61 protein-coding genes (2 of these 61 running past the window's edge) are annotated in these 55,225 nt (G+C 72.8%); 20 read left to right on the top strand and 41 right to left on the bottom strand.

The annotated features are described in order from the left end of the window. The 4 genes in view from LV78_RS08460 to LV78_RS08445 are tightly spaced (at most 55 nt apart) and all read right to left on the bottom strand, a layout consistent with a single transcriptional unit that may run on beyond the window. Positions 1–54: the 5' end (the start) of an RNA polymerase sigma factor gene (locus LV78_RS08460; protein ID WP_253844149.1), read on the bottom strand. The gene continues 474 nt to the left of window position 1, outside the view; the window shows 54 of its 528 coding nt (coding positions 1–54); it begins with the start codon at positions 52–54; its stop codon lies beyond the left edge, outside the window. A 46-nt stretch (positions 55–100) separates the two neighbouring features. Further along, positions 101–691: a TetR/AcrR family transcriptional regulator gene (locus tag LV78_RS08455; protein WP_253844148.1), complete on the bottom strand. Its 591-nt coding sequence runs from the start codon at positions 689–691 to the stop codon at positions 101–103. A 55-nt stretch (positions 692–746) separates the two neighbouring features. After that, positions 747–1,508, bottom strand: a complete 762-nt coding sequence (locus LV78_RS08450) for a fumarate hydratase C-terminal domain-containing protein (protein WP_253844147.1) — start codon at positions 1,506–1,508, stop codon at positions 747–749. A gap of 37 nt (positions 1,509–1,545) precedes the next feature. After that, entirely contained in the window at positions 1,546–2,061 is a 516-nt protein-coding gene (locus tag LV78_RS08445; protein WP_253844348.1) for a SigE family RNA polymerase sigma factor, read from the bottom strand. Between the two features lie 152 nt (positions 2,062–2,213). Between LV78_RS08445 and LV78_RS08440 the strand changes: the two genes are divergently transcribed. Continuing rightward, the gene (locus LV78_RS08440) at positions 2,214–3,233 is read left to right on the top strand and encodes a threonine aldolase family protein (RefSeq protein ID WP_253844146.1); all 1,020 of its coding nucleotides are present in this window, start codon (positions 2,214–2,216) and stop codon (positions 3,231–3,233) included. A 4-nt stretch (positions 3,234–3,237) separates the two neighbouring features. Next, positions 3,238–3,825, top strand: coding sequence for an HAD family hydrolase (locus LV78_RS08435; protein ID WP_253844145.1), 588 nt, complete (start codon positions 3,238–3,240; stop codon positions 3,823–3,825). 93 nt (positions 3,826–3,918) lie between these two features. Here LV78_RS08435 and LV78_RS08430 read toward each other — a convergent pair whose 3' ends face one another. The 12 genes from LV78_RS08430 to LV78_RS08375 all read right to left on the bottom strand — a co-directional run bounded on the left by LV78_RS08430 (position 3,919) and on the right by LV78_RS08375 (position 15,631). After that, positions 3,919–4,071 carry a hypothetical protein gene (locus LV78_RS08430; RefSeq protein WP_253844144.1) on the bottom strand — a complete coding sequence of 51 codons (153 nt, stop codon included), beginning with the start codon at positions 4,069–4,071 and terminating at the stop codon, positions 3,919–3,921. Between the two features lie 6 nt (positions 4,072–4,077). Further along, positions 4,078–5,244 (bottom strand): pyridoxal phosphate-dependent aminotransferase, encoded by a 1,167-nt coding sequence (locus LV78_RS08425; protein ID WP_253844143.1) that lies wholly within the window; start codon positions 5,242–5,244, stop codon positions 4,078–4,080. A 9-nt stretch (positions 5,245–5,253) separates the two neighbouring features. Next, entirely contained in the window at positions 5,254–5,802 is a 549-nt protein-coding gene (locus LV78_RS08420) for an ESX secretion-associated protein EspG (RefSeq protein ID WP_253844142.1), read from the bottom strand. A gap of 87 nt (positions 5,803–5,889) precedes the next feature. Further along, a complete protein-coding gene (locus tag LV78_RS08415) occupies positions 5,890–6,666 on the bottom strand; it encodes an ESX secretion-associated protein EspG (RefSeq protein ID WP_253844141.1) in 777 nt (258 codons plus the stop codon). Beyond that, complete coding sequence (locus LV78_RS08410) at positions 6,663–7,976, bottom strand: hypothetical protein (RefSeq protein WP_253844140.1); 1,314 nt, start codon at positions 7,974–7,976, stop codon at positions 6,663–6,665. Before LV78_RS08410 ends, LV78_RS08415 begins: the two co-directional genes overlap by 4 nt. 12 nt (positions 7,977–7,988) lie before the next feature. Then, on the bottom strand, positions 7,989–8,597 hold the full coding sequence (locus tag LV78_RS08405) for a DUF3558 domain-containing protein (protein WP_253844139.1): 609 nt from the start codon (positions 8,595–8,597) through the stop codon (positions 7,989–7,991). Further along, positions 8,590–9,042: a hypothetical protein gene (locus LV78_RS08400; protein WP_253844138.1), complete on the bottom strand. Its 453-nt coding sequence runs from the start codon at positions 9,040–9,042 to the stop codon at positions 8,590–8,592. Before LV78_RS08400 ends, LV78_RS08405 begins: the two co-directional genes overlap by 8 nt. Positions 9,043–9,295: 253 nt before the next feature. Further along, a complete protein-coding gene (locus LV78_RS08395; protein ID WP_253844345.1) occupies positions 9,296–9,862 on the bottom strand; it encodes a DUF3558 domain-containing protein in 567 nt (188 codons plus the stop codon). A gap of 221 nt (positions 9,863–10,083) precedes the next feature. Beyond that, positions 10,084–10,671 carry a DUF3558 domain-containing protein gene (locus LV78_RS08390; RefSeq protein WP_253844343.1) on the bottom strand — a complete coding sequence of 196 codons (588 nt, stop codon included), beginning with the start codon at positions 10,669–10,671 and terminating at the stop codon, positions 10,084–10,086. A gap of 674 nt (positions 10,672–11,345) precedes the next feature. After that, on the bottom strand, positions 11,346–12,605 hold the full coding sequence (purD, locus tag LV78_RS08385; RefSeq protein ID WP_253844137.1) for a phosphoribosylamine--glycine ligase: 1,260 nt from the start codon (positions 12,603–12,605) through the stop codon (positions 11,346–11,348). 28 nt (positions 12,606–12,633) lie between these two features. After that, positions 12,634–13,623, bottom strand: coding sequence for a TAXI family TRAP transporter solute-binding subunit (locus tag LV78_RS08380; protein ID WP_253844136.1), 990 nt, complete (start codon positions 13,621–13,623; stop codon positions 12,634–12,636). Next, positions 13,616–15,631, bottom strand: a complete 2,016-nt coding sequence (locus LV78_RS08375; RefSeq protein ID WP_253844135.1) for a TRAP transporter permease — start codon at positions 15,629–15,631, stop codon at positions 13,616–13,618. Before LV78_RS08375 ends, LV78_RS08380 begins: the two co-directional genes overlap by 8 nt. 221 nt (positions 15,632–15,852) lie before the next feature. On the opposite strand from LV78_RS08375, the gene LV78_RS08370 reads away from it, so the two are divergent. After that, positions 15,853–16,953, top strand: coding sequence for a glycerophosphodiester phosphodiesterase (locus tag LV78_RS08370; protein ID WP_253844134.1), 1,101 nt, complete (start codon positions 15,853–15,855; stop codon positions 16,951–16,953). 164 nt (positions 16,954–17,117) lie between these two features. Here LV78_RS08370 and LV78_RS08365 read toward each other — a convergent pair whose 3' ends face one another. From LV78_RS08365 to LV78_RS08360, 3 genes are all read right to left on the bottom strand, one after another. Continuing rightward, positions 17,118–18,260, bottom strand: coding sequence for an LLM class flavin-dependent oxidoreductase (locus LV78_RS08365; RefSeq protein ID WP_253844133.1), 1,143 nt, complete (start codon positions 18,258–18,260; stop codon positions 17,118–17,120). A 105-nt stretch (positions 18,261–18,365) separates the two neighbouring features. Continuing rightward, positions 18,366–18,446, bottom strand: a complete 81-nt coding sequence (locus LV78_RS41980) for a putative leader peptide (RefSeq protein WP_372494831.1) — start codon at positions 18,444–18,446, stop codon at positions 18,366–18,368. A gap of 104 nt (positions 18,447–18,550) precedes the next feature. Beyond that, entirely contained in the window at positions 18,551–19,840 is a 1,290-nt protein-coding gene (locus LV78_RS08360) for an adenylosuccinate synthase (RefSeq protein WP_253844132.1), read from the bottom strand. A gap of 94 nt (positions 19,841–19,934) precedes the next feature. Here LV78_RS08360 and LV78_RS08355 point away from each other — a divergent pair, with 94 nt between their 5' ends. The 4 genes from LV78_RS08355 (at position 19,935) to LV78_RS08340 (ending at position 22,702) form a co-directional block, all read left to right on the top strand. Beyond that, on the top strand, positions 19,935–20,606 hold the full coding sequence (locus LV78_RS08355) for a hypothetical protein (RefSeq protein ID WP_253844131.1): 672 nt from the start codon (positions 19,935–19,937) through the stop codon (positions 20,604–20,606). A 118-nt stretch (positions 20,607–20,724) separates the two neighbouring features. Beyond that, entirely contained in the window at positions 20,725–21,363 is a 639-nt protein-coding gene (locus tag LV78_RS08350; protein ID WP_253844130.1) for an HNH endonuclease family protein, read from the top strand. Continuing rightward, complete coding sequence (locus LV78_RS08345) at positions 21,363–21,614, top strand: hypothetical protein (protein WP_253844129.1); 252 nt, start codon at positions 21,363–21,365, stop codon at positions 21,612–21,614. The genes LV78_RS08350 and LV78_RS08345 overlap by 1 nt, the downstream gene beginning before the upstream one ends. Before the next feature lie 170 nt (positions 21,615–21,784). Beyond that, the gene (locus LV78_RS08340; RefSeq protein ID WP_253844128.1) at positions 21,785–22,702 is read left to right on the top strand and encodes a glycoside hydrolase family 16 protein; all 918 of its coding nucleotides are present in this window, start codon (positions 21,785–21,787) and stop codon (positions 22,700–22,702) included. Between the two features lie 488 nt (positions 22,703–23,190). Here LV78_RS08340 and LV78_RS40595 read toward each other — a convergent pair whose 3' ends face one another. The 3 genes from LV78_RS40595 to fbaA form a co-directional block, all read right to left on the bottom strand. Then, entirely contained in the window at positions 23,191–24,270 is a 1,080-nt protein-coding gene (locus LV78_RS40595) for an FUSC family protein (protein WP_301306050.1), read from the bottom strand. A 12-nt stretch (positions 24,271–24,282) separates the two neighbouring features. After that, a complete protein-coding gene (locus LV78_RS08330; RefSeq protein ID WP_253844127.1) occupies positions 24,283–24,696 on the bottom strand; it encodes a DUF3151 domain-containing protein in 414 nt (137 codons plus the stop codon). Between the two features lie 321 nt (positions 24,697–25,017). Continuing rightward, a complete protein-coding gene (gene fbaA, locus LV78_RS08325; RefSeq protein ID WP_096497383.1) occupies positions 25,018–26,052 on the bottom strand; it encodes a class II fructose-bisphosphate aldolase in 1,035 nt (344 codons plus the stop codon). A 95-nt stretch (positions 26,053–26,147) separates the two neighbouring features. Between fbaA and LV78_RS08320 the strand changes: the two genes are divergently transcribed. From LV78_RS08320 to LV78_RS08310, 3 genes are all read left to right on the top strand, one after another. Continuing rightward, positions 26,148–26,432: a DUF427 domain-containing protein gene (locus LV78_RS08320; RefSeq protein ID WP_096497384.1), complete on the top strand. Its 285-nt coding sequence runs from the start codon at positions 26,148–26,150 to the stop codon at positions 26,430–26,432. Between the two features lie 148 nt (positions 26,433–26,580). Beyond that, on the top strand, positions 26,581–27,516 hold the full coding sequence (locus LV78_RS08315) for an aldo/keto reductase (RefSeq protein WP_253844126.1): 936 nt from the start codon (positions 26,581–26,583) through the stop codon (positions 27,514–27,516). A gap of 71 nt (positions 27,517–27,587) precedes the next feature. After that, positions 27,588–28,469 (top strand): short-chain dehydrogenase/reductase, encoded by an 882-nt coding sequence (locus LV78_RS08310; RefSeq protein WP_253844125.1) that lies wholly within the window; start codon positions 27,588–27,590, stop codon positions 28,467–28,469. A gap of 19 nt (positions 28,470–28,488) precedes the next feature. On the opposite strand, the gene LV78_RS08305 is transcribed toward LV78_RS08310, so the two are convergent. Further along, entirely contained in the window at positions 28,489–28,776 is a 288-nt protein-coding gene (locus LV78_RS08305) for a YciI family protein (RefSeq protein WP_253844124.1), read from the bottom strand. Between the two features lie 63 nt (positions 28,777–28,839). Here LV78_RS08305 and LV78_RS08300 point away from each other — a divergent pair, with 63 nt between their 5' ends. The 5 genes from LV78_RS08300 (at position 28,840) to LV78_RS08280 (ending at position 33,276) form a co-directional block, all read left to right on the top strand. Further along, positions 28,840–29,418, top strand: a complete 579-nt coding sequence (locus tag LV78_RS08300; RefSeq protein ID WP_015805594.1) for a SigE family RNA polymerase sigma factor — start codon at positions 28,840–28,842, stop codon at positions 29,416–29,418. Positions 29,419–29,589: 171 nt separating this feature from the next. Next, positions 29,590–30,507: an ROK family protein gene (locus tag LV78_RS08295; protein WP_253844123.1), complete on the top strand. Its 918-nt coding sequence runs from the start codon at positions 29,590–29,592 to the stop codon at positions 30,505–30,507. Then, a complete protein-coding gene (gene nagA / locus LV78_RS08290) occupies positions 30,504–31,661 on the top strand; it encodes an N-acetylglucosamine-6-phosphate deacetylase (RefSeq protein WP_253844122.1) in 1,158 nt (385 codons plus the stop codon). The genes LV78_RS08295 and nagA overlap by 4 nt, the downstream gene beginning before the upstream one ends. Before the next feature lie 4 nt (positions 31,662–31,665). Continuing rightward, positions 31,666–32,517, top strand: coding sequence for a hypothetical protein (locus LV78_RS08285; protein ID WP_253844121.1), 852 nt, complete (start codon positions 31,666–31,668; stop codon positions 32,515–32,517). 9 nt (positions 32,518–32,526) lie between these two features. Beyond that, a complete protein-coding gene (locus LV78_RS08280; protein WP_253844120.1) occupies positions 32,527–33,276 on the top strand; it encodes a DedA family protein in 750 nt (249 codons plus the stop codon). A gap of 24 nt (positions 33,277–33,300) precedes the next feature. Here LV78_RS08280 and LV78_RS08275 read toward each other — a convergent pair whose 3' ends face one another. Further along, positions 33,301–34,686 (bottom strand): FAD-binding oxidoreductase, encoded by a 1,386-nt coding sequence (locus LV78_RS08275; RefSeq protein ID WP_253844119.1) that lies wholly within the window; start codon positions 34,684–34,686, stop codon positions 33,301–33,303. A 118-nt stretch (positions 34,687–34,804) separates the two neighbouring features. Here LV78_RS08275 and LV78_RS08270 point away from each other — a divergent pair, with 118 nt between their 5' ends. Beyond that, complete coding sequence (locus tag LV78_RS08270) at positions 34,805–35,479, top strand: DedA family protein (RefSeq protein WP_253844118.1); 675 nt, start codon at positions 34,805–34,807, stop codon at positions 35,477–35,479. 30 nt (positions 35,480–35,509) lie between these two features. Here the strand turns inward: LV78_RS08270 and LV78_RS08265 are convergent, their stop codons facing one another. Continuing rightward, a complete protein-coding gene (locus tag LV78_RS08265; protein ID WP_253844117.1) occupies positions 35,510–36,145 on the bottom strand; it encodes a nucleoside/nucleotide kinase family protein in 636 nt (211 codons plus the stop codon). Continuing rightward, a complete protein-coding gene (locus tag LV78_RS08260) occupies positions 36,127–37,083 on the bottom strand; it encodes a PfkB family carbohydrate kinase (RefSeq protein ID WP_253844116.1) in 957 nt (318 codons plus the stop codon). The genes LV78_RS08265 and LV78_RS08260 overlap by 19 nt, the downstream gene beginning before the upstream one ends. Positions 37,084–37,161: 78 nt before the next feature. Between LV78_RS08260 and LV78_RS08255 the strand changes: the two genes are divergently transcribed. Continuing rightward, the gene (locus tag LV78_RS08255; protein WP_253844341.1) at positions 37,162–38,109 is read left to right on the top strand and encodes a LacI family DNA-binding transcriptional regulator; all 948 of its coding nucleotides are present in this window, start codon (positions 37,162–37,164) and stop codon (positions 38,107–38,109) included. A 110-nt stretch (positions 38,110–38,219) separates the two neighbouring features. On the opposite strand, the gene LV78_RS08250 is transcribed toward LV78_RS08255, so the two are convergent. From LV78_RS08250 to pyrE, 5 genes are all read right to left on the bottom strand, one after another. Continuing rightward, positions 38,220–39,335 carry a glycoside hydrolase family 76 protein gene (locus LV78_RS08250; RefSeq protein WP_253844115.1) on the bottom strand — a complete coding sequence of 372 codons (1,116 nt, stop codon included), beginning with the start codon at positions 39,333–39,335 and terminating at the stop codon, positions 38,220–38,222. A gap of 24 nt (positions 39,336–39,359) precedes the next feature. Then, positions 39,360–40,061, bottom strand: coding sequence for a TrmH family RNA methyltransferase (locus LV78_RS08245; RefSeq protein ID WP_253844114.1), 702 nt, complete (start codon positions 40,059–40,061; stop codon positions 39,360–39,362). 46 nt (positions 40,062–40,107) lie between these two features. Beyond that, entirely contained in the window at positions 40,108–40,500 is a 393-nt protein-coding gene (locus LV78_RS08240; RefSeq protein WP_253844113.1) for a DUF2784 domain-containing protein, read from the bottom strand. A 76-nt stretch (positions 40,501–40,576) separates the two neighbouring features. After that, positions 40,577–41,287, bottom strand: a complete 711-nt coding sequence (locus LV78_RS08235) for a hypothetical protein (protein ID WP_253844112.1) — start codon at positions 41,285–41,287, stop codon at positions 40,577–40,579. Between the two features lies 1 nt (position 41,288). Further along, complete coding sequence (pyrE, locus tag LV78_RS08230) at positions 41,289–41,843, bottom strand: orotate phosphoribosyltransferase (RefSeq protein WP_015805608.1); 555 nt, start codon at positions 41,841–41,843, stop codon at positions 41,289–41,291. 66 nt (positions 41,844–41,909) lie between these two features. Here pyrE and LV78_RS08225 point away from each other — a divergent pair, with 66 nt between their 5' ends. Continuing rightward, positions 41,910–42,464, top strand: a complete 555-nt coding sequence (locus LV78_RS08225) for a hypothetical protein (protein WP_253844111.1) — start codon at positions 41,910–41,912, stop codon at positions 42,462–42,464. A gap of 35 nt (positions 42,465–42,499) precedes the next feature. Here LV78_RS08225 and LV78_RS08220 read toward each other — a convergent pair whose 3' ends face one another. From LV78_RS08220 to clpB, 6 genes are all read right to left on the bottom strand, one after another. After that, positions 42,500–42,904 (bottom strand): hypothetical protein, encoded by a 405-nt coding sequence (locus tag LV78_RS08220; protein WP_253844110.1) that lies wholly within the window; start codon positions 42,902–42,904, stop codon positions 42,500–42,502. Then, positions 42,901–43,821 carry a WXG100 family type VII secretion target gene (locus LV78_RS08215; protein WP_253844109.1) on the bottom strand — a complete coding sequence of 307 codons (921 nt, stop codon included), beginning with the start codon at positions 43,819–43,821 and terminating at the stop codon, positions 42,901–42,903. Before LV78_RS08215 ends, LV78_RS08220 begins: the two co-directional genes overlap by 4 nt. Further along, positions 43,818–44,171 carry a hypothetical protein gene (locus LV78_RS08210; protein WP_253844108.1) on the bottom strand — a complete coding sequence of 118 codons (354 nt, stop codon included), beginning with the start codon at positions 44,169–44,171 and terminating at the stop codon, positions 43,818–43,820. Before LV78_RS08210 ends, LV78_RS08215 begins: the two co-directional genes overlap by 4 nt. A gap of 150 nt (positions 44,172–44,321) precedes the next feature. Then, positions 44,322–45,101: an SDR family NAD(P)-dependent oxidoreductase gene (locus LV78_RS08205; RefSeq protein WP_253844107.1), complete on the bottom strand. Its 780-nt coding sequence runs from the start codon at positions 45,099–45,101 to the stop codon at positions 44,322–44,324. Further along, positions 45,098–45,802 carry a TtfA family protein gene (locus tag LV78_RS08200; RefSeq protein WP_253844106.1) on the bottom strand — a complete coding sequence of 235 codons (705 nt, stop codon included), beginning with the start codon at positions 45,800–45,802 and terminating at the stop codon, positions 45,098–45,100. The genes LV78_RS08205 and LV78_RS08200 overlap by 4 nt, the downstream gene beginning before the upstream one ends. A gap of 161 nt (positions 45,803–45,963) precedes the next feature. Beyond that, entirely contained in the window at positions 45,964–48,546 is a 2,583-nt protein-coding gene (clpB, locus tag LV78_RS08195; protein WP_253844105.1) for an ATP-dependent chaperone ClpB, read from the bottom strand. Positions 48,547–48,897: 351 nt separating this feature from the next. Between clpB and LV78_RS08190 the strand changes: the two genes are divergently transcribed. Both LV78_RS08190 and LV78_RS08185 read left to right on the top strand, forming a co-directional pair. After that, positions 48,898–49,281, top strand: coding sequence for a VOC family protein (locus LV78_RS08190; protein WP_253844339.1), 384 nt, complete (start codon positions 48,898–48,900; stop codon positions 49,279–49,281). Positions 49,282–49,747: 466 nt separating this feature from the next. Further along, positions 49,748–50,851, top strand: coding sequence for an FAD-binding oxidoreductase (locus LV78_RS08185; RefSeq protein WP_253844104.1), 1,104 nt, complete (start codon positions 49,748–49,750; stop codon positions 50,849–50,851). Positions 50,852–51,279: 428 nt separating this feature from the next. On the opposite strand, the gene LV78_RS08180 is transcribed toward LV78_RS08185, so the two are convergent. The 4 genes in view from LV78_RS08180 to dnaK are tightly spaced (at most 20 nt apart) and all read right to left on the bottom strand, a layout consistent with a single transcriptional unit that may run on beyond the window. Then, positions 51,280–51,711 (bottom strand): heat shock protein transcriptional repressor HspR, encoded by a 432-nt coding sequence (locus LV78_RS08180; protein WP_253844103.1) that lies wholly within the window; start codon positions 51,709–51,711, stop codon positions 51,280–51,282. Next, positions 51,708–52,898 (bottom strand): molecular chaperone DnaJ, encoded by a 1,191-nt coding sequence (gene dnaJ, locus LV78_RS08175; protein ID WP_253844102.1) that lies wholly within the window; start codon positions 52,896–52,898, stop codon positions 51,708–51,710. The genes LV78_RS08180 and dnaJ overlap by 4 nt, the downstream gene beginning before the upstream one ends. Positions 52,899–52,918: 20 nt before the next feature. Then, positions 52,919–53,575, bottom strand: a complete 657-nt coding sequence (gene grpE / locus LV78_RS08170) for a nucleotide exchange factor GrpE (RefSeq protein ID WP_253844101.1) — start codon at positions 53,573–53,575, stop codon at positions 52,919–52,921. Next, positions 53,572–55,225: the 3' portion of a molecular chaperone DnaK gene (gene dnaK, locus LV78_RS08165; RefSeq protein WP_253844100.1), read on the bottom strand. The gene runs 206 nt beyond the window's last position; only the last 1,654 of its 1,860 coding nucleotides appear in the window; its start codon lies beyond the right edge, outside the window; it ends in the stop codon at positions 53,572–53,574. The genes grpE and dnaK overlap by 4 nt, the downstream gene beginning before the upstream one ends.

The raw sequence follows: 55,225 nt of genomic DNA, 5'->3' as shown, positions 1-55,225 counted from the left end.
GCCCGCCTGCCGCTCGGCGAAGTCGCGGAACGCCTGCTCGTCCGCCTTGCCCATCAGAAGACCCCTTCCGCCCCTCCCCTCGAACTACACGCGCGGGAGGTCAGCGGGGTTGCAGGGCGCGGGAGAGCATCTTCCTGGCGACGCCCCTGGGGTCCGGGTTCACCTCGATGAGGGCGTTGACGACCGCGCCGTCGACGAGGGCGATCAGCTCCTCGACGCGCTCGGGCCCGATCCGCCTGCCCGATCGGACGAAGATGTCGAGGATGAGGTCGTGCAGCGCGCTCTTCTGCCGGTGCATGAGCGGGCGCAGGTAGGGTCGGCGGCCGGTGGCGATGAGGCGCTCGTAGCGCAGCACGACGGCCTCGGCGTCCTGGTCGCCGCCCGGCGGGCCGAGCAGGAGCTCCAGGACGAGGTCGGTGACGGTCTCGCCGCCGCAGTCGTCGGGGTCGAGCTCGGCGAGCCTGGCCTTGCCGCGCGCCAGCTCCAGGTCGCCGTGGTGCTCCAGCGCGGCGGTGACGAGGTCGTCGATCGAGTCGAAGTAGTAGGTGGTGGAGGCGAGCGGCAGACCGGCGCGCTCGGCGACGGCCCGGTGGCGCAGCGCGGCGAACCCGCCCTCCACGAGCAGCTCCGCGGCGGCCTCCACCAGCGCCTGGCGGCGGCGGACGCCCTTGGGTGTCGCGGCGGCGGTCATTCGGGGGAAGGTACCCGGAGGTGGGGCGCGGGTCGGACGCGCCCGGCCCGCCGGTTCACCGCCCGGCCGCGATCGCGCGGGCCAGCCGGGGCAGGTCGGCGGCGTAGGGGGTGGTGGTGGCGCCCGCGGCGGGCTCGCTGAGGACGTGGACGGTCTGCCCGGAGGCGGTGCTGGCCACGGCCTCGCGGCGCAGGTCGGTGGCCAGGGTCGCGCCCACCCCGGCGGGGACCAGCACGACGGACACCGTCGCGTAGTCGGAGCCCGCCCTGACCAGGTAGCTCGCGCCGCGCGCGCCCACCGGGCAGCCGGTGACGCCGGTGGGCACGAGGTCGCGGGCGACCGGGAGTTCGCCTGCGAGGGCGACAGCGAGCTCCCGGTCGGCCGCTTCGCACCCGCTGGGGGTGCCACCGGTCGTCGGACCGGCGCTCCCCGAGGGCTCGTCCCCCTGCTCGGGCGGGTCCACGGGGATGCTCTTGGGGGGTGGGCCGCCGGTGGGCTCCCCCGGTTCGCCGCGCGGGCCGTCCTCGGTGCCCAGCACGCGCGGTTCGGCGGTGGCGGCCTCCATGTCCAGGGTCGCGGGCGCCTGGCTCTCCAGCGCCGACGAGGCCTGCTCGGGACCGCCTGCGGGCAGCAGCCCGCCCGCCGCGACGCCGCCCGCGAGCAGCACGACGGCCAGCGTCGACCCGGCGGCGAGCGCGGAGCGCCTGCGCAGGGTGGCCCGCTTGGACGCCGAGCGCACCGAGTCCAGGTCGAACGCGGGCGCCGGGGCTCCGTCCGCCGCGTCGCGGAACGCCTCCGCGAGCTTCCGCTCGTCCACTACCCCCACCTCCCGTTCCCGTTCATGCCGCTCCCGTTCAGGACGCCGACCTCAGGTCGTCGAGCGCGTCGCCCAGCGCTTCGCGCAGCGCCGCGAGGCCCCGCGCGGTCTGGCTCTTGACGGTGCCCTCGGTGCAGCCCAGCGCCTCGGCGGCGGCCGTGACGTCCAGGCCCTCCAGGAACCGCAGCACGAGCACCGCCCGCTGCCTCGGCGGCACCCGCTTGAGCCCCGCGACGAGCGCCTCCCTGGTGACCACCGACTCGGCGACCTCGTCGGTGGAGGGCTGCTCGGGGACCGAGTCCACGAACCGCTCCCGCCGCCAGGGCCGCCGGGACTCGTCGATCACCGCGCGCACCACGCAGCGGCGGACGTAGGCGTCGAGCGCGCCCTTGTCCCTGATCTTGCGCCACTTGCGGTGCAGCGCGACGAACGCGGTCTGGGCGAGGTCGTCCGCCCGGTGCCAGTCACCGCACAGCAGGAACGCCGTTCGGCGCACGGCCTCCCGGCGAGCCGCGAAGTACTCCGCGAACTCCTGCTCGTCGTGCTGGTCCACGCGGACGCTCTCCGCTCGTCGTGCTTGCACCTACCGGACGGAACCGGGGCACCTGGTGGTTGCACGACTCCTCCGGGAGACGTGCGTCACCTCCATCGTGGTACGGCGGAGGCCGTCGGGACAGGGCTTGCCCGGTGTGATGTGATCCTTTCGTGACCCAGCTCGCACCGATCGACCTCCGGTCGGACACCGTGACGCAGCCCGACGAGAAGATGCGCCTGGCCATGTCGGCCGCCGAAGTGGGCGACGACGTGCTCGACCAGGACCCGACGATGCGCAGACTGGAGGAGCGGGTCGCGGACCTGCTCGGCGTGGACGCGGCGCTGTGGGTGCCGTCCGGGTCCATGGGGAACCTGATCGCGCTGATGGCGCACCTGCGGCGGGGTGACCGGTTCCTGGCCGCGCGCGGGGCGCACGTGCTGGACGCCGAGCTCGGCACCGCCGCGTGGCTCGCGGGTGGGATGCCCCACCCGTTGGAGTGGGATGTCGCCCCCGGACGGGTCACGGCCGAGTCGGTGCGCGCCGCCGCCGGAGCGCCCGGTCCCTACTACGCGCTGACCTCGCGGCTGCTGTGCCTGGAGAACACGCACAACGCGGCGGGCGGGACCGTGACGCCGCCGGACGAGCACGCGCTGCTGGTGTCGGCGGCCCGCGACATCGGACTGCGGGTGCACCTGGACGGGGCGCGGCTGTGGAACGCGGCGGTGCGGCTGGGGCTGCCCCCGGCGGCGCTGACCGTGGGCGTGGACACCGTGCAGGTGTGCCTGAGCAAGGGGCTGGGCGCGCCGGTCGGGTCGGTGGTCGCCGGGACCACCACGTTCGTGCAAGAGGCGCGGCGGCTGCGCAAGATGCTCGGCGGCGGGGTTCGGCAGGGCGGCGTGCTGGCCGCCGCCGGTCTGATCGGGCTGGACCGGATCGACGACCTGGAGGCCGACCACGTGAACGCGAAGGCGCTCGCGGACGGGCTGGTCGAGCTGGGCTGGGACGTGGTGGAGCCGGAGACCAACATCGTGCTCGCCGAGGTGCCCGACCTGGAGGTGACCCTCAGCGGCCTGCGCCACCTGGGGGTGCACGCCAGCACGATGTCGGGCAAGGTCCGGTTCGTGACCCACCGCGACGCGGGCGCCGAGGCCATCGCCGAGGCCCTGCGCCGCATCTCCTCGGCGAGCTGACGCCGTGCGCTGGATCGTGTTCGACTACGGCGAGGTCATCAGCCACCCGAGCGAGGAGCTGCCCCGGCTCGCCGCGCTGCTCGGCGTCGCGGACGTCGGCGAGGCGTACTGGCGGCACCGGGACGCCTACGACCGGGGGCTGCCCGACGACGAGTACTGGGCGCGCGTGGGGGCCGACCTCGGCGTGGCCGTGGGTCCGGAGCTGGCCGGTCGGCTGGCCGAGGTGGACCGGGCCGGGTGGATGCGGCCGTCGGAGGAGAGCGTGGCGCTGATCGGGGAGCTGGCCTCGGCCGGGGCGCCGCTGGCGCTGCTGTCCAACGCGGCGTCCTCGTTCGGGCGGGCCGTGGAGCGGCAGGCGTGGACCGGGCACTTCCGGCACCTGGTGTTCTCCGGGGACCTGGGCGTGATCAAGCCGGACCCGGAGGTGTGGCGGCTGCTCGCGGAGCGGCTCGGCGCGGAGCCGGGGGACTGCGTGTTCCTGGACGACCGGCAGGTCAACGTGGACGGCGCGGTGGCGGCCGGGATGTCGGGGCTGCTGTGGCGCGGGGTGGCCGACGCCCGCGAGCAGTTGGCGCGGCTGGGCGTGCTGTAGGCGCGCGGCTGGGCGCGCCCGGTCTGCCCGCAGGCGCGGACGAGGACCTGCGGAACCTCGTTTCCGCAGGTCAGCGCGTTTTGGCGCGGCGCGCTACCTGGTCCTGGACTTGATCGCCCCGTAGGCGGTGAGGCCGAGGAAGACCGTGCCGCCGATCAGCACGAGCCAGAACACGCCCTTGAGCAGGGCGCCGAGCACGGCGAGCACCAGCCAGAGGGCCAGCAGCACCGCGATGATCCTGAGCATGTCCGTTCAACGCGCGGGCGGGCCCTGGGGTTCCAGCCAGTCCCCGATCCGGCGCAGCGCCTCCTCGACGTCCGCGCGGGACGAGGCGAACGAGAAGCGCACGTGCTCGTGGCCGAGCACGGGGTCGAAGTCCGCGCCGGGCACGATCGCCACGCCCGTGTCGTCGAGCAGCCTGCGGCAGAACGCCGTCGAGTCGTCGGTGAGGTGGCTGACGTCGGCGTAGGCGTAGAACGCGCCGTCCGCCGGGGCCACCCTGGTGATGCCCAGGTCGGCCAGGCCCTTGAGCAGCAGGTCGCGGTTGACGCGGTAGCCCTCGACCAGTCCGGCCATCTCGGCGCGGGACTCGGGGGTGAACGCGGCGACGGCGGCGTGCTGCGGCAGCGCGGGCGGGCACAGGGTGAAGTTGCCGGTCAGCCGGTCGGCGGCGGCCCGCAGGTCCGGCGGCATGAGCGCCCAGCCCAGGCGCCAGCCGGTCATCGCGAACGCCTTGGAGAACGAGTTCACCACGACCGCGTCGCGGGAGGTCTCCCAGGCCGAGCTGAGCGGCGCGCCGAAGCTGATGCCGTGGTAGATCTCGTCGCTGACCAGCCGCACGCCGCGCTCGGCGCACCAGCCGGTGAGGGCGGCCAGCTCCGGCGCGGCCAGCACCGTGCCGGTGGGGTTGGCGGGGCTGGCCAGCACCAGGCCCTTGAGGTCCAGGCCCTCCAGCATGTCGACCGTGGGCTGGAACCGGGTGTCCGGGCCGCACTGGAGCTCCACGACCTCGCAGCCGAGGGCGCGCAGGATGTTGCGGTAGGCGGGGTAGCCGGGGCGGGCCAGCGCGACCCGGTCGCCGGGGTCGAACGCGGCCAGGAACGCCAGCAGGAACGCGCCCGAGGAGCCGGTGGTGACGACGACGTCGTCCGGGGAGACGGCCAGGCCGTGCTCGTGGTCGTAGTGGCCCGCGATGGCCTCGCGCAGCTCCGGGATGCCCAGCTGCTCGGTGTAGCCGAGGGGCTGCTCGACCAGGGCGCGGCGCGCGGCCTCCAGCACCGGGCCCGGCGCGCGCCCCGACGGTTGGCCCGCGGCGAGGGAGACCACGTCCCCCTTGGCGCGCTGCCGCTCGGCGGCGGCGGACAGCACCTCCATCACGCGGAACGGGGGGACGTCCGATCGGGCGGAGGCACCGGGCATGGCGACAACCTACGCGAGGCCGCCGAGCAGCGCGGTCGCGCGGGCGAGGAGCACGTCGGCGTGGACGGGGCCGTGGAAGTCGACGACGTCGGCGGCGCGGCGCCTGCGGCCGTCCGCGTCGAGCGCGGCGGCCCCGATCCGGCCGCTCAGGTCGGGGGCGCCGATCCGGCCGCCCGCGTGCGCGGGGATCAGGTCGACCAGCGCGGCGGGCAGGTCGGGGGAGGGCAGCTCGGCGAGGGTGACCGCGTGGTGCGCGAGGACGGCGCGGAGCGCGCCGGGGCCGGACGGGGCGGCGAGGGCGCGCACGGCGGCGCTGCCGTAGCCCAGGCGCAGGTCGACCGAGCGGGGTGGGGCGGCGAGCAGCGCGCAGGCGTCGGCCAGCCACGGGTCGAGGGCGGTGGCGCCCGCCAGGCCGTTCGCGACCAGGTCGGCCCAGGGGGCCGCGGGCCCCGGCACGTGCAGGACCAGCGGCATCGCGCCGAGGTCCAGGTGCCGCCAGGCGGCCAGGAAGGCCGGGGCTTCGAGCGTTGTCGCGGTCACCGCGGGGTCGATCGACACGACGGAGGACGCGGCGGGGTGGGGCGGGGTTCCACGCGACGGGTCCCGAGGCCGCCCGCGCGGGTGCGGGGGCGGCCTCGGGACCGGTCACACCTCCTGGAGGAGCTCCCAGACGCAGGCCGCGAGCCGGGTGTTGTCGATCGGGGTGATCGTGCTCCAGTCGCGGCCGTCCGAGCTGGGGCGCACCAGGTGCAGGTAGCGGCCGGACGGGGTGTCGTGCCAGGCGACGACGCGCTTGGCCCTGGTGGTGGGCTCGCCGCGCTTGGCGGCCCGCTCGGCGCCGAACTGGCCGCGCGTGCCCATGCCGTCGCACATGGCGGCCAGCTCCTGCGCCTCGTGCAGCGGCACGCCCTGCCGCTCCAGCTCGGTGATGAGCCGCTCGGCGCTCGGGCCCGCCTTGGTGGAGGCGGTGCGGAGCACGTCGTTGGGCAGGCTGATGGAGCGCCCGCGCCCGGCGGGCATCTCGCCCGCCACCGACACCGCCACCTCGGCCAGCGCGGTCGCGCGGGACGGGATCAGCCACACCTCGTCGCCGTCGACCACGCCCAGCACCGCGTCGTCCCCGGCGGACGCGGCGAGGCCCTTGATCTTGCGGCCGTCGACCCAGATCCAGATGTCCACGCAGGCCTGCGGGTTGGCCAGCAGCGAGAACGCGTCGGCCAGCTCGGGGCTGATCCGCTGCCGGGACGCGAGGTCGCGCTGCTCCAGCGACTGCCACGCCGAGCGCACGAGCTCGGCGCGCTCGGTGTGCGTGATGCCGGGGCTGGGGACGTCGAGCGCGACGTTGCGCCTGGGGAGCTTCTCGGCTTCCCAGGCGACGTCGAACTCCAGGGTGGACAGCACCGCGGTGCCGGGAGAGGTCACTTCGCCTCGGGTTCGTCGCCGATGACGGACTGCACGACCATGCGCTCGTCGCCGAAGACGTCGTCCGAGTCCACCCCGTACTTGCGGATGTGCTCGCCGTCCTCCTCGTCGGGGCCGCCCTTGGCGGAGGCGGCGGGCTGCATCATCGACGCCGCCCCGGCCTTGCCCGCGAGGGCGCCCCTGCCCGCCGCGCCGCCGCGCCCGAGGCGCTCGTCGCCGTCGATGGCGCCGATCGTGGCGGACACGCCTGCGGACTTGCCGGTGACCGGGCCGGAGTTCTTGACACCGGCGGCCTTGGCGGCGTCCCCGGTGAGCGCGCCCGCGCCACCGGCGCCACCCGCGCCCCCGCGCACGACCTGCCCCCCGCGAGCGGTGCTGGCGGCGACCCCGAGCCCGGCGGCGCCCGCCAGCCCGAGGCCGAGCCCGAGCCCGAAGTTGGACCCGCCGGGCAGCTTGCCGAGCAGCGAGCCGCCGGTGCTGCCACCGGGCGTGCCGAGTCCGGGCAGCACCGGCGCGATGCCGGTCGACCCACCACCGGGCAGCTGCGGCGAGAGCCCGCCACCACCACCCCCGCCGGGCGTGCCGACGAGCCCGCCGCCGGGCAGACCGGGGAACCCGGTGACCGAGCCGCCGCCGACGGAGCCGGGCGCCCCGACCATCCCGCCGGGCGCGGACCCGCCGACGGCGAGGCCGCCGGGGGTGCCGGAGAACTGCTGGACGGAGGGCATGGCGGTGGCGGCGCTGGAGACGGCGGTGACGTCGTAGGTGGGGGGCTTGTTCATGGACTGGTACTGCCCGAGCGCGTCCTGGCTCGCCGACTGGTACTGCTCGAACCCGCGAATGGCGGTCTCGCGGGCGGCCTGGGTGGCCTTGACCTCGGCGGCGTGGTCGGTCTCGTACCCGAAGAACCCGGCGGCGTTGTCGAGGAACCCGTTCTCGGTGGCGCCCCGGAGGGTCTGGGACTCGGGGAGGTTGTTGCGGGTGTTGCTGTAGGTGTCGCCCTGGGACGAGGTGGCCTGGGAGTTCTGCTGGCCGGCGTCGCTGCCCTGGCCGGCGCCCTCGGCTTGGACCGTGACAGCCTTGTTCGCGCCCGCGCCAGCGAGGCCCTGCCAGTCGGTGAGACCCTCCAACTGCTTGCGCAGCAGCTCGTCGGTCTGGTCGAGATCCTCCGCGAGCGTGCGCAGGGCACTGGAGGCCGCAGAAAACAGCGGTGCCATGTTGCCGCTCTTGATGTTGTCGATCATGCCCGCGAGGGCCTCGTTGCTGTAGCCCTGAACGCGGTGGTCACCGACTGCGGTCTGTCCGCTCATGATCCGTCCCCCTCACTTCAAGGTAGGCAACGTGGTCAGCACGAACCCGGCGGCCTGCGTGGCCCGCGCGCACACCGCGGCCAGGTCCGGATCGCGCTTCGCGATCGGCTGGTAGTTCATGTAGAGGTGCTGCCCGTCCGCGACGTCGACCACGACGAGACAGGAATCCCCCTCCGTGTCGCCCACGAAGGTGACCTGCTTCGCGGGGAAGCCCTGGACCACAGACGGTTCGGCGGTCACCGTCACCCCTTTGTCCCAGTTCTCGAAGCCCTCGTTGGTCACGAACCCGACGAGGTAGGTGAAGGGGTCGCCGAAGTCGGGGCTGTACTGGCAGGACGCGACGTCCGTCAGCTGCCCGATCGTCGAGCTTTCCTTGGAAGCCTTGTCCACTCCGAGCTGCTTCATCTGATCCGGGGTGAACGCCTTGCACGGGTCGAGACCGTCGAGTTCGAGCACCGCAGGGCGGGTCGACGCCTGGGCGCTGCTGGAAGGCGACGAGGTCTGCTCGGTGGCGCCTCCCTGCCCGATGGGGGTGGCGGATCCGGTTTTCCCGGTGGTGCACCCCGCTGCCAGGAGTCCGATGAGGGGGAGCGCGACGAGAGCGGCGCGGGCACTACGCACTCTGACCTCCGGCCAACCGGCTCTTGATCTGCTCTTCGGTGAAGCCGTACTCCTGGGCCGCCGCGCGCAACTGGTCCAGCAGATCGCTCAGGCTCTCGATGTACTGCTGGACGCGCTTGGCGTACGAATCGTCGTCGAGAACGAGGTTGTTGTTCCACGCGGTGACGACGCTGACCGTGATGGGGTCGGCATCACCCACAGCCCTGATCATGAGCCCGGACTTGCTGCTGCCGAACTTGCGCGTGAGCGAGTCCAGCTGAGTGCTGATGATCTGCACAGCTTTGAGGATGTTGTCCTTGTTGACTTCGAACTTCTGCGAACCCGCACCAGCCGCGGTGTCCATGATCTCCCCAAGGCGCTTGTTGGCGGCAAAGAAAGCGGTAGCAGCGCCGCCGACAGCACCCCCAGCGAGCGCAGCCACTCCCAGCAGGGATTTCTCCTCCACCACACCCTCCCCGGCACGGTTGGTAACAGGACGGTCCCAACTGGCAGGCTACCAACGCGGGCCTGAGCTGAGCCTGGGATTCGACGCGGCCGGGCACGTCGTGGTTCCCCCGCTCGCCCGAACGGCCCAGCGTGCGACCCCTGACCTGCGGGTCCAGCCCCGTCGAGAGCGCCCCCGCCACAAGATCCCGATCGTCCCTACGGCGGAACGATGATCCCGCCCGCCACCGCCTCCGTGGCCGTGCTCTTTCCCCTCAGCTCAAGGACGGCAGTGTGGCGAGCGCCATCTCGGTGGCCGCCGTCGCCTTCCGGCAAAGCTCTTCCTGCGTGCCCTTGTCACCGATGGGCATGTAGTTCACGTAGAGGTGCTCACCGTCCGCGACGTCGACGGCGAGGGTGCACGAGTCCGGCTTGTCCCCCTTGAGCTTGATCCACACCGCGTCGTAGCCGCTCACCGCCATCGGGGTGACGTCCACGGTGCCCCCGCTGTTCCACACCTCGTAGCCCGCCGTGCTGTTGAAGCCGATCGTGTAGCTGATCGACGGGCCCCTGAGGCTCGAGTAGTAGCAGTTCGGCACGTTCTCGAACCGCCTCAGCTTGGGGTCGCCCGGCTCCGATTCAGGCACGCCCAACTGCTCGGCCTGGTCTGCGGTGAGCACCCTGCTGGGATCCAGTCCGTCGAGTTTGAACTCGCGCGGACGGTTCGACACCTTGCAGGTGGCGGTCGGGGTGGATGCGGTTGGCGTAGGAGTCGTCGATGACGAGGTTCTTGTTCCACGCCTCGACGACGCTGGCGTTGATGACGTCCGCGGTTCCTGCAGGCTGGATCAGAAGTCCCTGCTTCGCGCCAGCGTGCTGCCGCCTCGGATTCGGCGTGACCGGGCACGTCGCGGTTCCACCGTTCGCCAGAACGACCTGACACAAGGCCCCTGACCTGCGGTGTTGCTCAGAGTCTTGCCGATCATCCCCGCGAACGCGTTGTTGTCATCCTTCTGGACGTGTACGTCGCCGCACTGGGTCTCAACAGCCACGTCCCTCTTCCTCAGTTCAAGGACGGCAGTGTCGCGAGCACCATCTCGGCTGCTGTCGTCGCCTTCTGGCACAGCAATTCCTGCGTGCCCTTGTCCACGATGGGGAGGTAGTTCACGTACAGGTGTTGCTCATCCGCAACGTCCACCACGACGGTGCAGGAGTGGGGCCGGTCACCCTTGAGCTTCATCGACAGCCCGTCGTACCCCACGACCGAGATGGGGGTGACGTCGAGGTTGCCCCCGCCGTTCCAGGACCGGTAGCCGTCAGCGGTGATGAAGGCGACCACGTAACCGGCCGCTGGCTTGGCACCCTCGACAGACAGGTAGCCGCAGTTCGCGACGTCCTTGTACCGCCCCATTTCAGGGTCGCCCGGCTCACCCGGCTTCATGCCGAGCTGGTTCAACTGCTCAGGGGTGAGCGACTTGCACGGGTCCAGCCCGTCCAGCTTGAACTCCTGCGGGCGGTTCGACACCGCTTGGGTGGACGTCGGCGCAGAATTCGCGGGTTGCACCGGAACCGCCGTGCCGTTTTGGGTGCTGGAGCACCCGACCGCCAGGAATCCAATCAATGGGAGCGCGATGAGCGCACTAGAAAACATTCTTGCCAGCCAAAGCACTATTGACCTCTTCCTCGCTGATCTCGCATTACCCGGCTACGGCGCTACGCTGATCCACCAAGCCGGTCAGGCTCCGCGTACTCCGACGGCACCGGAATCGCACTTCGCGTCACCCACGAAGGTGACCTGCTTCGCGGGGAAGTCCTGATCCCCAAGCCCATCGAACAACTCGAGCACAGCGAGGTGGATCGGCCGCCGGAGGGCGTCAAGGGCTACGCGGTGGCGCCTCCCTGCCCGATGGGACTGGTAGGTCCGGTTTCCCGGTGGCGCACCCCGCTGCCAGGAGTCCGAGCAGGAGGAGCACGACGAGAGCAGCGCGGGCACTGCGAACCCGCACCAGCGGCGATGCCGACGATCTCCGTCAGGCTTTTATTGGTGACAAAGAAAGCGGTGGCAGCGCCGCCAAACATCACCCCCCAGCGAGCACAGCCGCTCCCACCAGAATTCTCTCTCCCACCACGCCCTCCTCGGCGCGGTTGCCAACAGGACGGTCCCAACCGGGAGGCTACCAACGCGGGCCTGAGCTGAGCCTCGGATTCAAGGAGGCCGAGCGCATCGCGGTTTCCCGATCACTCGAACGAACAACCCTGCACCGCGAAAAACAGGGCCGCGCCCCCAAGGACGCGGCCCCGCCAAAAGCTCCCTGCACCACCCGCCTACGACGGAACGATGATCCCGCCCTCCACCGCCCGCTGGGCGATGTCCGTGCGGTGGTGCGCCCCGGTCAGGTGCACCAGCTCCACCCGCTCGTAAGCCGCCGCCCGAGCGTCCGCCAGGGTCTTCCCCGTGCCGACCACCGACAGCACCCGCCCGCCCGACGACACCACGGCCCCGTCGTCGCGACGCCTCGTGCCCGCGTGCAGCACGCCCTCCGCCTCGGCCCCGCCGATCACGTCGCCGGTGCGCGGACGGCCGGGGTAGCCCTCCGCCGCGACCACGACGGTCACCGCGTAGCCGTCCTCCCAGTCCAGCTCCGGCTGCTCGCCCAGCGCGCCGGTCGCCGCCGCCAGGAAGAGCCCGGCCAGCGGGGTGCGCAGCAGTGGCAGGACGACCTGGGTCTCCGGGTCGCCGAAGCGGCAGTTGAACTCGATCACCTGGGGGCCCGTCGAGGTCAGGGCGAGGCCCGCGTAGAGCAGGCCGGTGAACGGGGCGTCCCTGCGGGCCAGCTCGTCCACGACCGGCTGCACGCAGGTGCGCACGATCGTGTCCACCAGGTCCTCCGGGGCCCACGGCAGCGGCGAGTAGGCGCCCATGCCGCCGGTGTTGGGGCCCGCGTCGCCGTCGCCGACGCGCTTGAAGTCCTGCGCGGGCTGGAGCGGCACCACGGTGGCGCCGTCCACCAGGCAGAACAGCGAGACCTCGGGGCCGTCGAGGAAGCTCTCCAGCAGGACCGGGTGGCCGCCGTCGAGGAGGGTCATCGCGTGGGCCCTGGCCACCGCGCGGTCCGAGGTGACGACCACGCCCTTGCCCGCGGCCAGACCGTCGTCCTTGACCACCCAGCGGGGGCCGAAGCGGGTCAGGGCCGCGTCCAGGCGGGCCGGGTTGTCGACCACCTCCGAGGTCGCCGTCGGCACGCTCGCGGCGGCCATGACGTCCTTCGCGAAGGCCTTGGACCCCTCGATCCGGGCCGCCGACGCGGACGGGCCGAAGCAGGGCACGCCGAGCGCGCGGACGGCGTCCGCGGCACCCCCGACGAGCGGCTGCTCCGGCCCGACCACGACGAGGTCGGCGTTCCACTCCTGAACCAGGGCGGTGACCGCACCGGTGTCGGACACGTCGAGCCCGAGGACCTCGGCCGCACCGGCGATCCCGGCGTTGCCGGGGGCGCAGGCCAGCGCGCTGACCTGCGGGTCGCGCGACAGGGCGAGGACTAGGGCATGTTCACGGGCGCCAGACCCGATGACCAGGACACGCACGGTGGGCCAGCCTAGATGACGGGGCCGGTCACCCGCCCAGCGCGTCCCGCGATCCGGGGTGCAGCGGCACCGGGTCCGTCTGGGCGGTGAGAGCGCGGTCCACGTCGCGGGCCGCCGGGTGGGCGGCCTCCAGCTGCGACTTCTCCCCGAAGATCAACTCGGTGATGGCGCACGCGTCGCCCCTCGGGAAGTCCTCGCGGACCAGGAGCACGTTCGGCACGACCACCGCGCCGACGTCGGTGGGCTGCTCGTAGGTGGCCGCCGGGATGATCCCCCGGTCGTACACCGGGCTGACCTGCTTCAGCTCGTCCAGCAGGTCGGTCACGTCCAGCACCTTCACCCGGTCGCCGAGCGAGGTGGTGATGTCGGTGATCTGCGCGGTGGGCAGCCCGCCGGACCACACCAGCCCGTCCAGGTTCCCGTCCTTCATCCCGTCGGCGGTCTTGGCCAGGTCGAGCCGCTGCGCCTGCACGTCGGCGGCCGGGTCGAGCCCGGCGGCCCTGAGCAGCCGGTGCGCGATGACCTCGGTGCCGGAGCCGGGCGACCCGGTGGAGATCCGCTTGCCGCGCATGTCCGCGATCGACGAGATGCCGCTGTCCGCGCGCACCAGCACCTGCGTGTAGTTCGGGTACAGCCTGGTCAGCGCGCTCACCTTCTGCGGCTGCCCCTCGAAGCCCCCAGCTCCCCGGACGGCGTCGGCGGCGGTGTCGGCGAGCGAGAACGCCACGTCGTAGTCGCCCGCGACGAGCTGCTTCACGTTCTGCACCGACGCGCCCGTCTCGGCGGCGGTGGCCTTGAGCGGCGTGCGGTCGCTGATCAGCTTCGCCAGCGCGCCGCCGACCACGTAGTACACGCCGCCGGAGTTGCCGGTGGCGATGGTGATCCGCCCGGCCGACGCCTCGCACGCCCCGGCCTCGCCGGACGCGCCCCCGGTCGGCGTGCGCTTGCCGCCGCACCCCGACGCCAGCAGTCCCACCGCGAGCACGCCCGCGACGACCCGCACGACCCAGCTACGCATGACCGTTCCTCCTCGGCAGCAGGTGCACGGCCACCGCGAGCGCGAGCAGGCCGACGCCCACCGCCACGACGACCGGTTCCAGGTACAGCAGGGCGAGCGCGGCGAGGGCGCACAGCGCGCGCTCCACCGGTCCCGCCTCGCGGAAGATCCAGCCGCCGGTGGTGGCGGCGAGCGCGGCCACCCCGAGGGCGGACGCGGCGAACACCCACAGCACCTCGCCGACCGGTGCGCGCAGCAGCAGCGCGGACCCGTGGTCGGTGAGCACGAACGCCAGCGGCACCAGGAACGCGGGCAGCGTGTACTTCCAGGTGCGCCACATGGTCTTCACCACGTCGCCGCCGGTGATGGCCGCCGCGGCGACGGCGGCGAGCGCGGTCGGCGGGGTCACCTCGGACAGCACCGCGTAGTAGAAGATGAACATCGCTGTCTCCGGCCGGTCCACGCCCAGCTCGACCAGCGCGGGACCGATGACGACCCACGAGATGATGAACGACGCGGTCACCGGCACGGCCAGCCCGAGCACGCTCACCGCGACGGCCGCGAGCACGGCGGTGAGCGCCAGCACGGCGGTCGGGTCCGACGCGAGCGCGGACGCCAGGTCGACCAGCGCGGAGGCCAGCGCCTGCCCGAGCCCGGTCTTGGTGATGGTGGAGGTGATCACGCCCGCCGCCGCGCACACCGCGATCACCGGCAGGGCCGAGCGCACCCCGGTGGCCAGCGAGTCGACCAGCGACCGGGCCCAGCCGCGCACGTCGTGCCGCCTGCCGACCAGCGCGAACAGCGCGGCGATGGCGGTGGCGTAGACGACGGCGGGCTGCACCGGGACGTCCAGCGCCAGGAACGCGACGATCACGAACAGCGACAGCAGGTGGTGCCCGCCGCGCTTGAGCACGGCCCACGCGCCGGGCGTGCCGACCTCGACGGGCCTGGCCCCGAACCGGCGGGCGTCGATCTCCACGGCCAGCGCGATGCCGAGGTAGTAGAGCAGCGTCGGCAGCGTCGCCCAGAGCAGCACCTCCAGGTAGGAGGCCTCCAGGTACTCGGCGATGATGAACGCGGCGGCGCCGAGGGTGGGCGGGGACAGGATGGCGCCGATGCCGGAGGCGGCGAGCAGGCCGCCCGCGCTCTCCCTGGGGTAACCGGCCTTCTTGAGCACCGGCCAGGTGACCGCGCCGAGGCTGACGGTGGTCGCGGTGCCGGAACCGGAGACGGTGCCGAGCAGGAACCCTGCGGTGGCGGCGGTGCGGCCGGGCGCGGTGCGGGAGCGGCGGAACGCGGCGAAGCTGAGGTCCACGAAGAACGCGCCCGCGCCGGAGGTGTTGAGCACCGCGCCGTAGAGGGTGAACAGCACGATGTAGGTCGCGGCGACGTCGAGCGGGGTGCCGTAGAAGCCGGTGGCGTCGTTGTAGAAGCCGTTGATGATCTGGCTGAAGTCCACGCCCGCGTGCGAGATCGCCCAGTCGGGCGGCAGGTAGCCGCCGTAGTAGGCGAAGGCGATGAACGCCGCGCACACCGAGGGCAGCACCCAGCCGGTGGTGCGTCGGGCGGCCTCCAGCACGAGCAGCAGCAGGGCGGCGCCCGCGACGACGTCGGGGGTGGTGAGCTGGCCCTGGCGGTCGAGGAACGAGTCGAAGCCGCCGAGCAGCGGGTAGAGGCCGACCAGCAGGGCCAGCAGCGACAGCGCCCAGTCCAGCGGGCCGGGGTCGTCGCGCCCTGCGCGGGACGCGGCGCGCCCGCCGGGCCGGTAGCAGAGGAACACCAGCGGCAGGGTCACGCCGAGGAACAGCACGAGGTAGAACTGGTTGCCCTTGCTGAACGGCAGGAACACCTGCTTGAGCACGAGCAGCGCGGTGGCCAGGCAGACCAGCCAGACCGCGCGGTCCCAGCGGCGGGACAGCGACCGGGCGGGTAACTCCTCGTCGTGCTCGGCGATGAGGTCCGCGACGTCCGGGGGACGTTCGGTGGCCTGCTCGGCCGTCTTGCCGTGATGGTCGGTGGATCCGCTCACGAACACCTCCTCGTGCCGCGCCGGTCGTGCACGGGAACGCTAGTTGTGCTCCCGGTCACAGCGACAGGGCGACCGCCTCAAGGGACTGTTAATCCCGCGCCGCGCGGACGAGGGGAGGGTTCACTGGTCCGCCGCCCCCGGTTGGCCGTTCCGTGACGGGATCGTCGCGGAGCGCGACGATGCTGCCCTGCGCGTTGTGCTCACTCACCGAGGAGGCCTCGATGGTGCGGAGTCGGTTGGCAGGGGTGGCGCTGGTGGCGCTCGCGGCGGTGGGCCTGGTGCCCTCGGCCGCGGCGGAACCCGAGGCGGCGCCGGAGCAGCGGGGCGAGCGGGTGGTCGTGATCGGGCACCGGGGAGCGTCCGGGTACCGGCCGGAGCACACGCTGGCCGCGTACGAGCTGGCCGCGCGGATGGGCGCCGACTACGTCGAGCCGGACCTGGTGCCCACGAAGGACGGGCAGCTCGTCGCCAGGCACGAGAACGAGATCGGCGGCACCACGGACGTGGCCGCGCGCCCGGAGTTCGCCGGTCGGCGCACCACCAAGACCGTGGACGGGGTCGCGGTCACCGGCTGGTTCACCGAGGACTTCACCCTGGCCGAGCTGAAGGTGCTGCGGGCCAAGGAGCGCATCCCGGAGGTGCGACCGCGCAACACCCTCTACGACGGCCGGTACGAGATCCCGACCTTCCAGGAGGTCGTGGACCTGACCCGGCGGCTCGGCCGCGAGCTGGGCCGGGAGATCGGGATCTACCCGGAGACCAAGCACCCCACCTACTTCCTGGACATCGGGCTGCCGCTGGAGCCCGCGCTGGTGCGGGCGCTGGAGCGCAACGGGCTGAACAGGCGCGGCGCGAAGGTGTTCGTGCAGTCGTTCGAGGTGGCGAACCTGAAGGCGCTGAGCCGGTCGCTGCGGGTGCCGCTGGTGCAGCTGGTGAACGCGTCGGGCGCGCCGTACGACTTCGTGAAGGCCGGTGACCCGCGCACCTACCGGGACCTGGTGACGCCCGCCGGGCTGGCGGAGGTCGCCCGGTACGCGTCCGGGGTGGGGCTGGCCAAGGACGTGGTGCTGCCCAGGGACGCGGGCGGGTTCCTGCTGCCGCCGACGCCGGTGGTGCGGGACGCGCACGCGCGCGGGCTGCTCGTGCACGTGTGGACGTTCCGCAACGAGAACGCGTTCCTGCCCGCCGACCACCGCTCCTCGGCCGACCCGGCCGCGTACGGGCGGGCGTTCGAGGAGTACGCGCGGTTCCTGGCGACCGGGGTCGACGGGGTGTTCGCCGACAACCCGGACACGGCGGTGGAGGCCGTGCGCGGGCGCTGAGAGCCGCGAGCCGCGAGCCGCGAGCTGGGAGCTGGGAGCTGGGTGCTGAGAGCCGAAAGCTGGGCGCTGGGCGCTGGGCGCGAGCAGAAGGGCCCGCCGACGGGAACGCGTCGGCGGGCCCCCTCCCTGCACCGGGACCGGTCCCCTGCGAACCGGCCCCGAGGTCAGCTCGCCGGGGTGAGCGCCCCGGCCTGCGGCGCGGTGGTCACCGGCGCGAGCAGCCCGCGCCGCCGCAGCAGCGGGCGCACGCCCTCGCCGAACCAGTACGCCTCTTCGAGGTGCGGGTAGCCGGACAGCACGAACTCGTCCACGCCGACCGCGTGGTACTCCTCGACCAGGTCGGCCACGTCCGAGTGGCTGCCCACCATGGCCGTGCCCGCGCCGCCGCGCACCAGCCCGACGCCCGCCCACAGGCCGGGGTGCACCTCCAGCCCGCGCACCCCCCGGCCGAGGTCGCCGCCGTGCAGCGCGAGCATCCGCTGCTGCCCCACCGACTGGCTGGTCCGCAGCTGCTCCTGGGCCCGCCGCACCTGCTCGGGGTCGAGCGCGTCGAGCAGCCGCCCGGCCTCGGCCCAGGCCTCGGCGGCGGTGTCCCGGCTGATCGTGTGCAGCCGCACCCCGAACCGGATCGGCCGGTCGCCCGCCAGCGCGCGCACCCGCTCGATCTTCTCGGCGACCTGCGCGGGCGGTTCGCCCCAGGTCAGGTACACGTCGGCGTGCTCGGCCGCGACCGGCAGCGCGGCGTCCGACGAGCCGCCGAAGTACACCGGGGGCAGCGGGTCCGGCGGGGCGATCGCGGTCGCGCCCTCCAGCCGGTAGTGCTCGCCCTCGAAGCTGAACGGCGTCCCGGACCACACCCCGCGCAGCACCCGCAGGAACTCGGCGGTGCGCGCGTACCGCCGGTCGTGGTCGAGCCAGTCGCCGAACCGGCGCTGCTCGACCTCGTCGCCGCCGGTGACGACGTTGAGCAGCAGCCTGCCCCGCGAGATCCGCTGGTAGGTGCCCGCCATCTGCGCGGCGAGCGTCGGGGACAGCACGCCGGGGCGGAAGGCGACCAGGAACTTGAGGGTGCTGGTGCGGGCGAGCAGCGCGGCGGTGGTCAGCCAGGCGTCCTCGCACCAGGTGCCGGTGGGGGTCAGCACGCCCTCGAACCCGTTGCGCTCGGCGGCCTGCGCGACGGCGGCGAGGTAGTCGACGTCCGGCTGCCGCTGGGCGGTGTCGCCGAGGACGCGGTTGGCGTGGAACCGCTCGATGATCGTCCGACCGTCCCCGGTGGTCGGCAGGAACCAGTGCAGTGCGACGGACATGCCGGGTCTCCCCTGGATCGGGTCGGCGGCACGGCGTGGAGGTGGGCGCGGGTGGGAGCGGCGCGAGTTCTCCAGCGGTCGCCGGGAAAGGGTTGCGCGGGTTCGTCAGCGCGCGGGACAGAGCGCGCTCGCCTGCCGCCGGAGATCGACGTGCAGGCGGCCGACGAGGATTCCGCGACCTCTCATGGCACTGGAGTCTCACGACGCGCCGGGGAGCGCGTCAACCTTTCCCGGATAGTAGAAGAGCCTCGGTTTCCCGAGGCTCTTCCAGGTGGTGCGGAAATGCTCGATCAGGCGAGCATGTCGTGCCGCACGATCGTCTGGTCGCGGCCGGGGCCGACGCCGATGGCCGAGATCCGGGCGCCGGAGATGGCCTCCAGGTGCTCGACGTAGGCGCGGGCGTTGGCGGGCAGCTCCTCGAAGGTGCGGCAGCCGCTGATGTCCTCGGACCAGCCGGGCAGCTCCTCGTACACCGGAACGGCGTGGTGCACGTCGGTCTGGGTCATCGGCATGTCCTCGACGCGGGTGCCGTCGACCTCGTAGCCGACGCAGACCGGGATCGTCTCCAGGCCGGACAGCACGTCCAGCTTGGTGAGGAAGAAGTCGGTGATGCCGTTGACGCGGGTGGCGTAGCGGGCGATCACGGCGTCGAACCAGCCGGTGCGGCGGGAGCGGCCGGTGGTGACGCCGAACTCGCCGCCGTTCTTGCGCAGCAGCTCGCCCATGTCGTCGTTCAGCTCGGTCGGGAACGGGCCGGAGCCGACGCGGGTGGTGTACGCCTTCAGGATGCCGATCACGGTGGTGATCCGGCTGGGGCCGATGCCCGAGCCCGCGCTCGCGCCGCCCGAGGTCGGGTTCGACGAGGTCACGAACGGGTAGGTGCCGTGGTCGACGTCGAGCAGGGTGCCCTGCGAGCCCTCCAGCAGCACGATCTCGTCGCGCTCCAGCGCCTGGTTGAGCAGCAGGCGGGTGTCCGCGATGCGGCCCGCGAACTTGCTGCCGTGCTCCAGGACGGAGTCGACGACCTGGTCGGGGTCGAGCGCCTTGCGGTTGTAGACCTTGACCAGCACCTGGTTCTTGAAGTCCAGGGCGGCCTCGACCTTCTGCCGCAGGATCTTCTCGTCCAGCAGGTCCTGCGCGCGCACGCCGACGCGGGCGATCTTGTCCTGGTAGCACGGGCCGATGCCCCGGCCGGTGGTGCCGATCTTGGCCTTGCCCAGGTAGCGCTCGGTGACCTTATCGATGGCCACGTGGTAGGGCATGATCAGGTGCGCGTCGGCGGAGACCAGCAGCTTGCTGGTGTCCACGCCGCGCTCGTCCAGGCCGCCCAGCTCCTCCAGCAGCACGGCGGGGTCGACCACGACGCCGTTGCCGATCACGCTGGTCACGCCGGGCGTGAGGATGCCGGACGGGATCAGGTGCAGGGCGAACTTCTTGCCGTCGGGCAGCACCACGGTGTGGCCCGCGTTGTTGCCGCCCTGGTAGCGCACGACCCACTGGACGCGCTCGCCGAGCAGGTCGGTCGCCTTGCCCTTGCCCTCATCGCCCCACTGGGCACCGATCAGCACTACGGCCGGCATGTGAAACTCCAAGCGGTTGCAACGGGCAAGGACGGCGGCCTGCGGCGGCGTGGCCGTCGACGGACGGTCGTTGAGCGTAGACCAGGAGATGAAGGTGCGCGGAATCGTGCTGGCCTGCGGAAACACGCAGTCGCCTTTGATCACGGACGGTGACGGGTTCGAGGTGCGGCGGGTCTCCGAACGGCCGGGCAAGGCCGAGGTGGACCCGCTGCTCGCTGACCTGGGCGACCGCCGCCTCGTGGTGGTGGGCACGGACGGCGACCTGAACGCCGTGGCGCTGCGCCTGCTGCGCACCGAACGGCTGACCGACGTGGTCGTCGGGTACGCCCCCGTGTCGCCTAAGTCACAGGTGGCGGAGCTGTGGGGGCTGCCGACGGACCTCGGGCGCGCCCTGGACCTCGCCCGCTCCGGCGACCCCGACCGGGTGCCGCTGGTGCGCGACGACGTGGGCGGGGTGCTGGTCGGGCTCGGCTCGCTCGGACCGGTGCGCGGGGTCGGCTACTGCGACGACGCGGTGGTGCTGCGGGGCCCGGCGTCCCGGCTGGAGGTCACCCCCGACCCGGACGGCGGAGCCGGGCTGGTGGTGCGGGTGGTGCAGCGGCGGCTGCTGGGGAGGAAGACGACCACGACGGCGGGGCGGGCTTTCCAGCTCGGTTGCGTTCCCGCGCACGTGGAATCGGACGGGCGCGCGCACCCGAGGCCCATGTCGAAGTGGACCTGGTACCGCCACACGGAGGACCTGCGGCTGGTTCGGGGAATGCGCTGAGTGATTCCTGCGGAGCTTTTGTGAATTGGTAACCCGAGGGCAACGCGGAATGCGTTGAAAGGCCAGGAGCGGCGCGTCAGAGTGATTCCGAGTGCTTCCCACCAGGAAGGTCGGAATGATGTCAACGGTCAACCGAACCGCGCGCTTCTCGACTCACCTGCTCCTGGCCGGAGCGCTGGCGCTCGGCCTCGCCCCCTCGGCGCAGGCCACCCCTCCGGGGATACCGGGCACCAGCACCGCCCTGTCCGAGCTGGCCGGGCTCCCGGTCGCCGCCGAGGGCACCTCCAGCGGCTACTCGCGCGAGCTGTTCCCGCACTGGGGCACCGTGTCCGGCGCCTGCAACACGCGCGAGACGGTGCTCAAGCGCGACGGGGTGAACGTGGTCACCGACTCGGCCTGCGCGGCCACCTCGGGGACCTGGGCCAGCCCGTACGACGGGGCGAGCTGGAGCGCGGCCTCGGACGTGGACATCGACCACGTGGTGCCGCTGGCCGAGGCGTGGCGGTCGGGGGCGCGGACCTGGACCACCGCCCGGCGGCAGTCGTTCGCCAACGACCTGTCGGGGCCGCAGCTGATCGCGGTGACCGACAACGTGAACCAGTCGAAGGGCGACAAGGACCCGGCGCAGTGGAAGCCGCCGCTGAGCTCGTACTGGTGCACGTACGCGAAGATGTGGACCAGGGTGAAGCACACCTGGGGTTTGACGGTGGACTCGGCGGAGAAGTCTGCGTTGCAGACGATGCTCGGGAGGTGTTGATGGCAGACCACTCTTCCCCCTTCGTGGCCGGGCCGGGCGGGGTGATGACGGACGAGGTCGGGGTCGTCACCGGGGACCTGGAGCTGCGGACGACCGTCGGCGCGGACGGGAAGTTCAAGGCGGAGGTGCGGTACGAGGGCGCGGACGAGTGGTACGGGGTGACCGGCGGCTCGGTCGCCGGGGTGGACCCCAAGAGCCACGAGGCGGTGCACGCGCTGCTGGTGGGGGTGCTGGACCGGCCGGAGGGGTGAGGACGGAGCGCCCCGGAGGGGTGAGGACAGGGCTCCCCGGAGGGGTGCGGACGGGACGCCGGAGGGGTGCGGACGGGACGCCCGGATGTGGAATAGGGGGCGTGAGCAGCACCGAAAGTGGTCACGAACGGATAACCTCGTAGCGCCGCGCCTTCCCTGACCTGGGTGCGGTGACCCTGCACGAGGAGCACCACGTGATCACCAAGCGCGCGGCCGGACGGGCTGCCGTCCTCGCCGCCGTCCTGTCGGCAGGCCTGTTCGTCGTCGCCACCTCCACCGCGGCGCCCGTCGGGCAGCGGGAGAACTGGACCGCGACCGGCTCGCCGCACTTCCACAAGACCACCTCGCTCAACGCGATCGGGTCCGTCGCCGACAGCGGCGCGGACGACGGGCGGGCGTTGCGGCTGACCCTGAAGTCGGGGGCGAACCCGAGTCCGGGCGGCGGCGTCGAGATCGCCAGCAACCAGCAGTTCAAGTACGGGTCGTTCAGCACCCGGATGAAGTCGGCGGACTGCGCCGCCCAGCCGCGCGCGGGCGTGGTGACGGGGGCGTTCACCTACAGCAGCGACCACGCCGACCGGAACGGGAACAGGCTCCCGGACAACGACGAGATCGACTTCGAGTGGTTGTGCGCGCAGCCGGAGGTCGTCTACCTGACGATCTGGACGGACTACAACGCGAGCAACGACCAGTTGCGGAAGGTCTCGCGGGTGATCGACCTGCGGGCGGGGAAGATCATCTCTACTTGTTTCTCGACGACCTTCGGCGACTGCGTGCAGCTGAGCGGGGCGGAGAACCAGCCTGCTTCAGTGCCCGCGATTCCGGGGTACAACAGCTCGACCCAGTACTACGAGTACGGGTTCGACTGGACTGCCGGTGGGGTGAACTTCTACCTGGTCAACGCGCAGGGTGCGCGGGTGACGCTGTGGGACTACAAGGGGCCTGCTTCGCGGGTTCCGAACAAGCCGAGCACGTACTTGCAGAATGTTTGGCACACGAACAACTGGGACCCGTACGGGTTCCAGGCTCGGGAGCGGCCGAACCGGGATCTGCACGCGAACGTGGACTGGACGCAGCTGCCTTCGTGAGTGGGTGGTGAGTGAGCGAGTGAGTTGAGGGTTTTCGGACGCCGTCCCGCGATTTCGCGGGGCGGCGTTCGTGTTGTGCGGGGGGGGGCGTTCGTGCGGGCGTAGGGGAAGGTCAAGAGCGGAAGGTCAAAGGCTGAAAGTCAAGAACTGAAGAGCTCGCCTCGCCGGCGGGGCAGGCCTCCAAAAACGAGAGGGACGAGCTCTGCCGGCCGGTGACTGTTGGGGTGGTGGTGCGGTTTACCACTGCGGTGGGCGGGGTCCCTCGTCTCCGTTTGGCCTCCTTTCAGGCAAGCACACTCGTCAAGACGCCGTTTGACTCGGGCGGTCTGCCGAACAGTGCGGCGGCATCTTGACGAGCGTGCTCGGGCTTCGCCAGGCCAAACGGAGACGAGGGACGCGGGTGGCTGTGCTGCGGGCTCGCTGCGCTCGCCCCGCAGCCCGCGAGGCGGTCGAGTTCGCAGGTGCGGGTTGTGCGGGTTGTGCGGGGATTAGGGCTTTCGCAGGGGTGGTAGCGATTCCATCGCCTCCACCCTCGTCAGGCCGGTTGCCTGGAGCAGGTCTACCGCCACCGAGCGGGCCTGGGCCAGGACTACCTGGGTTGAGAAGCCCTCGCCCACGGCCAGGTCCGCCGTCATGACGCCTGCCGCCGCGCGGATCGCCGCTCTGGACTTCACCGGGTCCTCGTTGGACGCCAGTTCCACGCGCAGGACGTCCACGGCGTCCGCGAAGCGCTCCAGGGCCGACGGGAGGACGTCCGGGACGTGTTCGTCGTCGCGCAGGGCGGCCAGGGCCCTTCTGGTGAGGACTCTGGTGTTGCGCAGGGCGTAGTCGACCGGGGTGGCGATGCTGCCGTAGCGGCGCAGGGCGTTCTTGCGGCGCCAGCGGATCGGGGCGATCGTGGCGATCTCGCCGCCGGTCTTGAGGGCGGAGCGGTACTCGTCGACGGCCTCCTGGCTGTCGCGGAGTCTTGCCAGGACGTCGGCTGCGGCGCCTGCGTCGCTCTTGGCCACGGCTGCGGCCACGCCGCGCAGGGCGGTGGCCAGTTCGCCCAGGACGACCTTCGCCTGGCGGTCTGCCACGGTCAGGGGGTTCGCGGGGATGAGGGCGGTGACCGCGAGGCCGACCACGCCGCCCACCAGGGCGTCGACCATGCGGTCGAAGCCGCCGCCCGCGCTGGGGGGTAGCAGGGTGGCCACCAGGACGGCCGAGTTGGCCGCCTGGAGGGCGATGACCGCGCCGCCGTCCAGGAGGACGGCGGCGGACATGGCCAGGACCACGGCCACGGCGATCTGCCACGTGCCCGAGCCGATGTGGGAGATCAGGACGTCGCCGATGCCGACGCCCACGGAGACGCCGACGACCAGCTCGGCGACCCGCCGGGGGCGCTGCCCCAGCGAGACGCCGAGGCAGACGACCGCGGCGATGGGCGCGAAGAACGGGTGCGGGTGGCCGACGACCTTCGTCGCCACGAACCAGGACAGGCCTGCGGCGACCGCTGCCTGGAGGATCGGCAGGGCCGTCATCCGCCACCGGCGCAGCCTGCGCGCCAGTTCGTCGCGCACAGCCATGTCGGGCCCGGCCTACAGGCCGAGCTGGGCGGGGGCCGTGGGGTCGCTGTCCGCCAGGAACTTCGCGCAGCGGTCCTGCTCGGCCACCTCGCCGATGCCGCCCGCCGCGCGGGAGAGCGCGGCCAGCGAGCGCAGGAAGCCCTGGTTCGGGCGGTGCGCGAAGGGCACCGGGCCGAAGCCCTTCCAGCCCGCGCGGCGGAGCTGGTCCAGGCCGCGGTGGTAGCCGGTGCGGGCGTAGGCGTACGCGGCCACCGGGTCGTCGTCGTCCAGCGCCGTCTCGGCGAGCAGCGCCCACGCCTCGCTGAGGTCCGGGTAGGCCCGGACGACCTCGACCGGGGCGATCCCGGAGTCCACGGCGGCCTGCGCCTCGGGGCGCTCGGGCAGCAGCGTCGGCTCGGGGCCGAGCAGGTTCTCGTTCAGGCTCATGGTCGCCTAGCTTAGGAACATCCCTGCCGCGGCGGCGACCGCCGCCAACACCATGGCGGACACCAGCACCCCGGCGACGATCTTCACGCGCACGCCCAGCACCCCACTTCCGGAACGGGCCGGGTCGCTCCCGGCGGGGCAACCCTGCCGGTCCGCGCCACGCGGGGCAACGTCCGCCACCCCATCGTGCGATGTGCGGAAAGGCCCGGAACAGGGGTGAGGCCCCTCCGGTCGCGTCGGACCGTGAGGGGCCTCACTCTTTTGCCCGGTCTTCGACCTCCCCCGGTGTCGGGGGACGCCGCGACCGTCCGATCGGGACGGTCAGCCCGCGATCATCCGGCCGGAGGACTTCAGGTGCTCGCACGCCTGGGCGATGCGGGCGGCCATGCCCTGCTCGGCGGCCTTGAGGTAGCTGCGCGGGTCGTACGCCTTCTTGTTGCCGACCTCGCCGTCCACCTTGAGCACGCCGTCGTAGTTGCCGAACATGTGGCCGACGATCGGGCGGGTGAACGCGTACTGGGTGTCGGTGTCGATGTTCATCTTGATGACGCCGTAGGACACCGCCTCGTGGATCTCCTCCAGCAGCGAGCCGGAGCCGCCGTGGAACACGAGGTCGAACGGCTTGGAGCCGGCCGGGAGGCCCAGCTTCTCGGCCACCACGTCCTGGCCCTGCTTGAGGATCTCGGGGCGCAGCTTGACGTTGCCCGGCTTGTAGACGCCGTGCACGTTGCCGAAGGTCGCCGCCACGAGGTAGCGGCCCTTCTCGCCGGCGCCGAGGGCGGCGACGGTCTTCAGGTAGTCCTCGGGCGTGGTGTAGAGCTTGTCGTTGATCTCGTTGTCGACGCCGTCCTCCTCGCCGCCGACCACGCCGACCTCGATCTCGAGGATGATGCGGGCCTTGGCGGCCAGGTCGAGCAGGTCGGCCGCGATCTCCAGGTTCTCGTCGAGCGGCACCGCCGAGCCGTCCCACATGTGGGACTGGAACAGCGGGTTGAGGCCCTTGTCGACGCGCTCCTGGCTGATCGCGATCAGCGGGCGGACGTAGCCGTCCAGCTTGTCCTTGGGGCAGTGGTCGGTGTGCAGCGCGACGTTCACCGGGTACTTGTCGGCGACCACGTGCGCGAACTCGGCCAGCGCGACGGCGCCGGTGACCATGTCCTTGACCTTGGTGCCCGAGGCGAACTCGGCCCCTCCGGTCGAGACCTGGATGATCCCGTCGCTCTCGGCCTCCGCGAAACCTCGCAGGGCCGCGTTCAGGGTCTCGGACGAGGTCACGTTGATCGCGGGGTAGGCGAAGGAGTTCGCCTTGGCGCGGTCAAGCATCTCGGCGTAGACCTCGGGAGTTGCGATGGGCATCGGTAGGTCCTCCTCAGAGCCCGAACACCGTTGTCGCGGTTGATCCTACGACCACCGCTCAGCGGAAGATGATGATCACCGGCATAGTGGGCGCCATGGCGATCGCACGGTGGAACGGCGAGATCATCGCCGAGAGCGACCAGACCCAGGTGGTGGAGGGAAACCACTACTTCCCGGTCGATTCGGTGCACGCCCTGTTCCTGCGGCCCTCGGACACCACGTCCGTGTGCCACTGGAAGGGGACTGCCAACTACTACACGCTCCACGTCAACGGCGAGGACAACGTGGACGCCGCCTGGTACTACGCGGAACCGCTGGAGGCGGCGGCGAACATCAAGAACCACGTGGCCTTCTGGAAGGGCGTCGAGGTCACGCCGTGACGCCCTGACGGAAGGCGGGCGGGTCCCCGGCCGGTGGTCCGGTCGGGGAGCCCTGCGGCTATTCCCGTTCCCGGCGCGCTGTTCGGAACGTCGCACCGGGCCGCTGCGGGCGGGCGCGTCGGCGGTGGGCGGGGTTAGCGTCGGGTCCATGACGAAACTGGGCACCACCGACCTCGACGTCTCGCGCCTCAACCTGGGCGGCAACGTGTTCGGGTGGAGCGCGGACGAGGCCGCCTCCCACGCCGTGCTGGACGCGTTCGCCGAGGCGGGCGGCAACTTCGTGGACACCGCCGACGTCTACTCGTCCTGGGTCCCCGGCCACTCCGGCGGCGAGTCCGAGACCGTGCTGGGCTCCTGGCTGGCCAAGCGCGGGCGCCGGGACGACGTGGTGATCGCCACGAAGGTCGGGATGCTGGAGGGCTTGGACAACCAGCGGGGCGAGACGATCGAGAAGGCCGTCGAGGGCTCGCTGCGCAGGCTCGGCGTCGAGCAGATCGACCTGTACTACGCGCACCGGGACGACCCGGAGACCCCGCTGGTGGAGACGCTGGCCGCCTACGACCGGCTGGTGAGGGCGGGCAAGATCCGCTACGCCGCCGCGTCCAACTTCTCCGGCGACCGGCTGCGCGAGGCCGCCGCGATCGCCGAGCGGGAGGGCTTCGCCGGGTTCGTCGCGCTCCAGCCGAGGTACAACCTGGTGGAGCGGGGCGAGTACGAGCGCGACCTGGCGCCCGCGCTGACCGAGCTGGGGCTGCCGTCGCTGCCGTACTCCTCGCTGGCGTCGGGCTTCCTGTCCGGCAAGTACCGGCCGGGCGTCGAGGTGGAGAGCGTGCGGGCGGCGGGCGCGTCCCGGTACCTGGACGAGCGCGGGCTCGCGGTGCTGGCGGCGCTGGACGAGGTCGCGGGGGCGCGCGGGGTGTCGCAGTCGGCGGTGGCGCTGGCGTGGCTGGCCGCGCAGCCGACCGTGGTCGCGCCGATCGCGAGCGCCCGCACGGTGGAGCAGCTGGAGCAGCTGCTGCCCGCGCTGACCCTGGACCTGACGGCCGAGGAGGTCGCGCGGCTCAGCGCCGCGAGCGCTGTTTAACTCGCCAGTAGCTAACGGCGGTCGAACCGGGCTACGGTGGCCTCCTCGTTCACCTGTTCGAGGAGGTCGCTGTGGTCGTCTCCGGGAATGTGGGCAAGGGCGTCACCGATCAGGTCGTGCTGATCACCGGGGCGGCCAGGGGGATCGGCGCCGACACCGCGAGGCGGCTCGCCGCGCGCGGGGCGCGGGTCGCGCTGGTGGGTCTCGAGGGGGAGCTGCTGCGCGAGGTCGCCCGCGAGTGCGGCGGCCAGGCGTGGGAGGCGGACGTGACCGACGCCGAGGCGCTGCGGGCGGCCGTGGACGGCGCGGTGGCGCACTACGGGCGGTTGGACGCGGTGATCGCCAACGCCGGGGTCGCGGCGGCCGGGTTCGCCCGGTCGATGGACCCCTCGGTGTTCGACCGGGTGATCGAGGTGAACCTGCTCGGGGTGTGGCGGACCGTCCGGGCGTGCCTGCCGCACCTGGTGGAGAGCCGGGGGTACTGCCTGGTGGTGTCCTCGCTCGCGGCGATCGCGCACGTGCCGGGCAACGCGGCGTACTCGGCGGCCAAGGCGGGGTGCGAGGCGTTCGCGGACAGCCTGCGCGCGGAGGTGCGGCACCTCGGGGTGGACGTCGGGATCGCGTACTTCTCGTGGGTGTCGACCGACATGGTGAACGGGGTGCACGAGCACCCGGTGGTGGGGCCGCTGCGCCGCTCGCTGCCCGGTCCGGCCGGGCGGGTGCACTCGGTGGAGGCGGCCGGGAAGGCGCTGGTGCGGGCGGTGGCCAAGCGGTCGACCTCGGTGCACGCGCCGCGCTGGGTGGCGGTGGCGAAGCTGGTCAGGGGCGTGCTGCCGGGGCTGGTGACGCGGCGCTCGGCCGGGCGGATGGCCGAGGCGGACCGGCGGATGGCCGAGGCGGACAGCTCGGGCCTGGTGGGGCCGGGCGGGGCGGCGGCGGGCGCTCGGGAGTGACGCGCCCGCCCTGGCAGGCTCAGGCCCCGGTGACCCAGCTGCCCAGGAGCGCCTTCCACTCGTGCACGCGGATCTCGGCGACCACGCCCGCGGGCGCGTACGGGTCGGCGGCGAGCACCGCGCGCAGCTCGTCCTCGTCGGCGGCCTCGTAGACCAGCAGCGCGCCGGTCTCGTCCGCGTAAGGCCCGGCCGCGAGCAGCACCCCGCGCTCCTGCAGTTCCCGCAGGTAGTCGCGGTGCGCGGGCCGCACCTCGAGCCGCTTGGCCTCGTCGTCGGCGTACACCAGCTCTACCGCGAACCTCGCCATGTCGTCCTCCGCATGTTCCGTAGGCTCGCCGAAGCTACCCCGGCAGGGGGTAACGTCTGCGCCGTGGTCGGTCCCGGACAGAACAGCGGCGGTGTCGCGCGCGTACAGGACACTCTGACGAACCTGCGCATCCAGGACGGGATCGCGCCCGCGCCAACAGGTCCGCTGACACTGGAGGACCTGTACCGCCAGCACCGGATGCGGCTCATCCGGCTGGCGCTGCTGCTGGTCGACGAGCCCGCCACGGCGGAGGACGTGGTGCAGGAGGCGTTCACCGGCCTGCACCGCAACTGGTCCAACCTGCGCGACGCCCAGGCGGCGGTCGGCTACCTGCGCACCGCCGTGGTGAACGGCTCGCGCAGCGTCCTGCGCCGCCGCAAGACCGCGCGCGACTACACCCCGCCGCACGTGGCGAACGCCCGCTCGGCGGAGAGCCTGGCGATGCTGACGGCGGAGCACCAGGCGGTCGTGGCCGCGCTGTCGCAGCTGCCGCCGAGGCAGCGCGAGGTGCTGGTGCTGCGGTACTACGGCGACCTGTCGGAGGCCGAGATCGCCGAGGCCACCGGCATCTCCAAGGGCACGGTGAAGTCCACCGCCAGCCGGGCGCTGGACGCGCTGCAGAAGATCATGGCCAGCAACTAGCCGCCCGCACGGACACCGGGCCCCCGCGCACCAGCGCGGGGGCCTTTTGACGCGCGGGGGCGGTCGGGGCCGCCACCCGTTCGGCCGTTCCGTCCCACGGGGCGCGACCGTGCTCCCAAAACGGAACTTGGTATAGACCAATGACGGGTGCATGGCGCAGTATCGGTCCCCGTGGCGCGAACCCAGCACGTGATCGCCGTCGACGTCGGCGGCACCGAGACGAAAGCCGCGCTGGTCGAGGCCTCCCCCGAGGGAGCCCGACCGGTGCGCGAGCTGCGCGTCCCCACCCCGCGCCGCGACACCGGCGAGGCGACCGCGCGCGCCGTCGTGGCCGAGGTCGCGGACCTCGCCAAGCGCTTGCGCGGCGCCGACGAGCCCGCCGCGATCGGCCTGGTCGTCCCCGGTCTGGTGGACGAGGCGAGCGGCACGGGCGTCTACTCCGCCAACCTCGGCTGGCGCGACTTCCCCTTCGCCGCCGAGACCGCCGCGGCCTCCGGGCTCCCGGTCGCCTTCGGCCACGACGTGCGCGCGGGCGGTCTCGCCGAGCTGCGCCTCGGCGCGGCCAGGGGCTCGCGCAACGCCGTCGTGCTGCCCATCGGCACCGGCATCGCCGCCGCGCTGGTCGTGGACGGCCGGGTGCGGGCCCTGCCCGGCGAGGTCGGGCACGTGGACGTCGGGCACGGCGACCCGTGCGGGTGCGGGCAGACCGGGTGCGTCGAGGCGCGGGCGTCGTCGGCGGCCATCGCCAGGCGGTACTCCTCCCTGACCGGGCGCGCGGTCGCGGGAGCCGCCGACGTGGCCGCGCTCCTCCGGGCGGGCGATCCCGCCGCGGCGGCGGTGTGGCGCGAGGCGGTGGACGCCCTGGCCAGGGGCATCCTGCTGGTGGCCGCGCTGCTCGGCCCTGAGCTGGTGGTGCTGGGCGGCGGGCTGGCGCTGGCCGGTCCGCTGCTCACCGACCCCCTGCGGGGGCGGCTGGACGAGCTCGCCTCGTTCCAGCGGCTCCCGGAACTGCGGCTGGCGGAGCTGGGCGACGGGGCGGGATGCCTCGGGGCCGCGCTGCTGGCCATCGACATGCTGGAGGAGACATGAGCACGTGGGGTGGACCGGTGGACGTGACCCTGGCGGGAGGTCGGGTCGTCACGCCGGACGGGGTGCTCGACGACGGGTGGGTGGCGGTCCGGGACGGCCGGATCGCGGCGGTGGGCTCCGGGGCCGCTCCCGACGGCCCGGTGACCGACCTCGGCGGGGCGCTGCTGGTGCCCGGCTTCATCGACATCCACTGCCACGGGGGCGGCGGTGAGGCGTTCACCAGCGGGGACCCGGACAAGGTGCGCAAGGCCGCCGACGCGCACCGCAGGCGCGGCACGACGACGATGCTGGCCAGCCTGGTGTCCCGACCGGTGCCGGAGCTGGCCGGGCAGGTCGCCGCGCTGGCCGAGCTGGTGGACGACGGCGTGGTCGCGGGCGTGCACCTGGAGGGGCCGTTCCTGTCGGCGGCGCGCTGCGGCGCGCACGACCCGGCGATCCTGTGCCCGCCGGACCGGGGCTCGCTGGACGCGCTGCTGCGCGCGGGCCGGGGCGCGGTGCGGATGGTGACGGTGGCCCCCGAGCTGGAGCACGCCGTGGACGCGGTGCGGCACCTGGTGGACAGCGGCGCGATCGCCGCGATCGGGCACACCGACGCCACCGAGGCGCAGGTGCGGCCCGCCGTGGACGCGGGCGCGACGGTCGCGACGCACCTGTTCAACGGGATGCGCCCGCTGCACCACCGCGAGCCGGGCCCGATCGGCGCGCTGCTGGACGACGAGCGGGTCACCGTCGAGCTGATCTGCGACCTGGTGCACCTGCACCCGACGACCGTGCGGCTGGCCGCGCGGCACGCGGGCGCGGGGCGGACGGTGCTGGTCACGGACGCGATCGCGGCGGCGGGCGTCGGCGACGGCGTGTACGACATCGGCGGGCTGGAGGTGCGCGTGGTGGACGGCGTGCCGACGCTGGCGGGCGGCGGTTCGCTCGCGGGCAGCACGCTGACCATGGACGCGGCGTTCCGCAACGCGGTCACCGGCTGCGGGCTGGACGTGGTGGAGGCCGTGCGCGCCACCTCGGCCAGGCCCGCCGAGCTGCTGGGGCTGGCCGGGGAGACGGGCCGGATCGCCGAGGGCCTGGCCGCCGACCTGGTGGTGCTGGACGCCGACCTGCGGCCCCGCGAGGTGATGAGCCGGGGCGCCTGGGTGAAAGACTGACCCCGTGCCCGATGAGCAGGAGAAGCCGGTGGCCGAGGCGTCGAGCGCCGAGGCCACCGGCGGTGGTCTGCCCGCAGCCGAGGCCGCGGACCCCGCCACCGCACCCGCCCAGCCGACAGCCGAGAAGCCGACCGCCGAGAAGCCGGGGGCGGCCGACGCCGAGGCCCCGGAGGCGGCAGGCGCCGCGCCCGTGACGGCGACCGGACCGGAGCAGGCCGAATCCGGGGAACCGGAGGCAGGCCCCTCGGACGGTGAGCCGGAGGCCGGGGGCCCGGCGGAGCCGACCCCGGAGACAGCGGCCGTCGCGGAACCGGAACCCGAGCCCGAGGCGCCCGCGAAGACGGCCGAGGCGGCCGAGGAGGACGGGGCCGAGCGCGGGACCGCAGCGGCGTCCGCCCCGGAGCCGGAATCCGCGCCCGCGCCGAGCGCCGAACCCGAGCCCGACCCGGTTCCCGCGCCCGTGGAGGCACCCGCCGCCGGTCCGAGCGAAGACCCCACCCCTGAGGTCACGCTCAGTGACGAGCCTCCCGCCGATCCAGCGTCCCCCGCTCCGGCGGCACCCGCCCCCGAGGACCCGACCGACACCTCCGGCAGCGGTGGTTTCGCCGACCTCCCGCCCGCGCTCCACGCGCTCCGCGTCCCCCCGTTCCACTCCCGCACGGACGAGCACGGGAACCCGGCCTACCCGGACCACCCCGACTTCCTCGACCCTGGCGACCCGGACATCGCGGACTACTCGGACGAAGCGCTCGAAACGCACAAAACCCCAGCTCTACCGGCTGGTTGGGTGCTGCTGCTGTCGGTGCTGCTCGGCCTCGCGGCGGGCACCGTCGCCGCCGTCATCACCCTGAGTTGAGCCTGTACCGTGGTCGAGGTGACGGTCGCGCCCACCACTTCGGTCGCCCTCGGCCCGGACTGGCTCAACCCCGAGTACCTGCTGAACGGACTGGGTCCGTACATGCTGGTCGGGCTGTGCTTCATCATCTTCGCGGAGTGCGGCCTGCTGGTCGGCTTCTTCCTGCCCGGTGACTCCCTGTTGTTCACCTCGGGCCTCTTCGTCGCGAACGGACTGCTGGACTACCCGCTCTGGTTGGTCTGCGTGCTCCTGACCGCGTGCGCGTTCATCGGCAACGTCGTCGGCTACTGGATCGGCCACCGCGCCGGTCCGGCGCTGTTCGCGAAGCCGGATTCCAAGATCTTCAAGAAGGAGTACGTCGACAAGACGACGGGGTTCTTCGACAAGTACGGCGCCCGCGCGATCGTGATGGCGCGGTTCGTGCCGATCGTGCGCACCTTCATCACCGCCATGGCGGGCGTCGGCCGCATGGACGCCAAGAAGTTCTTCACCTACTCCCTGGTCGGCGGCGCGGCCTGGGCCGCGGGCCTGACGATCCTGGGCTACTTCCTCGGCCAGATCGAGTTCGTCCGGAACAACATCGAGATGATGCTGATCCTGATCGTGCTGATCTCGGTCGTGCCGATCATCATCGAGTTCATCAAGGCCCGGCGCGAGAACAAGTCCCTCGTCGAGGCCGAGGCGGACGACATCACCCAGCAGTTCCAGCAGGTCTCCGACCCGGAGGCCACCCAGCACATCCGCCGGATCGAGGGCTGACCGAACCCCGTCCGAGCGCCCCGGTCAGCCCTCCTCGCGGAGGCTGAACATCGAACCGGGGTTGAACAGCCCCTGCGGGTCCAGCACGCGCTTCAGGTCGCGGTGGACCCGCAGGGCGACGGGCCCGGCCTCGCGCTCCAGCCAGGCCTGCTTGACCTTCCCCACGCCGTGCTCGCCGGTGACCGTGCCGCCGAGCGCGAGCCCCAGTTCGAGGATGCGCTCGAACGCCGCGAGCGCCCGCGCGGCCTCGTCGGCCGACGTCGGGTCGTAGACGATCGTCGGGTGCATGTTGCCGTCCCCGGCGTGCCCCACCACCGCGATCCGCAGCCGCACCTCCTCGGCGATCGCCTCGCACCCGGTGATGAGGTCGGCGATCCGGGTCCTGGGCACGCACACGTCGTCCGTCAGCCAGGTCCCGTAGACCTCCAGCGCGGTCAGCACCGCCCGCCGCGCGGCCAGCAGGTCGGCGCCCTCGGCCGGGTCGTCGGTGGTGTGCACCAGCTCGGCGCCCGCCGCCTCGCACACCCGCGCCACCTCGCCCAGCTCGCGCAGCGCGGCCTCGCCGCCCGAGTCCGACTGGCACAGCAGCACCGCGGCCCCCGCGTTCAGGTCGGTCCGCAGGTACCGCTCCACGGCCTGGACGGACGTGCGGTCCATGATCTCCATCAGCGACGGCACGACGCCTGCGCGCACCACCCCGGCGACCGCCGCCCCCGCGGCCGAGGTGCTGTCGAACGTGGCGACCAGCGTGGCCGGGGCCTGCGGCAGGGGGCGCAGCGCGAGGGTGGCCTGGGTGATGACGCCGAGGGTGCCCTCGCTGCCGACGAAGAGCTTGGTCAGGTCGTAGCCCGCGACGCCCTTGACCGTGCGGCGGCCGGTCCTGAGCAGCTCGCCACTGGCCAGCACGACCTCCAGCCCGAGCACCGAGTCGGTGGTGACGCCGTACTTGACGCAGCACAGCCCGCCCGCGTTCGTGGCCAGGTTGCCGCCGATCGTGCACCAGTCGTAGCTGGACGGGTCGGGCGGGTAGAACAGCCCGTGCGCCTCCACCGCCTTGCGCAGGTCGAGGTTGACCACGCCGGGCTCGACCACGGCCAACCGGTTCGCCGGGTCGATCTCCACGATCGCGTTCATCCGCGTGGTGACCAGCACGACGCAGCCCGGCAGGGCGTTGGCCGCCCCGGACAGCCCGCTGCCCGCGCCGCGCGGCACGATCGGCACCCCGGCCGCCGCGCACGCCCTGACCACGTCCCGCACCTGCTCCGCCGTGGACGGCAGCACCACCGCCAGCGGGGACCCGTGGGGGGCGAGCGGCATCATGTCCCGCTCGTAGGCCGAGGTGACGTCGGTGTCGGTCAGCACGGCCGCGGGTCCGACGGCGGTGCGGAGCTCGGCCAGAAGAGGCTCCATCCCCCCACGTTAGGGACAGCCGGGCGCGAGCGCGACCACCGCGCGTCACCGAACTTTCGGCAACACGATGTGCCGAGATCGCCGTGCGGAGCCGTCCGGCCCACGTACCCTGCGTTGCGTGGTGCTGTCCGCTTCGACCCAAGCCGCCGGGATCTTCTCCTTGGACCAGGCAGGTCCCCTCGCGGTGTGGGTGATCACCCTCAGCTTCGTGTTCTTCGAGTGCGCGTTCATCTTCGGGCTGTTCCTGCCCGGCGACTCGCTGCTGTTCGCGGCGGGCGTCGTGCTGGCCCAGCACGACAGCGAGCTGAGCGCCTGGCTGCTGTCGGCCGCCGCGATGGTGGTGGCGGTGGTGGGCAACCAGATCGGCTACTACATCGGCCGCACCGGTGGCACCCGGCTGCTCGCCAGGCGCGGCGGGAAGATCCTGAACAAGGAGAACCTGGAGCGGGCGCGCGAGTTCCTGGACCGCCGGGGGTTCTGGGCGATCGTGCTGGCCAGGTGGATCCCGTGGATCCGCACGTTCGCGCCGATGATCGCGGGCGCGGCCGGGATGAACCCGAGGCGGTTCGCGCTGGCCACCACGGTGGGCGCGCTGGCCTGGGTGCCGACCCTGGTGCTCGCGGGCTACTACGCGGCGGGCCTGCTCACGGCGGTGCCGTGGCTGGAGACGGCCGCCGTCGTGGTGAGCGTCGCGTTCTTCGTGATCGGCACCGGCGTCGGCGTGTGGCGCTACCGCCAGGAGGTGCGCAAGCCGGTGGACGAGACGGTCGAGGACGTCGCCGCGCAGCGCTGACCCACCGGCCTCCGCTCAGCGCGCCGCCGCTCAGCGCACTTCCGCGATCACCAGGTCGGCCCCCGCGCTGGACGAGTTCACCATGAGCGCGTTGACGTGGTCGCTGCCGCGCAGCACACGCTCGCGCGCCTCGGCCTCGGGCCTGCCGTAGCGGACGTGCCGCTCGACCAGCCGCCGCACCCGCAGGTCCTCGTCGATCCGCAGGAACCAGGCCTCGTCCAGCACGAGCCGGACCCGCTTCCACTTCTCGTACTGGAGCAGCAGGTAGTTCCCCTCGGTGACCACGAGCGGCACGGTCGGGTCGACCGGCACCGCGCAGGCCACCGGCTCCTCGATCTCTCGGCGGAACTCCGGCGCGTACACCACGTCGGGGCCGTGCGCCTTGAGCCTGCCGAGCAGGTCGGCGTAGCCGGACACGTCGAACGTGTCCGGCGCGCCCTTGCGCTCGGCCGCGCCCAGCCGCTCCAGCTCCCGCTGCGCGAGGTGGAAGCCGTCCATCTCGACCAGGGCCGCGTCCGCGCCCAGCTCGTCCACCAGCCTCCTGGCCAGGGTCGACTTGCCCGACCCCGGCGCGCCGCCGATGCCGAGCACCCGCCGCTCACCGGTCTTCGCGAGCGCTCTCGCCCGCTCGACCAGCTCCTCGAACCTCACCCGCTGTCCCGCCACCGCCACAACTCCTCGACCCAGCGCTCGGCCGGGTTGCGCACCCGGACCGCCGCGACCTCGTTGGCCCACGCGACGGCCCGCGCCACCGGTTCGCGCCGCGCGAGGGCGACCGCCAGCGCGCCGTGCCACACGTCGCCCGCACCGTTGGTGTCCCGCACCGGAACCGGGGTCACCGGGACCTCGCCCGTCGAAACCACCGGGCCGTCGTGCGGCCCGGCGCTCCCCGCCGGGGTCGTGCCCGCCCAGGCCGCGTCCGGCCCCGCTGCTCGGGGGCCGGAGGGCGCCGGTTCGGCGGTGGTGCGGTTCGACCAGGTCACGGGGAGGGCGCCGCGCGTCCGGATCACCAGCGGCACGCCCCGGTCGTGCACCGCGCGCTCGGTCAGCGGGAAGGCTGCCGAGCAGGCGGCGACGTCCACCAGCGGCAGCAGGTCGTCCAGGACAGGCTTCCAGCTCCCGGCGTCCAGCACCACCGGCACGCCGCGCTCGCGCGCCGAGCGGGCGGCGGCGAGCGCCAGCGGGCCGAGGTGGCCGTCGAGCAGCAGCACGTCCGCCTCGGCGACCCGGTCTGGCAGGTCGGCGGGCACGGCGGGCAGGTGGCCGCCCGCGTTGCGGGACACGACGGTGCGCTCGCCGTCGCCCGCCCGCACCACGACCATGCTGAGCGCGATCCGGAAGCCGTCGGGGGCGGCGTCGACCACCTCGACGCGGCGGTCGGCGAGGCCGCGCAGGGCGAGCGCGCCGAGCGGGTCGGCGCCGGTGGCGGTGACCAGGACGGCGCGGTGGCCGAGCGCGGCGACGGCGGTGGCCGCGTTGGCGGCGGGACCGCCGGGTGACGTGAAAGCGGCGAGGGACTGCATCTTTTCGCCCGGTTCCGGGAAGTCTTCCACCTGTTGGGTGACATCGACGGTCGTCAGCCCGACACACAGGACAACTGCCACGCGTGCTCGCTCCCTGGTCGGTAGGGTCCGCACGCAATCGCTTGCGACAGTGCGAACGGGGGCTGGTTCGTGGTCACCATGCGGGAGGTCGCGGGTCTCGCCGGGGTGTCGATCACCACCGTCTCACACGTGGTGAACGAGACCAGGTCGGTGGCGGGGAGCACGCGCGACCGGGTGCTCAAGGCCATCGAGGAGACCGGGTACACCGGGGACGCGATCGCGCGGTCGCTGGTCACCGGCGGCACGAAGTCGCTGGGGCTGGCGGTGTCGCTGGAGTCGCACCCGTACTTCGCGGAGCTGATCGCGGCGATCGAGGCCGAGGCGACGGCGGCGGGCTACGCGCTGGTGCTGATCGACACGCGGGAGAGCGCGGAGTCGGAGCAGGCGGCGGTGCGGGTGCTGCGCTCGCGGCGGGTCGACGGGGTGCTGCTGACGCCGACGTCGGGCAGCGCGGCGCTGCCGGAGCTGCGGCGGCTGGGCGTGCCGACGGTGCTGGTGGACCGGCTGGTGGTGGCCAAGGACCTGGACCAGGTGGGACCGGAGAACGTGCAGGCCACGTCGTCGCTGGTCAAGCACGTGGCCGAGCTGGGGCACCGGCGGATCGGACTGGTCACCGGCGCGCCGGGGCTGGCCACGACGGACGAGCGGGTGCTCGGCTACCGGCTGGGGCTCGGCCGGGCCGGGCTGGCCTGGGACGAGGACGTGGTGCGCACCTCGCTGGGGCCGCTGCTGGGCTCGGTGACGGCGGTGGTGGTCGGCGGGCACCAGGCGCTGGTGGACGTGCTGCGGGAGGCGCGGGCGCGGAACGTGCGGATCGGCTCGGACCTGGCGCTGGTGGCGTACGACGAGGTGGAGTGGGCCGAGCTGGTCGACCCGCCGCTGACCGCGCTGGCGCAGCCGGTGGAGGAGATCGGGCGCACGGCGGTGCGGCTGCTGCTGTCCAGGATCACCGAGCCGGAGCGGGCCCCGGAGACGATCCGGCTGGCCCCCGAGCTGCGGCACCGCAGCTCGTGCGGGTGCCGCTGAGCGCGCGGGTGCCGCTGAGCGCGCGTCGCGCAGCGGTGCGAGCGACCCCGTGACCGCCGCACCACGACCCCGAACCGCCGCTCGGCCGCCGTTGGGCCCCTCTGCTCTGATCACCCCCGCGCCGTGAGCCGCCGCTGCGGCACCTTCCCGCGCTCCTCCAGCAGCGCCGCCGCCTCCAGCACCATCCACCCGCCGAGCTGCACCGACAGGTCCCGCTCGGCCGCCCCCGCCTCGGGCCTGCCGGTGGGCCGCCCCCAGTCGGGCCCGAACAGCGGCCCGGACACGGCGGCGGACCGGTTGGTCCACGCCGCCTCCGCCGAGGCGGTCACCAGCTCGGCCGCCAGCACCGCCTCCGGCCGGTCCAGGTGCAGCGCGGCCTGCGCGAGGTAGCGGGCGAGGATGCCGCTGAACAGCCCGCCGTCGCCACCGCCGTGGCCGCGCAGCACCCGGTCCGCCGCCAGCTCCCGGTCGACGCCCGCGACCACCCGCGCCGCCCGGTCCGCCCAGCGCGGGCCACCGCCCGAGCGCGCGATCTCCAGGCAGGCGCCGAGGTGCACGCCCTGGCAGTAGGTGTAGAGCACCCGCTCGACCTCGCGGACGGAGCCGTCGGGGCGCAGGTGCAGCCCGTCCCAGACCAGCCCCGTTCCGGGGTCGGCGAGGTTGTCCTCCACCCAGTCCACGATCGACCGGGCGCGGCCGAGGTCGGCGCGGTCGCCGCTCGCGCGGGCCCTGCGGGCGAAGAAGATCGCGGCGGGGCCGTTGGCGGGCACGTTCTTGAAGTCGTCCCCCCTGCGCCACCACAGCCCGCCGCCGCCGTGGTCGGTCAGGCCGTCGCGCAGCCGGGCGGCGACGGCGTCGAGGGCGCGCTGCCGGTGGACGCCGATGCCCGCCGCGCGCTGCAGGGCGAGGCCGAGCCAGGCGACGTCGTCGTAGTAGTCGTTGGTCCAGCCGCTCAGGTTGCGCACCCGCAGGCCGCGCACCAGGTGCTCGACCAGGGTGGCCCTGGACAGGCGCGGGGCGCGCAGCTGGGCGTCGACGACGCAGTCGACGAGGTGCGCCTGCCACCAGTAGCCGAAGCTCCGGTGCGCGCGGGCCCCCAGGTCGGGCGGCCAGGCGTTGAGCCCCAGCGCGGTGCCGGGCAGCCCCCAGACGCTGCGCAGGTGCCTGGACCGGATCGCGCGCTCGGCCACCCCGGCGCGGGCGGCGTGCAGCTTCGGCGTCGTCACCCGGCCAGTGTGCCCACGGATCGATCACGTCGCCCGTCGGAGCAGGTCCCAGTGGTAGAGCGCCATCGCGACGCTGGTGGTCAGGTTGTAGCTGGACACCAGCGGGCGCATCGGCAGCGACACCACCCGGTCGGCGCGGGCGCGGGTGCGCTCGGACAGCCCGTGCCGCTCCGAGCCGAACGCCAGGACGGCGCCGTCCGGGAACCGCACCCGGTCCACCGGCTCGCCGCCCGCGTCGAACGCGAACAGCTCGCCCTCCAGCGCGGCCGGGTCGTCCACCCGCGCGACCGGCAGCGCGTAGTGCAGCCCGGCGCTGCCGCGCAGCACGGTCGGGTGCCACGGGTCGACGTCGCCGGTCGACACCACGCCGCTCGCGCCGAGGCCCGCCGCGACCCGCACGACCGCGCCGAGGTTGCCCAGGTTGCGCGGGTTGTCCAGCAGCACCAGCGGGGCGGGCCGGTCGGCGCCCGGCACGGCGGCGGCGGGCCTTGCGGCGAACCCGGCGACGCCGGTGGGGTGGGCGCGGCCGGTCCGGCGGACCAGCTCGGCGGTGGTGACCGGTTCGACGGCGGCGAACGCGGCGACCAGGTCGGGCGCGTGCGAGCGGGCCAGCGCGAGCACGGCGTCCCGGTCGGTCAGCAGCACCTCGCGGACCGCGCCCGCGCCGCCGAAGCGCAGCGCGTGCTTGACCGCGTGGAAACCCTCCAGCAGCACTTCCCCGGCCACGCGGCTCCAGTCACTCGAACGGCCGGGCCATCGTAGGCGACGCGGTTCAGCGCGGTGACGGCTCGGCGGCCTCCTCGCGCGCCGCCGAGCGCTGCCCGTGCCCGGCGGCCAGCGAGATCCACGAGCCGAGGACCAGCACCGCCACCACCACCTGCACCGGCGTGCCCAGCGACTCCGGGTAGAGCACGCCGTCGATGTAGGTGTCGATGAAGCCCCTGGTGAGCGCTGGCTGCCCGCCGAGCACGCGCAGCTCGTTCTCCAGCATCGTCAGCGGGCAGTCCAGCGCGAACACCACCACGGACAGCCCCCACGCCGCCATCGCGGCGTGCGGGTAGATCAGCCAGTGCCACCTGCGGGCGAGGAACCCGCCGACGACCAGGAACGCCAGTGCGGCGAAGTGCAGCACCACGACGAGTTCGGCGAGCGCGAGAGCGACCATCCCCCGGAAACCTCCTGTACCTCGCAGCCTAGGAGTGACTACCCGGAGGCGGCCAGGAGGAATCACCCGTGCGGGATCACCCGCGCGGGAGCGACTGCCAGGGGACGCGGCCCGCCAGGTCGAGGAGCAGATCGGCGAGGTGACCGATGGGTGCCTGCAACAACGGTGCCTGGATGGCCGCGACGAGCTTGTGCTCGCCGAACAGGACGGCCACCCCGAGCGCGCGCGGCTCGTGCAGCAGCCACTGCGGCAACCCGCAGGCGAGCAGCGCGGTGGCGAACGCCGGGTTCTTCCTGCGCAGCTCGTAGCGGGCGTCGAACGCCTCGTCGCCGGTCGTGGTGAACTGCTCGAACAGCCCCCACACGCCGTCCTCGCGCGGGCTGATCAGCACCCACGGCCCCGGCATCGGCCGGGGCACGACCACCGCCGTGTAGGTGCGGTAGTCGCTGGTCCTGCCGTTCTGCGCGCGCAGCACCAGCTCGACGGCGAGCACCGGCACGCCGCGCCAGTGCCCGACGAGCTGCGCCTTGATCCGGCCGGGGTCGGATTCGAGCATCCGGCCGATCTGCGGGACGCGCTCCCCGAAGCCCTGGTCCTCCGCCGTGTAGCGCAGGCCGGTCGTCGACTCCAGGGCGCGCATCCGCTGCTCCCACTCGCTGACGAACACCTGCGGCGCGGCGACCTGGCCGGGTCCGGTGGCCGGGACGCGGCGGTGCCGGGCGAAGCCCACGACGACCGCCGCGGCGAGGACCACCACCACGGCGGCGAGCAGGAGGACTGCGGTCATCTCACGCCAGCCCCAGGTCGGCGAGGTCGAGGAGGTAGCGGTAGGACAGGCCCTCCGCCTCGATGACCTCGCGCGCGCCGGTGCCCCGGTCGACCACCGTCACGACGCCGACGACGATCGCGCCCGCCTCGCGCAGCGCCTCCACGGCGGTCATGACGCTGCCGCCGGTCGTGGAGGTGTCCTCGACGGCGAGGACGCGCTTGCCCTCGACGTCGACGCCCTCGATGCGGCGCTGCATCCCGTGCTGCTTGGTCGCCTTGCGCACCACGAACGCGTCCAGCACCTCGCCGTCGGCGGCGGCCGAGTGCATGATCGCGCAGGCGACCGGGTCGGCGCCCAGGGTCAGGCCGCCCGAGGCGGCGTAGTCCCAGTCGGAGGTGAGCTGCCGCAGGAGCTTGCCGATGAGCGGGGCCGCGGCGTGGTGCAGGGTGGCCCTGCGCAGGTCGATGTAGTAGTCGGCCTCGGCGCCGGAGGACAGCGTGACCTTGCCGTGCACCACGGCCAACTCGCTCACCAGGCGGGCCAGCTCGGCCTTGGCGACGGCATCCAGAACCACTTCAGTTCGCACGGCTGCCAAGACTGTCACACGCGACCGGGTGACGCGCCCGTAAGGTGGCACACCGTGACCTTGCCCGATGTGCTGCTGGTCGAGCACCCCTGGTCGTTCACCGACCACCTGCTGAAGGTCCGCTACTCGGTGCGGGTCTACGCCGAGTCGGACGCGCCGCTGGCGCACACCGAGGACCTGGGCGGCCTGGGGCCGCTGGTGGCGCTGCGGCGCACCGCGTTCTCCGGCCGGACCGCCTTCCGGGTGGCGCTGTCGACGCCCGCCGGGCCGCTGCTGGAGGTGCGCAAGGGCTGGGGCGCGCCGCCCACCGAGGTGCTGCTGCCCGGTGGTCGCGCGCTCGGCTCGCTGCGCAAGGAGGGTGGCGGCGGGGTCGGGCTGCACGACGCCGCCGGGACGCGGTTGTGCGCGCTGGCGGACGTGGCCGGGATGTCCTACCGGCAGCTCGCGAAGCGGGACGGGGCGCGGATCCGCCGGGACGTGCTGCGGCTCCGGGGCGGGCTCGCGGAACCGGTGCGGTCGCTGGCGATCGCGGCCGGGGTGTTCTACGACGTGGTGCGCGGCGACGGGGTCAACCACACGAGCGGTGGGCCGGTCGACTCGCCGTTCTGAGGCGGGTGGGGGCGGGTCGAGAACCCGCCCCCGCGCTACCAGGCGTCCTCGGTGAACGAGCCGGGCTCGTCGCCGTCGCCGCCGCGCGCCAGGTCCTGCACGTCCTGGCCCTCGCGGATGGCGTTGTGGGCGCGCTTGAGGTCCGGGATGCCGGTGGCCATGGCCCGCCGCACGCCCTCGTCGTCCAGCGCCTTGCCCTCGGCGACGTCCTTCCAGGACAGCTCGCCCGCGTCGACCCGCTTGGCCAGGTCGCGCAGCGCCTGCGGGGCGCGCGGGTCGTTCGCGGCGCGGGAGATCTGGGCGAGGTCGGCGTCGGACAGGCCGCGCGAGGTGGTCCGCACCCGGGACGCCTCGGTGGCGGTCTTGATCAGCGCGGCGTTGCGCGCCTCCACGTCGGCGACGAGCGCGTCGAGCTTGGCCCTGTCGTAGGGGAAGGTCATTCCCCACCTCCGCCACCGGACGCGGGGGCGCCGGACTGGGCGGGCGGCGGTGACGTCGGCGGCGGGCTGGCGCCGGGGGGCGGCGCGGTGTACCGGGTGTTCGCCTTGTTGACCGACGACCCGAGCTTGTAGCTGTTCATCGCCACGCCGAGCGCCCCGGACTTGGCGGCGGACAGGCCGTCGCCGAACTTCTGCTGCCCGTCCTGGTAGGCGTCGAGCACGTCCAGCGCGTCGCCGACGTCCCGCACGTCCTTGAGCTTCATGAGCGCGGTGCCCATGCCCTTGAGGCCGTTGACCATGCCCTGGACGCCCTCGATGAGCGTCTGGATCGAGATGATGATCTTCCGGATGGCGTCGACGATCTGCACCGCGTCGTAGACCATCCACACCGCGCGGCCCCAGCCGACGACCGGGATCCACGCCGTCATGGCGGCCTCGACCAGCTTGCCGACCAGCTTGTCCAGCAGGCTCAGCGCGAGCCCGGTGGCGGTGCGGCAGGCCGAGGCGGTGGACTGGAACTGGTTGCCGACGATCCGCGCGACCTGCGAGTCGGCCTCGATCGCGACCACCCACAGGGTGCGCATCCTGGTCTCGAACGACTGCGCGGCGTCGCCGTCCCAGTGCGGGCCGAGCTGCCCGGCGCCCGCGTCCACGTTGTGCCGCACCGAGTCGAGCGACTTGGCGACCCGGTCCCAGGCGGCGGCGTTCGCGTCGATCTTCTCGAAGTCGCCGAGCAGCGGGTTGATCAGCGACTCGATCAGGTTCTCGCCGGTGACCTGCTCGTAGATCCAGTTGACGCCCTGGATCTTCCAGCCCGCCTTCTCGATGAGCTCCTTGGTGCTCTGGCGGCCCGGCCGGTCCTCGGGCGCGGCGGCCAGCGCGGTGGCCGGGTTCTCGACGTCGGCGTACGCGGTCACTCGCCACCCCCGACGGCGGGCGCCTCGGCGGCGGCCTCGAGCGCCTGCTGCACCTGGCTCAGCAGGGCCTTGGCGTGCGCGTCGACGGCCCGGTAGCTCTCGGCGGCCTGGTCCAGCGCGGCGGCTTCCTTGGTCATCATGGAGTTCGCGAACTCCAGGGTCTCGCCGTACAGCTCGGCGACGCCGGTGACGGCGGGGCGCAGCAGGGCGAGCAGGCCGGTGAAGCCCGAGGTGTCACCGCCCTTGGACACGGCGTGCTCCCTGATCGTCAGGAAGTGCCCGGCGTTGCGGGTCAGCAGCTCGCTGTACCCGCTCAGCTCATCAGGTTCGACGTGGAACCGCTCTCCCATGTTGCCCGTCCCTCTCCCGGTCGTGCGTGGCACTGGGACGGGAGCGCGGGCGAACGGGTTCCCACCTGGGGGAAGGTGCCCGAACTGCCCGTTTTCCGGGCCGCACGGGTGCGGTCAGGCAGGCGGTCCGGGACGTGTCCGGGGAGCAGGTCAGGTACGGCCCCGGCCGCCCATGACCCTGGAGGCGATCGCGCGCAGGAGCGACCTCGGCAGCAGGCCCGCGCCCGTGACGATCGCCTTGTACTGCGGGCTGGGGATGGAGACCACCTTGCCCGCGCGCAGGTCCGCCAGCGCCTCGTGCACGACCCGGTCGGCGTCCAGGTAGAACAGCTCCGGCGTCTTCGTCATGTCGATGCCCGCGCGCTCGTGGAACTCGGTGCGGGTGAAGCCGGGGCACAGCGCCATCACGCGCACACCGGTGCCCCGCGTCGACTCGGCCATGCCCTCGGAGAACATGGTCACCCACGCCTTGTCGGCGCTGTAGCTGCTGCCCCTGCCGGGGAGGAAGCTCGCGACGCTGGAGACGTTGACGACCGCGCCGGAGCGGCGGGCGACCATGCCGGGCAGCGCCGCGCGGGTCAGCCGCAGGACGCTGGTGACGTTGACGTCGAGCTGGGCCTGGAGCTGGTCCGCCTCGGCCTGGAAGAACTCGGCGGAGTTGGTGAAACCCGCGTTGTTGACCAGCAGGTCGACCTCGCTGCCCGCGAGCAGCTCCTCGACGGCCAGCCTGCCCTCGGCGGTGGACAGGTCGGCCGGGAACGCGGTGACCTCGACGCCGTGCCTGGCGCGCAGCTCCTGAGCTAGCGCCTCCAGGCGCTCGGCGGTCCTGGCCACCAGCACCAGGTCGTGCCCCTCGGCGGCCAACCGGCGGGCGAAGGCCGCGCCGAGGCCCGCGCTGGCCCCCGTGACGAGGGCGGTCGGGGCGCTCACTGCTTGCGCCCGAAGGACGGGCGGATCACTTCGCCGCTCCCGGAGCCGGGCGCGTCGTCCTGGTCGGCGTCGAACGGGTCGACGACGTCGGCCAGCTCGCCGAGGTCGCGCAGCAGCCGCTCGATCCGGGACGGGGTGGAGTTCGGCGGCGCGGCGGCCATCACCCAGTCGCCCTCCAGCCAGACCACGGTGACGTCGGCGCCGATCTCCTCGGCGGCGTCCACCAGGTCCGGGGTGATGAGCTTGCGGGCGGCGGGCACCTCGCTGACGAACGCGTAGCGGGAGCCGACCGGGCCGAGCAGGTCCGGCATCTGGTCGCGCTGGAAGGGGACGCTGTGCAGCCACAGCTCCACGACCACCGGCAGCGCCCTGCGGCAGCGCACGCCCACCAGGACCGAGTTGACCTTGTTGTTGGTCTCGTGGTCCAGGACGTAGACCTGGCGGCGGCCGTCGGCGGTGAACGTGGAGCCCGCGACGACGTCCTTGGCGGTGCCGGTGCCGTGGTAGGCGATGGCGCCGCTCTCCCAGCGGGAGGTCAGGACCTGGTCGGTCTCCTCGAACTGCCAGCCCCTGAGGGCAGCCCAGCGACGTCGCTCGCGGTTGCGCGCGGTCCGCTGCGCACGATCGGTCGCGATCAGTGCGAAGCCCGCAATGCCCGCCACCGCGGCGACGGTGAACCAGACCCACGCCGGTATGCCCACGGTGCTTGAGGGTAGCGGGAGGCGGGGCGGTAGCGAAGATCAGTGCGGCCTGTCGGGATGACGAATCGGCTTCGATCTTCCGGGGACCGGTCCGCGGGCGGTGTGGCAGGCGGGGTCCGGGGGTGGGGACGGCTCGTCCCCACCCCCGGACCGGTGAACCGTCAGACCTTGCCGACGATCAGGCCGGTCGCGTCGTCGAGCACGTCGACCCGGACCGCGTCGCCGTCCCGGACCTCGCCCGAGAGCAGCTCGCGCGCCAACTGGTCGCCGATCGACGACTGGACCAGCCTGCGCAGCGGGCGGGCGCCGTACACCGGGTCGAAGCCGTTGAGCGCCAACCACTCCCTGGCCGCCGGGGTGACCTCCAGGGTGAGCCTGCGCTGGGCGAGCCTGGCCGCGAGCTTGGCCACCTGGATGTCCACGATCGAGGTCAGCTCCTCGGTGGCGAGCGCGCGGAACACCACGACGTCGTCCAGCCGGTTGAGGAACTCGGGCTTGAAGTGGCCGCGCACCACCTGCATGACCGCGTCCTTGCGCCCGCGCTCGTCCAGCGACACGTCCGCGATCGCGTGCGAGCCGAGGTTCGAGGTGAGCACCAGGATCGTGTTGCGGAAGTCGACGGTGCGGCCCTGGCCGTCGGTGAGCCTGCCGTCGTCGAGCACCTGCAGGAGCACGTCGAACACGTCCGGGTGGGCCTTCTCGACCTCGTCCAGCAGCACCACCGAGTAGGGCCTGCGGCGGACCGACTCGGTCAGCTGGCCGCCCTGGTCGTAGCCGACGTAGCCGGGGGGCGCGCCGACCAGGCGGGCCACCGAGTGCTTCTCGGAGTACTCGCTCATGTCGATGCGGATCATCGCCCGCTCGTCGTCGAACAGGAACTGCGCCAGCGCCTTGGCCAGCTCGGTCTTGCCGACGCCGGTGGGGCCGAGGAACAGGAACGAGCCGGTGGGGCGGTCGGGGTCGGCGACACCCGCCCTGGTGCGGCGGACGGCGTCGGAGACGACCCGGACGGCCTCGGCCTGGCCGACCACGCGGCCGGTCAGCTCCTCCTCCATGCGCAGCAGCTTGGTGGTCTCGCCCTCCAGCATCCGGCCCGCCGGGATGCCGGTCCACGCGCTGACGACGTCGGCCACGTCGTCCGGGCCGACCTCCTCCTTGAGCATGACGGCGGCCTCCTGCGTGGTGCGGGTGGCCTCCTCCAGGTCCTTCTCCAGCACGGGGATGCGGCCGTAGCGCAGCTCGGAGGCCCGGCCGAGGTCGCCGTCGCGCTCGGCGCGCTCGGACTCGCCGCGCAGCTGCTCCAGCTGCTCCTTGAGCACCCGGACCTTGTCGATGGAGCCCTTCTCGTTCTGCCAGCGGGCGGTCAGCGCGGCCAGCGACTCGCGGCGCTCGGCCAGCTCGGCGCGCAGCGCGGCCAGCCGCTCGCGGGAGGCCTCGTCGGACTCCTTGGCCAGCGCCATCTCCTCGATCTCCAGGCGGCGCACGGCGCGCTCGACCTCGTCGATCTCGACCGGGCGGGAGTCGATCTCCATGCGGAGCCTGGAGGCGGCCTCGTCGACCAGGTCGATGGCCTTGTCGGGCAGGAAGCGGGCGGTGATGTAGCGGTCGGAGAGGGTGGAGGCGGCGACCAGGGCGGCGTCGGTGATGCGCACGCCGTGGTGCACCTCGTAGCGCTCCTTGAGGCCGCGCAGGATGCCGATGGTGTCCTCGACGGAGGGCTCGCCGACGAGGACCTGCTGGAAGCGGCGCTCCAGCGCCGGGTCCTTCTCCACGTGCGAGCGGTACTCGTCCAGGGTGGTGGCGCCGACCAGGCGCAGCTCGCCGCGCGCCAGCATGGGCTTGATCATGTTGCCCGCGTCCATCGCCGACTCGCCGGTCGCGCCCGCGCCGACGATGGTGTGCAGCTCGTCGATGAAGGTGATGACCTGGCCGGCCGAGTCGGTGATCTCCTTGAGGACGGCCTTGAGCCGCTCCTCGAACTCGCCCCGGTACTTGGCGCCCGCGACCATCGAGCCGAGGTCGAGGGAGACCACGCGCTTGCCGCGCAGCGACTCGGGCACGTCACCGGCCACGACGCGCTGGGCCAGGCCCTCCACGATCGCGGTCTTGCCGACGCCGGGCTCGCCGATGAGCACCGGGTTGTTCTTGGTGCGCCGGGACAGCACCTGGACGACGCGGCGGATCTCCGAGTCGCGGCCGATCACCGGGTCCAGCTCGCCCCTGCGGGCGCGGGCGGTGAGGTCGACGCCGTACTTCTCCAGCGCCTTGTAGGTGCCCTCGGGGTCGGGGCTGGTGACGCGGGCCGAGCCGCGCACCTTCTCGAACGCCTCGCGCAGCGCCTCCGGGTTCGCGCCGTGGCGGCGCAGCAGGTCGGCGACCTGGCCGCCGTGCTGGGCGAGCCCGACGAGCAGGTGCTCGGTGGAGACGTACTCGTCGCCCATCTCGGTGGCGAGCTCCTGGGCCCTGGCGAGCACCCGGACGGCGTCGCGGGAGAACTGCGGCGCGGAGACCGAGGAGCCGCTGGCGGCGGGCAGCGTCCGGCTGAGCTGCTCCAGCTCCTTGCGGATCACGCCGGGGTCGGCGCCGACGGCCGTCAGCAGGGGCGCGGCCAGGCCCTCGCCCTGCGCGAGGAGCGCGCCGAGCAGGTGGACGGGGCCGACGTCCGGGTTGCCCGCGATCGTCGCCGCCTGCACCGCCGCGGACACCGCCTGCTGGCTCTTGGTGGTCGGGTTGAAAGCGTCCATTCCTCACCTCGGTCGACTCAGCCCTGATGCGCGACCAGCGTCCCGCACCGGTCGTCACCCTGCTCAACGTCAGAAAAGTTGAGCCCGTTCCGCTCAACCTGGCGAGAGCATTGTGACATGAGTCATAGCCGAAGTCGTGGAGGTGGGGCGCGACGACAGGTCGAGCGGTGTTCCGGGTGCGGCCGGGGTGCAGCTGGGGTGCGGGCGAGGGTGCGGCTGGGGATGCAGGCTGGGATGCAGGTGGGGATGCAGGTGGGGATGCAGGTGGATGCGGGTGGGATGCAGGCGGGGATGCGGGCTGGGATGCGGACGGGGATGCGGACGGGCGGCTCGCGGTCGATGATCTTCAGCATGGCTTCCCTGGTGCGACACCTGACCTTCGACTGCGCCGACCCGTGGGCGCTGGCCACCTTCTGGACCGGGATCACCGGCGGCGCGCTGGGCGACGGCGACGAGCCGGGGGAAGACGAGGTCGAGGTGGTGTGGCGGGAGGGCGTGAACCTGCTGTTCATCCGGGTCCCGGAGGGCAAGGCCGCGAAGAACCGGGTGCACCTGGACCTCCAGCCGCACGACCGGACCCGCGACGAGGAGGTCGAGCGGGTGCTGGCGTTCGGTGCGACCCTGGTGGACGACCGGCGCGACGAGGACGGCACCGGCTGGGTGGTGCTCGCGGACCCCGAGGGCAACGAGTTCTGCGTCGTGCGGAGCACTGCGGAGCGTGTTCTCACCCCGTGAGAGCGTCACCCGCTCGGACCAGCAGCTTTTCCACAGCGATGTCCGAGTTATCCACAATCCGCAGGTCGCTATCCACAGGCCTGACGAGATGATCACTCACGGAGCGCGTTCGCAGGTCCACCCGTGTGAGGGAGGGGTGCGGCAAGCGGCCAAACGGTGTAGGACAAGTCTCACCCTGTTGCGCAGGCCACGATCAAGGTACAACCGAAGTTGAATGATCCCTCGAAGGATCGAGCTCCGCGTTACACAACGAAGTCGTACTGCACTCAAAGGTGGCATCAAGGAGTCAACCACCCAGTTGACGGGTTAGTGTCGCAGCGTCGGGGTTGGATGCTTGACGAGGACGTAGCGCCGTTGCAGGCGCCGCAACAAACGTGGAGACTGCGCCCGGACCATGACTGCGAACGCTGTGTTGAGCCCCATCCCGAGCCCGCCGCACCGCGAACCTCCTCCGGGTGTCACCGCCATGGTGCGGCTGATCCGGGAGAGCTTCGCGGTCGTCGAGTCGCGCGCCGACGATGTGGCCAAGTTCTTCTACGGAATGCTGTTCAGCCTGGCGCCTGCGACCCGCGAGATGTTCCCCGCGAACATGGAGGTGCAGCGGAGCAGGCTGCTGCGGGCGCTGGTCCACGTGGTGCAGATGGTCGACAGACCCGACGACCTGATCCCCTTCCTGAGGCAGCTGGGGCGCGACCACCGCAAGTTCGGCGTGGTCAGCTCGCACTACGAGTCGGTCGGGACCGCGCTGCTCGCCGCGATCAAGAAGTACGCGGGCGAGGCGTGGACGCCGCAGGTCGAGATGGCCTGGGCCGAGGCCTACACGATCATGGCCAGGGCCATGCAGGAGGCCGCGCACGCCGACGAGGGCCCCGCGTACTGGCACGCGACGGTGCTGGAGCACCAGCGGGTGAGCTGGGACCTCGCGGTGGTCAGGTTGCAGCCGGACCACCCGGTGAACTACCGGGCCGGGCAGTACGTGTCCGTGGAGACGCCCCAGCGGGCGAGGCTGTGGCGGTACTTCTCGCCCGCCAACGCGCCGCGCGAGGACGGGATCATCGAGTTCCACATCCGGTCCGTCGAGGGCGGGTGGGTGAGCCGGTCGATCGTCGGGCACACGCAGCCGGGGGACGTCTGGCGCATCGGGCCGCCGATGGGGCGGTTGAGCGTGAACCGGACGTCCGGGAACAACGTGCTGATGATCGCCGGTGGGACCGGGATCGCGCCGATGCACGCGATGCTGGACGAGATGGCGCAGTGGGGGGAGAACCCGAAGACGCACCTGTTCATCGGGGGGCGGACGAGGGAGGACCTGTACGACCTGGACAACCTGCAGCGGATGGCGAGCGCCAACCCGTGGTTGTCGATCGTGCCGGTGTTGGAGAACGACCCTGGGGCGCGAGGGGTCGAGCAGGGGACGTTGGCGGACGTGGTGACGCGGTACGGGGCTTGGGAGGACCGCGACGTGCTGGTGTGCGGGTCGCCGTCGATGATCCGGGCCACGGTGTCGAGGATGCTGGTCGCGGGGACGCCGCTTGACCGGATCAAGTACGACCCGTTCACGTTGGATTAGTGGGTTGCGGGCGAAGGGCAAGAGCTCAGGGTGAAGATCAAGAGCTGAAGAGCTCGCCTCGCCGGCGGGGCAGACCTCCAAAAAAGAGGGACACGAGCTCTGCCGGCCGGTGACCGTTGGTCTTGTGGTCCCGTTTACCACTGCGGTGGGCGGGGTCCCTCTTCTCCGTGTGGCCTCCTTTCAGGCAAGCACAGGCGTCAAGACGCCGTTTGACCAGGCAGTCTGCCGTGGCGATGCGGCGGCATCTTGACACCTGCGCTCGGGCTTCGCCAGGCCACACGGAGAAGAGGGACGCGGGATGGGGCGGCTGCGGGCTCGCTGCGCTCGCCCCGCAGCCCGCGAAGCGGTCATCCCGGTGCGTGCAGAAAGGCCCGGAGCGGGTGGCTCCGGGCCTTTCTGGTGTGGTGCGGGGTTCCCCGGCCGCAGGGTTAGCGGCGGCGTTGTTGGGGCTTCCAGACGACCAGGGCCGTCTCGTGGCGGACCGGGACCAGGTCCCTGCGGTACGAGGCGTGCACCGTTGCCGCTGCTGCCTCTGCCGCCGCCATCGCGTTCGACAGCTGTTCGGTCAGGTCCGCCACCTTGGCGCGGAGCGCGCCTACCTCGTTCTCCAGGTCGATGATCCGCTTGATGCCCGCGAGGTTGACGCCGTCCTCCTGGGAGAGGCGCTGGACCTCGCGCAGCAGCACGATGTCCCGCATGGAGTACCTGCGTCCGCCGCCCGTCGTGCGGCCTGGTGAGACCAGGCCCATCCGGTCGTAGCTGCGCAGCGTCTGGGCGTGCAGCCCGGACAGCTGGGCGGCCACCGAGATCACGAAGAACGGTGTGTCCTCGTCGGTGCCGGGCGGGAACGGGAAGGTCATGTCGACTTGCCCCTCTCCAGCAGCAGCGCGTTCAACTCGGCCCTGGGGTCGTGCTGGGACGTGGTCTTCGCGTACGCCTCCAGGGCGTCGCGGGACTTGGCGTCCGTGTTGTTGGGCACGGCCACCTGCAGCGTGATCAGCAGGTCGCCGACCTTGCCGTCGCGCCGCGCGATGCCCTTGCCCTTCGCCCGCATGACCCGGCCGCTGTTCGTGCCGGCGGGCACCTTCACTGTCACCTTGCCCTCCAGCGTCGGCACGGTCAACGACGTGCCGAGCGCCAGCTCCGGGAAGGTCACCGGGACGGTCAGGGTCACGTCGTTGCCCGAGCGGCCGAAGATCGGGTGCGGGTTGACGTGGACTCGGACGAACAGGTCGCCGGTCGGGCCGCCGTTGCGGCCCGGCTCGCCCTGGTTCGCCAGGCGGATGCGCTGGCCGTCGTCGACGCCCGACGGGATGCGGATGGTCAGCGTCCGGGTCCTGGTGCTGATCCCGTCGCCGCCGCACTCCTGGCACGGGTCGTCCACGATGCGGCCGGTGCCCCGGCAGTCCTGGCAGGGCTCCGAGAACGCGAACGCGCCCTGGCTGCGGGTGACCAGGCCCGCACCGCCGCAGTTCCCGCAGGTGCGGGGCGTGGTGCCGGGCTTGGCCCCGGAGCCGGAGCAGGTCGCGCAGGCCGCCGGGCTGGACAGCCGCAGCGGCACGGTCGCGCCCTTGACCGCCTCGGTGAAGTCGATCCGGACGTCGGTCTCGACGTCCTCGCCGCGCCGGGGGCGGTTGGCCCCGGTCGCCGCGCCGCCGCCGCCCCTGCGGTTGAACAGGCCGCCGAGCAGGTCGCCGAGCCCGCCGCCACCGCCCATGCCGCCCTGGGCGCCCGCGGCGCCCCGGCCGAACAGGTCGCCGACGTCGAACCCGCCGCCGCCGCCGAAGCCGCCGGGGAAGCCCCCGCCGCCCGCGAACAGGCGGCGGGCCTCGTCGTACTGCTTCCGCTTCGCCGAGTCCGAGAGGACGCCGTAGGCCTCGGACACGGACTTGAACCGCGCCTCGGCCTTGGCGTCACCGGGGTTGGCGTCGGGGTGCAGCTCCCGCGCCAACTTCCGGTACGACTTCTTGATCTCGTCCGCGGAGGCGTCCGAGGAGACGCCCAGCTCGCGGTAGAAGTCCTTCTCGATCCAGTCCCTCGCACTCACCGGACGCCGCCCCCTCTCCGTCAGTCCTGCTGTTCGGCCTCGGCCTGCTCCGGCTGCGCGGGAGCGGGCTCGTAATCGGTGACCACGACCATCGCGGGCCGCAGCACGCGGTCCGCGAAGCGGTAGCCGCGGCGGAACACGGCGGTCACGGTCGGACCGGGCACGTCCGGGGAGGTGCTGTGCTGCACCGCCTCGTGCACGGCCGGGTCGAACGCCTCCCCGGCCTCGCCGAAGCCCTCCAGGCCGGTCGCGGTCAGCGCGGCGACCAGCTTGTCGGCCACCGCCTTGAACGCGCCGGTCAGGTCGCCGTGCTGGCCCGCGCGCTCGACGTCGTCGAGCACGCCGAGCAGGTCGCCGACGACCTTCGCCTTCGCGGTGGCGACCACGACCTCCCGGTCGCGCTCGACGCGCTTGCGGTAGTTCGCGTACTCGGCGGTCAGCCGCTGCAGGTCGGCGGTCCGCTCGTCGAGCTGGGCCTTCAGCTCGGCGGCGGGGTCGACCTCGGCGACGCCCTCGGGCTCGGGGGCGGCGTGCTTGCCGCCCCCGCTCCCGGCGGGAGAGGTGGTGTCGGCGGCCGACTCGGCGCGGATCTCCCCGGTCTCGGGGTCGATCCGGCGCAGGTCCGGCTGCTCCTCGGTGCTCACGTCTTCCGGCTGCTGCTGGTCGGCGCTCGTCACTTCTTCTCGTCCTCGTCGACGATCTCGGCGTCGACCACGTCGTCGGCCTTGGCGCCGGGCTTCGCGCCGCCCTCGGCGCCGGGCGCGGAACCCGCGGCGGCGTCGGTGGGCGCGGCGCCCGCGTACATGGCCTGGCCGATGGCCTGCGACTCGGTGGCGAGCTTCTCCACGGCGGCGCGGACCTTGGCGATGTCGGTGCCCTTGAGCGCCTCGCTGGTCTCGGCGATGGCCGCGCGGACCTTCTCCTGGACCTCGGCCGGGATCTTGTCCTCGTTCTCCTTGACGACCTTCTCGGTCTGGTAGACCAGGGTCTCGGCCTGGTTGCGGACCTCGGCCTCGTCGCGGCGGCGCTTGTCCTCCTCGGCGTGCGCCTCGGCGTCCTTGATCATCTGCTCGATGTCGTCCTTCGGCAGCGCCGAGCCGCCGGTGATCGTCATCCGCTGCTCCTTGCCCGTGCCCATGTCCTTGGCGGACACGTGCACGATGCCGTTCGCGTCGATGTCGAAGGTGACCTCGATCTGCGGGACGCCGCGCGGGGCGGGCGGGAGGCCGGTCAGCTCGAACATGCCGAGCTTCTTGTTGTCGGCCGCGAAGTCGCGCTCGCCCTGGAAGACCTGGATCTGCACGGACGGCTGGTTGTCGTCGGCCGTCGTGAAGATCTCGGAGCGCTTGGTCGGGATCGTCGTGTTGCGCTCGATGAGCTTGGTCATCACGCCGCCCTTGGTCTCGATGCCCAGGGACAGCGGGGTGACGTCGAGCAGCAGGACGTCCTTGACCTCGCCGCGCAGCACGCCGGCCTGCAGGGCGGCGCCGACGGCGACGACCTCGTCCGGGTTCACGCCCTTGTTGGGCTCGCGGCCACCGGTCAGCTCCTTGACGAGCTCGCTGACGGCGGGCATGCGGGTGGAGCCGCCGACCAGGACCACGTGGTCGATGTCGCCGACGCTGATGCCCGCGTCCTTGATCACGTTGGTGAACGGCGCGCGGGTGCGCTCCAGCAGGTCGTTCGTGATGCGCTGGAACTCGGCGCGGGAGAGCGTCTCGTCCAGGAACAGCGGGTTCTTGTCCGAGTCGACCGTGATGTACGGCAGGTTGATGGAGGCGCTGTTCGAGCTGGACAGCTCGATCTTCGCCTTCTCCGCGGCCTCGCGGATGCGCTGCAGCGCCATCTTGTCCTTGGTCAGGTCGATGCCGTTCGCCTGCTTGAACCGCTCGACCAGCCAGTCGACGACGCGCTGGTCCCAGTCGTCGCCGCCGAGGTGGTTGTCGCCGGAGGTCGCCCGGACCTCGACCACGCCGTCGCCCAGCTCCAGCAGGGAGACGTCGAAGGTGCCGCCACCGAGGTCGAAGACCAGGATGGTCTGCTCCTTCTCGCCCTTGTCCAGGCCGTAGGCCAGGGCGGCGGAGGTGGGCTCGTTGACGATGCGCAGGACGTTCAGGCCCGCGATCTGCCCGGCCTCCTTGGTGGCCTGGCGCTGCGAGTCCTCGAAGTAGGCCGGGACGGTGATCACCGCGTCGGTGATCTCCTCGCCCAGGTACGCCTCGGCGTCCCGCTTGAGCTTCATCAGCACGCGGGCGCTGATCTCCTGCGGGGTGTACTTCTTGCCGTCGACCTCGTCGGTCGTCCACGTGGTGCCGATGTGGCGCTTG

Source organism: Actinosynnema pretiosum (assembly GCF_024171695.1).
Lineage (GTDB): Bacteria > Actinomycetota > Actinomycetes > Mycobacteriales > Pseudonocardiaceae > Actinosynnema > Actinosynnema pretiosum.
This window is presented reverse-complemented; position numbering and strand designations above follow the sequence as displayed.

Bases quoted from the DNA above. Each gene is read 5' to 3' on its own strand.
- LV78_RS08455 (WP_253844148.1), bottom strand. From the start codon at position 691: ATGACCGCCGCCGCGACACCCAAGGGCGTCCGCCGCCGCCAGGCGCTG.
- LV78_RS08430 (WP_253844144.1), bottom strand. From the start codon at position 4,071: ATGCTCAGGATCATCGCGGTGCTGCTGGCCCTCTGGCTGGTGCTCGCC.
- LV78_RS08425 (WP_253844143.1), bottom strand. From the start codon at position 5,244: ATGCCCGGTGCCTCCGCCCGATCGGACGTCCCCCCGTTCCGCGTGATG.
- LV78_RS08410 (WP_253844140.1), bottom strand. From the start codon at position 7,976: ATGAGCGGACAGACCGCAGTCGGTGACCACCGCGTTCAGGGCTACAGC.
- LV78_RS08390 (WP_253844343.1), bottom strand. From the start codon at position 10,671: ATGTTTTCTAGTGCGCTCATCGCGCTCCCATTGATTGGATTCCTGGCG.
- LV78_RS08380 (WP_253844136.1), bottom strand. From the start codon at position 13,623: ATGCGTAGCTGGGTCGTGCGGGTCGTCGCGGGCGTGCTCGCGGTGGGA.
- LV78_RS08370 (WP_253844134.1), top strand. From the start codon at position 15,853: ATGGTGCGGAGTCGGTTGGCAGGGGTGGCGCTGGTGGCGCTCGCGGCG.
- LV78_RS08365 (WP_253844133.1), bottom strand. From the start codon at position 18,260: ATGTCCGTCGCACTGCACTGGTTCCTGCCGACCACCGGGGACGGTCGG.
- LV78_RS41980 (WP_372494831.1), bottom strand. From the start codon at position 18,446: ATGAGAGGTCGCGGAATCCTCGTCGGCCGCCTGCACGTCGATCTCCGG.
- LV78_RS08360 (WP_253844132.1), bottom strand. From the start codon at position 19,840: ATGCCGGCCGTAGTGCTGATCGGTGCCCAGTGGGGCGATGAGGGCAAG.
- LV78_RS08350 (WP_253844130.1), top strand. From the start codon at position 20,725: ATGTCAACGGTCAACCGAACCGCGCGCTTCTCGACTCACCTGCTCCTG.
- LV78_RS08345 (WP_253844129.1), top strand. From the start codon at position 21,363: ATGGCAGACCACTCTTCCCCCTTCGTGGCCGGGCCGGGCGGGGTGATG.
- LV78_RS40595 (WP_301306050.1), bottom strand. From the start codon at position 24,270: ATGGCTGTGCGCGACGAACTGGCGCGCAGGCTGCGCCGGTGGCGGATG.
- LV78_RS08330 (WP_253844127.1), bottom strand. From the start codon at position 24,696: ATGAGCCTGAACGAGAACCTGCTCGGCCCCGAGCCGACGCTGCTGCCC.
- fbaA (WP_096497383.1), bottom strand. From the start codon at position 26,052: ATGCCCATCGCAACTCCCGAGGTCTACGCCGAGATGCTTGACCGCGCC.
- LV78_RS08320 (WP_096497384.1), top strand. From the start codon at position 26,148: ATGGCGATCGCACGGTGGAACGGCGAGATCATCGCCGAGAGCGACCAG.
- LV78_RS08315 (WP_253844126.1), top strand. From the start codon at position 26,581: ATGACGAAACTGGGCACCACCGACCTCGACGTCTCGCGCCTCAACCTG.
- LV78_RS08305 (WP_253844124.1), bottom strand. From the start codon at position 28,776: ATGGCGAGGTTCGCGGTAGAGCTGGTGTACGCCGACGACGAGGCCAAG.
- nagA (WP_253844122.1), top strand. From the start codon at position 30,504: ATGAGCACGTGGGGTGGACCGGTGGACGTGACCCTGGCGGGAGGTCGG.
- LV78_RS08275 (WP_253844119.1), bottom strand. From the start codon at position 34,686: ATGGAGCCTCTTCTGGCCGAGCTCCGCACCGCCGTCGGACCCGCGGCC.
- LV78_RS08255 (WP_253844341.1), top strand. From the start codon at position 37,162: ATGCGGGAGGTCGCGGGTCTCGCCGGGGTGTCGATCACCACCGTCTCA.
- LV78_RS08240 (WP_253844113.1), bottom strand. From the start codon at position 40,500: ATGGTCGCTCTCGCGCTCGCCGAACTCGTCGTGGTGCTGCACTTCGCC.
- LV78_RS08235 (WP_253844112.1), bottom strand. From the start codon at position 41,287: ATGACCGCAGTCCTCCTGCTCGCCGCCGTGGTGGTGGTCCTCGCCGCG.
- LV78_RS08220 (WP_253844110.1), bottom strand. From the start codon at position 42,904: ATGACCTTCCCCTACGACAGGGCCAAGCTCGACGCGCTCGTCGCCGAC.
- LV78_RS08210 (WP_253844108.1), bottom strand. From the start codon at position 44,171: ATGGGAGAGCGGTTCCACGTCGAACCTGATGAGCTGAGCGGGTACAGC.
- clpB (WP_253844105.1), bottom strand. From the start codon at position 48,546: ATGGACGCTTTCAACCCGACCACCAAGAGCCAGCAGGCGGTGTCCGCG.
- LV78_RS08190 (WP_253844339.1), top strand. From the start codon at position 48,898: ATGGCTTCCCTGGTGCGACACCTGACCTTCGACTGCGCCGACCCGTGG.
- LV78_RS08185 (WP_253844104.1), top strand. From the start codon at position 49,748: ATGGTGCGGCTGATCCGGGAGAGCTTCGCGGTCGTCGAGTCGCGCGCC.
- LV78_RS08180 (WP_253844103.1), bottom strand. From the start codon at position 51,711: ATGACCTTCCCGTTCCCGCCCGGCACCGACGAGGACACACCGTTCTTC.